The following is a 52,052-nucleotide window of genomic DNA, read 5'->3' as shown; positions in this document are numbered from 1 at the left end:
TCGGTCCTCCCTGGCTCGGATATCAGCCAGGGTCACCGACCAGGTGGTCCATTTTGAGTTGCCGCGCAGTGATCAGTTTTCACGTTCCGCCGACATACCGTAGTTATCAGGCAATATCTCGTCTACGGCAGATCGTGGCGCATGACGCTCGGCCGTATCGGACAGAATTTTCGGTGCCTGGGGGCTGCTCGTAGATGCTGCAGAGCAGAACATAGAACATCACCTTGTGACACCGGTCACTGATGGAACCTGGTGTGCCGCAGCATCGTCCAAGAGCAGTGAAGGAGATACCTTCAACCAACGGAGGGGACGACATGCGAACCATTTCGGCCGGGCGGCGACTTGTCACAACAATCGCGCTGACGGCTGCGTGCATCGCGGGCGCATCGACAGCCGGGGTCGGCATCGCACAGGCGGAGATACCGACGCTTGCGGCCGAACCCGTAGACGCGGCACACCCGCACTGGCAGTTCGAACTCACCGCCAAGTGGACCGTGACATTGTCCTGCTACTTCGAGAATCTGGACCGGACCGACGCCACCGGCCCAGAGAAGTACACCGGGACGGGTAAGACCAAGGACGCGGAGAAAGACGCCTGGAACAAGGCGCAAGCGGCTGCGCCCAAGGGGCGGAAGGTCAAGCACTGCCGCGTCGAGAGCTCATCGAAGAAATAGCAGGAAGGTTGGACGTGGACGACGACGAACGCCAAGTGTGGGAGTTCGCGGTAGGACTCGGGTTGCCGGACGCGACCGGGCCCGGCGCCCTCGACGGCGAGGGAATCCACCCCGTTGCACTGGCGCTCGAGGAGAGCACCCACCGCATCCGCGGGGTGAACCGTATCCCATGCTTCACCAGCTTCGGACCGGTCACCGCGGTCGATGAGTTCGCTCAGCGCGCGTGGGGCGACGCATACGACCCGGCGCGCGTCCCAGTGGAATGCCGTCTTGCCGTCTATGTGACCGATGACGAGCTCGACGAACTGGTGTCCGCGATCGTCGAGGATCTCGGCATCGATCAGGACGGATACTCGGTGGTAGTCGGCCGGAAGGTCACCGTCGGCCTGCGGGCCATCTCACTGGAGTCGCCGGAGAACAGCTTCTACCAACACCTCGTGGGCCAATACCGGGATCAACCCACCACGGATTGACTCCGTTCCGGAAGCGCCCAGGTGACGAGGACTACCAACCGGTCCTAGAGCTACATCCCGCGGATGATCAAGCCATTCGCGTAGCGCAGCGGCGTCTGTGCGGCGAGGCCCGTCGCTCCGCGTGAGCGACGGGCCTCGTCGGCCTCCAGGCCGTCCTCGCTTCCCTCGGCGGCTCGACACGCTTCTTGGACAACGCGATGCGCTGGAATTCTGCGCCTTCGGCGCCGGGTGTCGAGTGTCCGAAAACCGAACGATTCTCGAACAGAGTTCAGAAAACAATCGGCTCAGATCGAATGCTCAGCGCGGACAGGTCGGGTTCAGTACCGTCGCGTTCGTGTCTGAGGGGGAGAAGCCCGCGCGCCGCGGGCCGGTCGAATTGCGATGGCGCTCGGTTGGTCTCATGGTGGGCGGGGCCGGCGTAGCCGGGTTCGGCGTGGCGGCGTTGTCGGGAGTGACCACGAGTTTTTCCCAGCCTCTCGCCACCATCCTCGCTGGCGCAGGAGCACTCGGTGCGGGCGCCTTGGCCTATCTCAACGGGCAACGTACCCGGGAACTTGACGCGGCCCATCACCAGGCCGACACGGACCGCGAGCGAGAACGGCATCAACTTGACTCCCGTCGCACGCGGGAATCGGCGTTGCGTGACCGCTACACCGTCGTAGCCGCGCAAATCGCCCACGACTCTGCCGCAATCCGCCAAGCCGGGATCTACGCGCTGACCGCGCTCGCCGATGACTGGCACGCCTTCGGAGAGGAGGATGAACGCCAGGTCTGCATCGATCTGCTCCAGTGGTACCTGCGTGTCCCGTTCCCTGTCGGGGACGATCCGGAGAGACCAGATCTGTCCGAACGCGAGATCCGACAGACCATCGTCGGCATCCTCTCCCAACGCCGCGAACGCCCAGACAACGACCCGAGGTCCTGGAAGTCCACCACCATCCGTTTGAACCAGGTCTCGCTCCCGGGGTGCAATCTCAGCGGCTTGGATCTCGCCGGTCTGAATTTGCACAGCACGAACTTGACCGGGGCGTTCCTGACTCAGGCGAACCTGAACGGCGCGTACCTGGGTGGCGCGAAGCTGGTCGGCGCGGAGCTGAACTTCGCGAAGCTACGCGGCGCGAAACTGTACACCGCCGACCTGAACGGTGCGAATCTGGAATACGCGACGCTAACAGGCGCAGAGCTGGCCAACGCAAACCTGGTTGGCGCGAAGCTACGCGGCGCGAAACTGGTCAACGCCGACCTCTCCCACGCGAACCTGACTGGTGCGGACCTGAACGGTGTGGACCTGACCGGGGCGAATTTGTACACCGCCAATCTGACCGACGCGAACCTGGCCGGTGCAAACGTGATCCGCGCCAACCTGACCGGGGCGAACGTCACCAACGCACACTTGGTGACGAGCTTCCACAACGGCCAGACCCGATGGCCCGAAGGGTTTCCCTGACCCCGCATACAGTTGTTCGGAAAATGATCGTTTTACAACACCTCCACTACCGCCAGCTTCGATATCACCGACGCTCCTGGGGCGAAGCCGCGTGGTGTCGGTTGCGCATGAGAATCTGTTGGGCACCAAGAGATCGTTGAGGAGCGTATCTGTGGCCAGTGGGTTCGAAATCAACCATGAAGGCATACGCCGAATGGCCCGCGAAATCGAGAAGGAGTTCGCGAAGTACCCCGTGCGCGTCCCGCTACAGACGACCGTGGATGGTATCCACCCTGCTGTCGCGAACGTGACCAACTACAACGGTCCAATCGTCACGGTCAACGGCAACCACGCCCAGATCGCCTGGAACAACAGCACCGTGAACCAGGGACAGGCCCGAAACGACCAGGTCGCCCCCGGCTACGAAAAACTGGCAACGACTCTCGCCGAGCTGCTCGCAGGATTGCCCTCCTTCCCCCTCACGGACGAGGACTCCGCCGAAGTTCGCGCCAACGCGGAGACCGTGCTCGCCGAAGTAGTCAACGAAGAGCCCGACAAGGGCATCATCAAGCGTGGGGTGACGATGATCAAAGGCTTCTCCCCTATCGCGGCAGGCATCTCAGATGCCGCGACCGAGGAAGGCGCCGAAGTCGCCCGCGATTTCATTCACGCCCTGGGAGAGGCCCTTCCCTTCTGAGGCGTGGGGCGGGTATCCGACCATGCCGTACGAGCGGTAGCGATCGTTTCTGAACACTTTTTCCGCACCGGCGTCTGCTCACCCACCGCTGGGGAAGAGCTCGCGGTTGAGGAGAGATTGAAACTGCCCCCACTTGTCCGCCCGGCTGGATTCCATGGCGACGAGCACCAAGCCTTCGATCGAATCGCGAGTGAGTCCGTCGATCAGCGCGTCGGTGACGACCTCAATCCAGTCGGGGGGAACATCGTATGGCGCTGTGGTGCGGGGGTTCTCCCACTCGCACCAGACCATGTTGAACCAGCCCCACACCTCGCTACGCTCCGTACTGGTCTGCCTGGCCTGCTCTTCTGCCTTCTGGGCAGCCGACCAGCGTTCAAACAGCGCTTGGTCGAAGTTATCGCCCACCCCGAACGCAGCGTCGAACCACGTTTGCCACGCATCTCCATCGAATTCAACCTGGGGTTCGAATACCTTCCTGACTGCTCTGCCCTCGTCGACCTCGGTCACGGGACCAGCTTCGTCGCTTTGACCGGAACCTCCCACCGGTTCGTCCATGAGGTCGGCGGCGATGATCTCGGCAGCCCGGGCCCGTGACTTCTGCACCCGTTTCCAGCAGCAACCGCAGAAGTACTTCCAGGTGTCGCGAGCGCGCGATCCCATGGCGACCTCGATCAGCTCCTCGAAGTCGTGGAGAGTGAGTCCGGCCGCCATCAGGCTGTTCACTGATTTCAGCCAGCCCGGCGGCAACGCAACGCGTTCACCGCCGATGGTCCAGGCATCCCAGAGCGCACGAAACTCGTTCCCTACCTGACGACTCGCCTCGAACGCGGCTGTCCGCTCAGCCGCCGCCACGTTCATTGCCTGCGCCCATCGAAGGGCGTCATCAGCGACGTCCTCGACGAGTGGCTGGTCCGGCACGGTCGACGTCTTGCCTGAATTGCAGTCGGCACACGCGGCCACCAAGTTGCTGGGGTCATCACCCCCGCCGAGCGACACCGGGACGACATGGTCGACAGTGAGCGGCGACGTCTCCGCCTTCGCTCCGCAGTATCGGCAGGTGTAGTTGTCGCGGCGCAGTACCTCGAAGCGGACGCGCTTGGTGACGGCCATGGCGGTACTCCTTCATCAGCGCCAGTAAGACCCAGCGTGCAACAGCATTGGCCACAAGTTTGCGCGTACCACCGTCATATCCACGACGAGTATCGGTTTCCGAACGTTCGGCACTCGGCACCGACGTGGTCGGGGCCGACGCACTTCGATCAGTTGTTCGTGGACAGATCCGGCAGGTCGAACTCGTCCCGCGCTGTCTCGCCACTGCGTGGTTTCAGCTCCCGAAGCACCAGCGCCGCGTTGGGCATGGGCGGGCGCACCGCCAGCATGAAAGTCCCGGTCACGAAGATGGAGACCATCAAGCAGAACCCGGGCACTGCGGCGACGAGCACCGACACGGCGTCGCTGATCTGGTGCGGGTGGCCGCCGGAGTGCAATCCGTTGCCGCATCCGGCGAGGAGAACCCCGGCCCCGGCGACGGCCTCGAACAGCCACCGGGCCCAGTTCGGATACCAGCCGGGTGTCATCCTCACCCGGCAGTAGAGGGCCTGGATGGTGACCGCGGTGACGGCGACAGGCCACACGGCGGCCTCCCACGCCGATGCGCCCGCCAGGCGGGCCCATTCGATTCCGAACGTCGCGAACGCCGCGTAGGCGGCGACGGCGATGAACGCGAAGGCCGTCATCGCCGGGGCCGACGTGGCGTACTGGTGAGTCCGGCGCTGCCGCAGCTCTTCGCTGGATGGGTGGAACGCCGAAAGCCCTGCTGTTTCAGTCACGTTGGTGCCCCCTGGTGAGTTTGGACGTGGAGCACCAGTGTGAGCGCGGACACCGACACGACGGAGTCATTCCCCCTCAAGACCGCCGGCCTCTCTCGGGGATGGAATCATTCTCCGCTGTTCTCGCCTCGCACGGCATCGGCACTCACCATGAGAGATTGATTATCCCCAGATTGTCAGCGACGCCACTTTGGGTGAGGGTGGCTTTGGAGTAGCGCTCTTCCGCTTCGATTCGTCGGCCTTCGATCTCGTGGCGGTCAGTCCGTGCCTGATCGAAGGCGCGCTGCGCCGCACGTAGAGCGCTTGCGGAGGCATCAATTTGGTCTTGGCGATGGTCGGGGTCATCTATCAGGCGGCTGTGTGTCTGCCGTGCGTCCTCGAGCTGTCGCCGGGCGGCCTCCACGGCGGCGTCTGCCGCCTCCGATCTCTCTACCAAACCTTGCCACTCGTTGTACGCATCCTGCGTAGTCTGAACGGCTTCATCGAACCATTTTCGTTGCTTGCCGCGCAGGTCATTCCGTGTCTTCAAGCGTGCGGACATCCCTGCCTCGTCGATAGCGTTGGCATACAGTTTCTCCAGTCTTTGGAGGCCGAGCGCGCGAGACAGAGTTCGCCAGGTGGACTCGGACGGCAAGCTCTTCCCGGAGACGGCCGCATACGCGGTTGAGCGGGGCAAGTCCGTTTCCTTCGCGATCTGCCCTATCGACTTTCCCGACTCTGCTGCGGCGTCTTTGACCGCTGATGCGAGCATTTCGACGGCCGTCTTAGGCTCCGGGCTCTCGGCAGTCGAACTCCGGCGTGGCCGAGGCTGCCTACCTGCGAGTGCCCTTTGCTCGGCAACTCCCTCGGTCCAGTGGAGTTGCGCGGCTTTTTCGGCAGAGTCATCGGCGATCGTCTTCGCGATCGTCGTAGCGACATGGCGGCTCGGCATACGCGGGCCGGTCAACGCCTTGTAGACCGCCTGGTGCGATAGATCGGTCTCCTGGGCGATGCGGGCGACTGCCCAGTCCCCGTTCCGCAGCACCAGGTCCTGCATGAACAGGAAGAAGTCCAGCCGCTTCCCACTGGGAAGGTCGGGGATCTTCAGCGCCTTCTTGGCCACTCATACCTCCGCGTATCTACCGCACAAACTGCCTAATATGCACTTTTTATCAACTATACATAACCCACGCATGATGACCTGTCTATGTAGCTTGAACTGCACATATCTTCTGATGCAGCCTGGATTTGTCCAGCCGTCCAAGGAGAAGTCTTGGGCATTGTTGCCAGAGGAGTGAAAGTGGCAGAGACCGGAAAGAGTCCGCAGAACGGTGCCAGGCGTTCCGAGAATCGGCGGGTGTCGGCATGGACCGCCATGCGCGAGGACGTAGCGGCCGGTGTGATCGCAGGGCTTGCCGTCGCGCTGATCGGCTGGGCCACGGGGGAGGTTGTGGACCACGCGACGGTCGGAGTCGCGAAGACCGAGAACGGCTACTCCCTCGAAGTCGGATGGGAGAACTGACCCGAAGATACGAACAGATAGCAGAACAGCCCCGGAGTCACTCCGGGGCTGTTCTGCTATCTGGGACGTTCAGACGTCCTCGACTCGGATCGTGGCGACGGTGAAGTACCGCACCGCGCCGGAGCTGGTGGTCTTGCGCCGCCACTCGCCGGTGCGGGTGTAGCCGGCGGCGGTGAGCGCGGCGTCGAGCGCATCGAGACTGCCCGGGGCGTCCGGGGCGGCGGGAACGGATTCCCACCGGCAGCTGACGTGGCGGCCGTAGACGCTGCCGTCGTCGCTGTAGAACAACTCGCAGGAGTACAGGTCGGCGACCGCACCAACGGGATCGTCGAGGCGGGCGATGACGTGCAGATCCACGGCTTCGGTATCGGTCACCGCTGGACCCCCGAGGTGTGGACCGGCCGCCGTGCTGCAGAACGGGCTGGGGCAGGGGAGGCGGCTTGCGCGACACGGTCGGGCCGGCTCGCGCAGCTGCGTCCCGAGCGGGGGCTGCGGTCGGCGGCTGCGGCCTGGCGCTGGGCGATCGCGTCGTCACGGGCGGCGACAATGTTGGCGGTCTTGTCCCTCCACTGCTGGCGGCGAGCGGCAGCGCCGCGGCCGAGTTCCCCGGCCTGGCGGGCGCGGTCATCGACGAGAGCCCGGATCCGCTGCTGTACCACCGGATCCACGCCCGCGCGGGCCAGCGCCTTACCCAGCTCGGTGCGTTTGATCGTGTACTGCTGGCGGTCCAGATCCACGCTGGTGCCCGGCGATCCGGTGGCCACGCTGTACAGGGAATCGGTCATCGAGGACACCTCGAACCGCAGCCGCTGGTCCTCGCGGCTGTGCGGGGCGGCGGTGCTGGAGGCGTCGACCAGCTCGGTGATCTGCCAGCGTGTTCTGTTCGACAGGTCCGCAGCGGGCTCGGCGGTGCGCGCGAAATCGAGGCTGGCCTTGGTGCGCTCATCCGCCCACAGCAGCTCCGGCAGCTTCTTGTGCCCGACGATGACTCCGGCGTCGATGTCCTCGATCGTGCACACGATCTGCGCGCGCTCCATCGAGGTGAGCCCTTTGCCGTGGCGGGCCTGGTCGAGCAGCTGGTCGCGCTGGGTGGCCATGCGGGTGATCTGCAGGTTGGTGTCGTCGGTGATCGCGCCGACGACCGCGCCGAGGCGAGCCTGTTCCTCGGAGGTGAGATGGCCTTCGGCGAGGTAGTCGGCCATGCTGCGCAGCTCGGCAGCGTCGTCGGCGTATTCCATCAGCGCTTCCTGGAATTGTTCGCGGTTGACGTAGCCGGGCCACACCGCGAAATCCACCGCCTGGCCCGCCTGGATGGCGCGGCCGACCTCGCGGACACGCTCTTGGTCGGCGTCGGTCAGCACCGAGATCTGCTTGCCGACCTCGCGCGCGGCTTTGGGGTTGTTCGCGAACAACGCCAGCAGCGCCGCCACCCGGCCGCGGGCTTCCTCACCCGGATCGACGACCACCGGGCTGGTGAGCAGATCCACCCGGGAGGTTTCCCCGCGCAGGTAATCCACCACGAACTCCACCCGGGCGCGGTCCTCGGCGGTGAGGCGGGCGGCGGCCAGGTCGACGTCGAGCTGCTCGCGGCGCCGGGCTTGGCTGACCCGATGCTCATCGGGATCCAGCGGATCGACCTCGGGCCCGCGCCACGCCATCACCGCTTGGGTCGCGGCTTCCTTCGCGGCTTCGGACATGGGCAGTGCGGCCACGATGTCGATCGCGGCGGACTCGCGATCCCACACGCTGGCCGCTTCGGCGTAGCGCTGGAAGTGTTCGGCTTCGAAGTTCGGGTCGATGCTGACTGTGAGGTCGTAGGGGTCGATGAGCACGCCCCAGCTCAGGGCGTAGGAGTTGGTGAGTTCGTCGAGGCGCTGGGCTGCCAGCTCGGAATCGGAGGACCACACCAGAGCATCGGCCAGCGAGGCGACCATGGCGGTCCGGTTCTGCCACGGAATCGCCTCCAAGCGCGTCTCGGCCTGGGACATCGCTTCGCGGATTTTCGGTTCCAGCTCCCAATCGGCGTCCTCGCCGCGTTCGGCGCGCCCGATCGCGGCATCGACCTTGGCCGACCGCTGGCGGGCCTGGTTGGCTGCGACGGTGGCCAGCGCTCGTCTGACGAGGCCTTTCGCGCCGAGCACCGGTCGATGCAGCCGTGCGGATGGGTAGTGTGACCGGAAGGGTCGCTGGTGACCGGACCGCCACCACTGCATGCGGCGGATATGACTCAGCCGCCGGAGCACCTTGTTCGGGCGCTATCCGGCGGCTGCTTCCGACTCCGGCGATTTACACCGTGAACCCGAGGGCGCGCAGCTGCTCGCGGCCGTCCTCGGTGATCTTGTCCGGCCCCCACGGCGGCATCCAGACCCAGTTGATCTTCAGGTCTTCGACCAGCCCGCTGCGCACCAGCGCGTTGCGGGACTGGTCCTCGATGACGTCGGTCAGCGGGCAGGCCGCCGAGGTCAGCGTCATGTCGAGGACCGCGATGTTCTCCTCCTCGACGCGCAACCCGTAGACCAGGCCGAGATCGACGACGTTGATGCCCAGTTCCGGGTCGACGACGTCGCGCATCGCCTCTTCGATGTCCTCGAGCAGCTTGATGTCCTCCGCGGACAGCTCGGCCGGTTCGGCGGCCGGCGCGGCCGGTTCGGTCGTGTCGGTGGCCGGTGTGTCACTCATGACGCTTCCCCGTTTCCCATCGGACGGTGTCAGTTCTCTTCCGCGGCGCCGGCGGGCTGCTCGGGGCCGATCCTGAGGACGGCGTCCTTGAACGCCATCCACCCGAGCAGCGCGCACTTCACCCGCGCGGGGTATTTCGAGACACCCGCCAAGGCGATGCCGTCGCCGATCACGTCCTCGTCGCCCTCGACGGTGCCGCGGCTGGAGATCATCTCACTGTAGGAGTCGACCACCTTCAGCGCCTGCTGCACCGGCAGGCCGATGACCTGGTCGGTGAGGATCGAGGTGGCGGCCTGGCTGATCGAGCAGCCCTGCCCGTCGTAGGAGACGTCGGCGATGTCACCGTTGTCGTCCAACTGCACGCGCAGGGTCACCTCGTCGCCGCAGGTCGGGTTCACGTGGTGGACCTCGGCCCCGAACGGCTCGCGCAGCCCCCGGTGATGCGGGTGCTTGTAGTGATCCAGGATCACTTCCTGGTACATCTGCTCCATGCGCATGTCTTATGCAACTCCGAAGAAGCTCTGCGCCTTCCGCACGGCGGCGACCAGCGCGTCCACCTCGGCCAGGGTGTTGTAGACCGCGAAGGAGGCGCGCGCGGTGGCGGCGACGCCGAAGCGCCGGTGCAGCGGCCACGCGCAGTGGTGGCCCACCCTGATGGCGACGCCCTCGTCGTCCAGGATCTGCCCGACGTCATGGGCGTGGATGCCGTCGACGACGAACGCGACGGCACCACCGCGATCGACGTTCTCGGCGGGCCCGATCACCCGCACGCCGTCGATCCCGGCCAGTCCTTCCAGCGCCGCGCCCACCAGCGTGTGCTCGTGCGCCGCGACGGCGTCCATGCCGATCTCTTCGAGATACCGCACGGCCGCGCCCAATCCGACCACCTGCGAGGTCATCGGCACACCGGCCTCGAAGCGCTGCGGCGGCGGCGCGTAGGTGCTGTGGTCCATGAAGACCGTCTCGATCATGGAACCGCCGGTGATGAACGGCGGCATGTCCTCCAGCAGCGCGCGGCGGCCGAAGAGCACGCCGACGCCAGAGGGTCCGAGCATCTTGTGACCGGAGAACGCGGCGAAATCCACACCGAGGGAACGGAAGTCGACCGGCATGTGCGGCACCGACTGGCAGGCGTCGAGCACGACCAGCGCGCCCACCGCCTTCGCCCGGCGGACCAGTTCCTCGACCGGAGCCACGGCGCCGGTGACGTTGGACTGATGGGTGAAAGCGATCACCTTGGTGGCAGGCGACAATTCCAGCGAGTCCAGGTCGATCCGGCCCTCGTCGGTCACGCCGTACCACTTCAGCGTGGCGCCGGTGCGGCGCGCCAGCTCCTGCCAGGGCACCAGATTCGCGTGATGCTCCAGTTCGGTGACGACGATCTCGTCGCCCGGGCCCACGTGGTGGGGGAACCGGTCGTCGGCGAACGCGTAGGTCACCAGATTCAACGACTCGGTGGCGTTCTTGGTGAACACGATCTCGCCCGCCTCGACGCCGACGAACCGCGCGATGTCGGCCCGCGCGCCCTCGTAGGCGTCGGTCGCTTCCTCGGCCAGCTGGTGCGCGCCGCGGTGCACCGCCGAGTTGCTGGTGATCAGGAAGTCGCGTTCGGCTTCGAGCACCTCGATCGGCCGCTGCGCGGTCGCGCCGGAGTCCAGGTACACCAACGGTTTCCCGTCCCGGACCGTGCGGTTCAGGATCGGGAAGTCGGCCCGGATGCGGGCGACGTCGAGGGTGCGGACCGTAGCGGTCATATCAGGCTCCAGCGGTAGCGGTCTGAGTGAAGCGGACGTAGCCGTTGGCGTCGAGTTCCTCGGCGAGCTCGGGGCCGCCCTCGGCGACGATGCGGCCGCCGACGAAGACGTGCACGAACTGCGGCTGGATGTAGCGCAGGATGCGGGTGTAGTGCGTGATCAGCAGGACACCGCCGTTCTCGCGCTCCCTGTAGCGGTTGACCCCTTCGGAGACGATGCGCAGCGCGTCGACGTCCAAGCCGGAGTCGGTCTCGTCCAGGATGGCGATCTTCGGCTTGAGCAGGCCCAACTGGAGGATCTCGTGGCGCTTCTTCTCGCCGCCGGAGAAGCCCTCGTTCACGCTGCGCTCGGCGAAGGCGGCGTCGATCTCCAGCTCGCTCATCGACTCCTTCACCTCCTTGACCCAGTGCCGCAGCTTGGGGGCCTCGCCGCGCACGGCGGTGGCGGCAGTGCGCAGGAAGTTCGACATCGAGACGCCGGGAACCTCGACCGGGTACTGCATGGCGAGGAACAGGCCCGCACGCGCACGCTCGTCCACCGACATCGCCAGCACGTCCTCGCCGTCGAGGGTGATCGCGCCGGAGGTCACCGTGTACTTCGGGTGACCGGCGATCGCGTAGGAGAGCGTCGATTTGCCGGAGCCGTTCGGGCCCATGATGGCGTGCGTCTCACCGGATTTCACCGTGAGGTTCACGCCCTTGAGGATCTTGATGGGCTCGCCGGACTCGTCGGGGTTGGCGACCTCGACGTGCAGGTCCTTGATTTCCAGGGTGGTCATCGAATTCGGATTCCTTTGCCAGGTATGGGGGTCGTTGATCAGGCGCCGATGGCGGCGAGTTCGGCCTCGATGGCCGCCTCCAGCCGCTCCCGGACCTCGGGCACCGCGATCTTCTGGATGATCTCGTGGAAGAAACCGCGCACCACCAGGCGGCGGGCGGCGTCCTCCGGAATGCCGCGGGCACGCAGGTAGAACAGCTGCTCGTCGTCGAACCTGCCGGTCGCGGAAGCGTGTCCGGCTCCGACGATCTCGCCGGTCTCGATCTCCAGGTTCGGCACCGAGTCCGCCCGCGCGCCGTCGGTGAGCACCAGATTGCGGTTCACCTCGAAGGTGTCGGTGCCCTCGGCGGCGGCGCGGATGAGCACGTCGCCGACCCACACGGTGCGGGCGTCGCCCTTGGGCGAGTGCGGGTCGCCTTGCAGCGCGCCCTTGTACAGCACGTTCGACTTGCAGTTCGGCACCGCGTGGTCGACCAGCAGGCGCTGCTCGAAATGCTGACCCGCGTCGGCGAAGTAGAGGCCGAGCAGTTCGGCGTCGCCGCCGGGACCGTCGTAGCGGACGTTGCCGGTCAGGCGCACCAGGTCGCCGCCGAGGGTGACCGAGGTGTGCCGCAGGGTGGCGTCGCGACCGAGCTTCGCGTGGTGGGCGGTGGCGTGTACGGCGTCGTCGGCCCAGTCCTGGACGGCGACGACGGTCAGCGAGGCCGAATCACCGAGCACGAATTCGACGTTCTCGGCGTAGGTTCCGCTGCCGCGCTGGTCGATGACCACGGTCGCCTTGGCGAAGCGGTCCAACCGGATCTGCAAGTGGCCGTAGGCGGTCTTGCCTTCGCCGGGGCCGGTGATCGTGACGGTCACCGGCTCGGCGACCTCGACCTCCTTGCCCACCGACACGACGGTGGCCTGCTCGAAGCCCGAGTAGGCCTGCGCGGCCACGCGATCGGACGGCACGCCGCCCGTGCCGAGCCGCGCGTCGGAGCGGTCGACCGTCTCGACCGTCACGCCCTCGGACGCGGCGACCTCGACGGTCGCGCGGCCGTCGCGGACCGCGGTGCCGTCCTGCAGGCCGCGCAGGCGGCGCAACGGGGTGAACCGCCACGCCTCGTCCTTGGCGGAAGGCACCTCGAAGGCGTTGACGTCGAACGAGGTGAAGACCTCGCCCTTGTTGATCGCGGGGGTACGAGCCTCGGCGGCTTCGGCGACGTTGTCCACGGCCATCAGCCGACGGCTCCTTCCATCTGCAGTTCGATCAGGCGGTTCAGTTCGAGGGCGTACTCCATCGGCAGTTCCTTGGCGATCGGCTCGACGAAGCCGCGCACCACCATCGCCATCGCCTCGTCCTCGGTGAGGCCGCGGCTCATCAGGTAGAACAGCTGATCCTCGGAGACCTTCGAGACGGTCGCCTCGTGCCCCATGGTCACGTCGTCCTCGCGGATGTCCACGTACGGGTAGGTGTCCGAGCGGCTGATCGTGTCCACCAGCAGCGCGTCACACTTCACCGTCGACTTCGAGCCGTGCGCGCCCTTGTTCACCTGGACCAGGCCGCGGTAGGAGGCCCGGCCGCCGCCGCGCGCCACCGACTTCGACACGATGGTCGAGGAGGTGTGCGGCGCGAGGTGCAGCATCTTCGCGCCGGTGTCCTGGTGCTGGCCCTCGCCGGCGAACGCCACCGAGAGCACCTCGCCCTTGGCGTACTCCCCGGTCATCCAGACCGCGGGGTACTTCATGGTGACCTTGGAGCCGATGTTGCCGTCGATCCACTCCATGGTCGCGCCCGCCTCGGCCTTGGCCCGCTTGGTGACCAGGTTGTAGACGTTGTTCGACCAGTTCTGGATGGTGGTGTAGCGGCAGCGGCCGCCCTTCTTCACGATGATCTCCACCACCGCGGAGTGCAGCGAGTCGGACTTGTAGATCGGCGCGGTGCAGCCCTCGACGTAGTGCACGTACGCGCCCTCGTCGACGATGATCAGGGTCCGCTCGAACTGGCCCATGTTCTCGGTGTTGATCCGGAAGTAGGCCTGCAGCGGGATATCCACGTGCACGCCCGGCGGCACGTAGATGAACGAGCCGCCCGACCACACCGCGGTGTTCAGCGCGGAGAACTTGTTATCGCCCGCGGGGATCACCGAGCCGAAGTACCGCTGGAAGATCTCCGGGTGCTCCTTGAGCCCGGTGTCGGTGTCCAGGAAGATCACGCCCTGGGCCTCCAGGTCCTCGCGGATCTGGTGGTACACCACCTCGGACTCGTACTGCGCGGCCACACCGGCGACCAGCCGCTGCTTCTCCGCCTCGGGGATGCCCAGCTTGTCGTAGGTGTTCTTGATGTCCTCGGGCAGCTCGTCCCAGGAAGCGGCCTGCTTCTCGGTGGAGCGGACGAAGTACTTGATGTTGTCGAAGTCGATGCCATCGAGGTTGGAGCCCCACAGCGGCATCGGCTTGCGATCGAAGATACGCAGGGCCTTCAGCCGCTGTTCGAGCATCCATTCCGGCTCGTTCTTCTTCGCCGAGATGTCGCGGACAACCGCCTCGGACAGACCTCGTTGCGCGCTGGCGCCGGCCACATCCGAATCGGCCCAGCCGTAACCGTATTTGCCCAGTGAGGCAATGGCCTCTTCCTGGGTGAGCGGTTGCACCTGGTCGGTGGTCGTCGTCATTCGGCACTCCTTCCGGAGTCGTTCGTTCGTACCGCTGCGGGCTGTGCAGCGGTTGGTGCTGAAGTTCTGGTGCGGTCGGCGGGCAGCACGAGCAGCGGCACGTGCGTGGTGCACGCGCAGTCGCCGTTGGCGATCGTGGCCAGCCGCTGCACATGGGTGCCGAGCAGCTCCCGGAACGCCTCGAGCTCCGCCGCGCACAGCTGCGGGAACTCCTCGGCGACGTGCGCCACGGGGCAGTGGTGCTGGCAGATCTGCACGCCCGCGCCCACCTTGCGGGTGGTGGCGGCGAACCCCGCGTCGGTGAACGCCTCGGCGATCTCCTCGGCTTTGGCCTCGGTCTGTTCCGTGGTGTGCTCGCCGACCGGTTCGATCCCGGCCACGATAGTGCGTGCTCGTTTGCGGGCGAACTCGGTGATGGCCTGTTCGCCGCCGATCTCCCCGAGCTGCCGGATCGCGGCCCCCGCCAGATCGTCGTAGGCGTGGCCGAGCTGGCCGCGTCCGGCGGCGGTGAGCTGGTACTGCTTGGCCGGGCGGCCCCGGCCTTTCTGCTGCCAGGGCGCCGATCGGCCGGCTCGCGCCTGACCTGAATCGATCAGGGCGTCCAAATGCCTGCGCACACCCGCCGGTGCCAGGCCGAGCCTGTTCCCGATCGCGGTGGCGGTGATCGGTCCTTCCTCCAGCAGCAGCTGGACGATGGCCGCTCGGGTGTGTCCTTCGCCGCCGACCGTCGCGGGGGCAGCAGCCGACCCGGCACCGGCCCGGCGGCCGGCCCCTTCGTCGTTCCTCCGCAAACCCACGGTTTTCACAACATCAGTGTGGCGGAATTCGTTCCCGAAATCTAATAAGGGTGCCCTGAGTCAGCGGCCCGATCGACCTGCGGGCATTCCGGCACAGCGGACAGGCGCGCGCCGCAGGCCCGGACAATCGCCCACCCGTAGAAACGCCCACTCCGCGCCCACCTCCCCAGCTGACCTGCGCAGAGAAAACGTCGATCGGAACCGATCGCCGGGCATGCGGGGGAAGCTCCGGCTCCCGGCACCACGTCCGCGGCGCGGTCGTCGCAGGACGGCGACGACCCGCAGTGCTGTTCGTCACAGACGCTCAGCGCACCGCGACCAGTTTCATCGGCGTCTCCAGCAGCGCGTCCACCGCCTCGTCCCACACCGCCGTCGCGGTGGTGACCAGCGACGGATCGAAGCGACCGGCCGCGACCAGTTCGAGCACCTCGGGGATGACGGGGCGCGCGTGCGCGCGACCGGTATGGAAGGTGCAGCACCGGGCGTACATGTCCAGGATCGGCAGGGCCACGTCCTGCAACTGGACGCTGACGCTCGTGCACCAGCCGTCGTATGCCGTGGCATCGATGGCCGCGCGCAGCGCCCTCGGCTCACCCGCCGCCTCCACCACGATCCGGAAACGCCCGACCCGCGCGTCGCGCGGGCCTTCGATCGCCTCCGCGCCGAAGGACTGCGCGATGTTCAGCCGCTCGACGGAGTCGTCGAGATAGACGACGCGGGCGGAGCCCAGCGCGACCGCGAGCCCGGCGGCGTACAAACCGATGGACGGTGCGGCGAGGCCGCCGATCACCAGCACTTCGGCGGCAGGATCCGCGGCCAATTGCGGCCCGACCGAGCGATAGGCGTCCGGAATGTTGTCGCTGGCGCTGGCTACCGCGGCCGGGTCGACGCCGGAGGGCAACCGCACCAGCATGGCGTCGGCGTGTGGCACCAGCGCCAGGTCGGCCCACAGCCCGCCCCAGTCCAACCCGCCCATGGGGCCGAGACCGAAACTGGACAGGCGCGGATGGCTCGCGCAGTTCCCGGTCCGCCCACGCGCACAGGGCGGGCAAACGCCGCAGGAGATCTGGAACGGCACCACCACCAGGTCGCCCACCGCGACGCCGCGGACCTCCGGCCCGGCCTCGACCACTTCGGCGACTCCCTCGTGCCCGAACGGATACGGCCCGGGCAGTGGGAACGCGCCGCGCAGGACGGCCGGGTCGAGGTCGCAGGTGGCCAGCGCGACCGGCCGGACCAGCGCCTGGCCGGGCCCGCTCAGCACGGGTTCCGGATGTTCTTCCCAGCGCATCGCACCGGGGCCGGTCAGCATCAGACGCTTCATCGTCCGAGTGTCGCTAGAACGTTCTTTCTAGTCAAGAGTCTCCGCCGGCTCCGCGTGCTCGCGTGCTTCGGTTTCGACCGCCGCCCCGTCCCCCGCGGTGGTCCCGATCCCCGCCGCCGCGAACGTCGACCGGATGAGCCGCTCCATCGACTTCGCCACCGTGCGCAGCGGGACGTCCGACTGCCGGATGCGGGCCAGGATCGTCGCCCCCTCGTAGGCGGCGACCACCGTGGCGGCCAGCTCCGCCGCCTCTTCCCCGCGCAGCCCGAGTTCGGCGAGCAACCCGGCGAACGCCTGCTCCATGGTGTCGAAGGCGCGCACACACGCCGAGCGCACCGCTTCCACGTCACTGCCGCCGTCCAGTGCGGGTGTCCCGATCGGGCACCCGTCGGTCCATTCGGAGTCCGCCAGCTTGCCCACCATGAACTCGAACAACGTGGCCAAAGTGGCGAACACGTCGGTCGGCGCCTGCCGGATCATCCGGCCGGTGAGCACCCCCGTCCCGGTGATCGCCGCGACCGCGATCTCCTCCTTGCCACCGGGAAAATGGTGGTAGATCGAGCCGTACGGCAGTTCGGCCGCCTCGCTCAACGCCTTCAGACCGAACCCGTGATACCCGTGCCGCGCCAGCAGCCCGGAGGCGGCCACCTCGATCCGCCGCCTGGACTCCGAAACCATGCGTCGATTGTGCCGTGTGCACGGCACGGGTCCGGGCGGAACGAGCGGGGTCCGTTCTCGACGCGGAATGCCCGCGGGAGCCCGGCCGGTGGGCGAAGTGCTCGGATCACTTCTCGCCGCGCCGCCGTGACCGAGGCCGGCGGCGCGGCGAGGAGATCGTGGTCACTGGTTCGCGACTCCCTTCAGGACCGAACGAACCGGTTCGGCGGGGCGCTGGAGCAGGTTTTCGAGTTCGCCTGCCGTAGTGGCGAATTCCCCGCGGCGCGCAGCCCGGAACATGCCCAGCAGCAGGGCGGCCCGCTCGTCGGGGACGCCGTGAGCCATCAGGGAGGCAGCCCATTCGGCGTCCTCGACGACGACGCGGCGGATCGTTCGCCCGGTCCGTTCGGTGAGGAGGGCGGCGATGTCGCCGAGGTCGAGGGCGTCCGGTGCGGCCAGGGGCGGAGTCGGCCCGTCGAACCGGCCCTCGTCGGCGAGGATGATCGCCGCCGCTTCGGCGAGGTCGGCATGGGTGGTCCAGGAGACGGGGCCATCGGCCGGGGCGCGGAGTTCACCGGTGTCCAGCGCAGGGCCGAGCAGGAGCGGGACGGTGGCGGCGTAGAACCCGTTGCGCAGCGCGGTGAACGGTGTGCCGGTCGTTGCCAGATACCGCTCGGTCGCGGCGTGGTCCGGCATGGGCGCGAACACCGAATCGGCGGCGGCGGCCTGGTGGCTGGTGTACAGGATGCGCCCGGCGCCCGCAGCGCGCGCGGCGTCGATCGCCGCGACGTGCGCCGCGACGGCCGCCTCGCCCGTGAGGTCGGCCGAGACGATCAGCACTTGGGTCGCGCCTTCGAAGGCCTCGGCCAGGGATCGCGGGTCGGTGAAGTCGCCGCGCCGCACCCGCACGCCGCGGGCGGCCAGTTCACCGGCCCGGCCGATCTCGCGGACGCTGACGCCCACTCGGTCGGCCGGTACCCGCTCCAGCAGTCCCTCGACGATCCGGGAGCCGAGGAGCCCGGTCGCGCCGGTAACGATGATCATCACTTCTCCTTATCAACGTTGTTATCAGTGATAACAACGCCGATATTAGCAGCGGTTAGAATCGCCGCATGGTGGAGTCGAGGTCGAGCAGCGCGAGCAGGCACGAGACGCGGGAGCGGATCGTGGAGGTGGCGGCGCGGCTGTTGCGGGAACAGGGTCCGGACGCGGTCACCACCCGCGCGGTCGCCCGCGCGGCCGGCATGCAGGCGCCGACCATCTACCGGTTCTTCGAGGACAAGGACGCCTTGCTCGATGCCGTCGCCGAACACGTTTTCGCGACCTACGTGGCCGGCAAGACGCTGGTCGAGCAGGAGGACGACCCGGTGGTCGATCTGCACGCCGGTTGGGACATGCACATCGACTTCGCCCTGACCAACCCGGCGGTCTTCGCGATGCTCGCCGACCCGCGGCGCGGGACCGCCTCACCGGCAGCGGCCGCCGGGCTGCGGGTGCTGCGCGAGCGGGTGCGCCGCGTCGCCGCCGCCGGTCGGCTCCGGGTCGGCGAACGCCGCGCCGTCGAGCTCATCCACGCCGCCGGGACCGGCGCCGCGCTGGCGCTGTTGTCCGTCCCGCCACAACAGCGTGACCTCGGGCTTGCCGAGGCGATGTACGAGGCGGTGGCCCACGCGGTCCTGACGGACGGTCCCGCTCTTTCCGCGCGCGACACGACCAGGGCAGCGCTACGCGCCGCCGCACCCGAACTGCCGATGCTCACCGACGCCGAACGCGCCTTGCTGTCGGAATGGCTGCGACGCCCCGACGAGGTCTCCATCGACACGCCGACCCGCCTCGTCCCGGCTGACATCGACGCGACATACCGGGATGCGCGCACCCACTAGGCTGCGTTGCGTGGCGGTACTGGAGGGCGCGCGGCGCAGGACACTGGCTTTCGGGCGCCGGGCACTCGGACTCGACGTGCCCGCGGCCGATCACACCATCGCGGTGCTGCACCGCGACGAGTCCGAGGTGCCCGGTCTCGATCGCAAGGAGCTGGCGCAGCTCGACCGGATCCGCCTGATGGGCGCGACCGGCACGGTGCTGATGGCGATCAGCGCGCTGGGCATCGGCGCGCAGCCGGTGCACCAGAACCCCACGTCCGGCGTCCGCGTGCTCGGCATCTTCGCCCGCGCCCACACCGGCTCACTGGCCATGTGCATGACCGGCACCGTCGTGGTCGTGCTGGCCTGGCTGCTGCTGGGCCGGTTCGCCGTCGGCGGCATCGGCGGCTCCCCCGTCCACCGGCTGACCCGCTCGCAGATGGATCGCACACTGCTGCTGTGGCTCATCCCGCTCAGCGTCGCTCCCCCGCTGTTCAGCAATGACGTCTACTCGTATCTGGCGCAGAGCGAGATCGCCGCGCGCGGCATCGATCCCTACGAGGAAGGGCCGGTCGCCGGCCTGGGGATCGACAACGTGCTCACCAACAACGTCCCGACCATCTGGCGCGACACCCCCGCGCCCTACGGTCCGCTGTTCCTCTGGATCGGCCGGGGCATCGCCGAACTGACCGGGGACAACATCATCGCGGGCGTCTGGGTGCACCGGGTCCTCGCGCTCGGTGGCGTCGCGCTGATCGTCTGGGCGCTGCCCCGGCTGTCGGCGCGCTGCGGCGTCGCGGCGGTGAGCGCGCTGTGGCTCGGCGCGGCGAACCCGCTGGTGCTGTTCCATCTGGTGGGCGGCGTGCACAACGACGCGCTCATGCTCGGCTTGATGCTGGCCGGACTGGAGTTCTGCCTGCGCGCCATCGAGGACACCCATCCGTTCGACGGCCGCGCCTACGCCTGGCTGATCGGCGGGGCGATCATCATCACGCTGTCCTCATCGATCAAGTTCACCTCGATCATCGTGCTCGGGTTCGTCGGGATGGCGCTGGCGCGGCGTTGGGGCGCTTCGCTGCGCACGGTCGCCATCGCGGCCGCCATGCTGGGCGCGATCGCCATCGGCACCACGTTGTTCATCAGTTCGGTGAGCGGCCTGGGCTTCGGCTGGATCTACACGCTGAACACCGCGAACGCGGTGCGCAGCTGGATGTCGCTGCCGACCGCGCTCGGCATCATCACCGGATTCGGCGGTGTGCTGCTGGGGCTGGGCGATCACACCACCGCGCTGCTGAGCATCACCCGCCCGATCGCGGCGGTGGTCGCGGGCTTCTTCACGGTGCGCATGCTGGTGGCCACCGGCACCGGCCGCCTGCATCCGGTCGGCGCGCTGGGCGTGGCGCTCGGCGCGATCGTGCTGCTGTTCCCGGTGGTGCAGCCCTGGTATCTGCTGTGGGCGATCGTGCCGATGGCGGCCTGGGCGACCCGGCCGGTGTTCCGGGTGCCCGCGGTGGCGTTCTCCGGCATCGTCAGCGTGATCCTGATGCCGCGCGGAGCCGATCTCGAAGTGTTCCAGATCGTGGGCGCCGCGATCGCCACCGTGATCGTCGGGGTGCTGTTCATCGTGATCACGCGCAATTCGCTGCCCTGGCGCGGGCAGACGGGGGTGTCGGCTCCGTCACAGGTGTCCGCCTCCTACGGTGTGACATCGTGAGCGCACCCTCCGGACCCGCCGTCAGCGTCGCCGGCGTCGTCAAGCGTTACGGCGAGACCACGGCGGTGGACGGCCTGACCTTCGAGGTACAGCAGGCGCAGGTGCTCGCGCTGCTGGGCCCCAACGGCGCGGGCAAGACCACGACGGTCGAGATGTGCGAGGGATTCACCACGCCGGACGCGGGCTCGGTGCGGGTGCTCGGCCTGGACCCGGTCGCCGATTCCGAACGGCTGCGCCCCCGCATCGGCGTCATGCTCCAGGGCGGCGGCGCGTATCCCGGTGCGCGCGCGGGCGAGATGCTCGATCTGGTGGCCGCCTATTCCGCGGATCCGCTCGACCCCGACTGGTTGCTGCGCACACTCGGTCTCCAGGACAACCGGCGCACCCCCTATCGCCGCCTCTCCGGCGGTCAGCAGCAGCGCCTGGCGCTGGCCTGCGCGCTGGTGGTCAGGCCGGAGATCGTGTTCCTCGACGAACCGACCGCGGGACTGGACGCCCAGGCCAGGTTGATCGTCTGGGAGCTGATCGATGCCCTGCGCCGCGACGGGGTGACCGTCGTGCTGACCACGCACATGATGGACGAGGCCGAGCAACTCGCCGACCAGCTGGTGATCATCGATCACGGCCGTATCGTCGCCTCCGGAACCCCGGCCGAGGTCACCGCGCACGGGGCGGCGGGGCAGCTACGGTTCTGCGCGCCGCCCAAACTGAACCTGGAATTGCTGGCCAACGCCCTGCCCGAGGGGTTCGCGCCCCGGGAGACCACACCGGGCACGTATCTGGTGGAGGGCGAGATCGATCCGCAAGTGCTCGCGACCGTCACGGCGTGGTGCGCGCGAATGAACGTGCTGGCCACCGACATCCGGATCGACCAGCGTCGCCTCGAAGACGTCTTCCTCGAACTGACCGGACGGGACCTGCGCGGATGAGCGAGCACGACCGGACCGCCAACCGTTTCGCGCCGGGCACCTTCACCCCCGGCCCGCGGCCGAGCACCCGCGCCGCGATGCTGCTCGCGCAGACCCGGCTCGAGCTGATCCTCTTGCTGCGCAACGGCGAACAACTGCTGCTGACCATGTTCATCCCGATCACCCTGCTGGTCGGCCTGAGCCTGCTGCCGTTCGGTGATCTGGGCACGCGTCGGGTGGACAAGATCGTGCCCGCGGTGATGATGGTGGCCGTCATGTCCACCGCGTTCACCGGTCAAGCCATCGCGGTCGGCTTCGACCGGCGCTACGGTGCGCTCAAGCGGCTCGGCGCGACGGCGCTGCCGCGGTGGGGCGTCATCGCGGGCAAGAGCGCGGCCGTGCTCATCGTGGTGGTGCTGCAAGCCGTCCTGCTCGGCCTGATCGGCTTCGCGCTGGGCTGGCGGCCGCAGCCCGTCGGGCTGCTGCTGGGCGCGGCGGTGATCGCGCTCGGCACCGCCACGTTCGCGGCGATGGGCCTGCTGCTGGGCGGCACGCTCAAGGCCGAGGTGGTGCTCGCGCTGGCGAACATCCTGTGGTTCGTCATGCTCGGCGTCGCCAGCATCGTGTTCGCCGCCGACGACTTGCCCGCAGTGGTGAGCGTGCTCGCCCGCCTGGTGCCGTCGGGGGCGCTGGCCGAAGCGCTGGAGAGCGCGATGCATACCAGCGTCGACTGGTTCGGGATCGCTGTACTCGCGGTGTGGGGCGCGGTGTCGGGGGTTGCCGCCACCCGCCTGTTCCGCTTCCACTGAATTCCGGACGCTGCACGGTGCGGTGGCTGTGCGAGCGGCACTTCCAGCACGGCAGGCAGACTCAACGACGAAATGTAGTAGACCGGGTGAAGTCGCCGGATCCGGCCCGGCTACCATTTTCGACGTGCTGTATCGCGCGTTCTTGCGACTCGTCGACAAGCTGCCGCTGCCCTCACTGCGAGCGCAGCGCCTGATCGCGCTCGCGGTCATCCTGTCCCAGGCCGGGATCTCGGTGACCGGCGCGGTCGTGCGCGTCACGGCGTCCGGGCTCGGCTGCCCCACCTGGCCACAGTGCTTCCCCGGCAGTTTCACCCCTGTCGCGGTGTCGGAAGTGCCCGCCCTCCATCAGGCGGTCGAGTTCTCCAACCGGCTGCTCACCTTCGTGGTCACGCTGTGCGCAGCGGCGATCGTGCTGGCGGTGACCAAGGCGCGCCGCCGCCGCGAAGTGCTGGTGTACGCGTGGCTGATGCCCGGCGGCACCGTCGTGCAGGCGATCATCGGCGGCATCACGGTCCGCACCGGGCTGCTGTGGTGGACCGTCTCGACGCACCTGCTCGCATCGATGGTGATGGTGTGGCTCGCGGTGGTGCTGTACGCGAAGATCGGCGAACCCGACGACGGCATCGACACCGTGCAGGCTCCCGCGCCGCTGCGCGGGCTCACCGTGCTGGTCGGAATCACACTGGCCGCGGTCCTGGTGGCGGGCACCTTGGTGACCGCCGCCGGTCCGCACGCGGGCGACAAGAGCATCGAGCGTCCGGTCGAGCGCTTGCAGGTCGAGATCGTCACCCTGGTGCATCTGCACTCGCAGCTGCTGGTCGGCTATCTCGCGCTGTTGATCGGCTTGGCGTTCGGCCTGTTCGCGGTCGGCATCGCGCCCGCCGTGCGCACCCGACTGTTCGCGCTGCTCGGCCTGGTCTGCGCGCAGGCGCTGGTCGGCGTCGTGCAGTACTTCACCGACGTCCCCGCGGCGCTGGTCGTGGTGCACGTGGGCGGGGCCGCGGCGTGCACCGCCGCCACCGCCGCGCTGTGGGCTTCCCTGCGCACCCGGGAGCGGGTCACCGCCCCGAAGCCGGACCCCGCCGCGCAGACCGCCTGAGCTGCGCACGCCCCGCGCGCCGACCAGCCGGGCGGTGCGCCGCGCTCGACGGTAGCCTGGTCGATCGTGTCCACGCCAGACTCGCAATCCGAAGCGCCGCAGCCTTTTCCCGATATCGAGCCATACGCCCACGGCCTGCTCGACGTCGGTGACGGTCAGCGGATCTATTGGGAGACCAGCGGTAATCCCTACGGCAAACCGGCGCTGGTCGTGCACGGCGGGCCCGGCAGCGGCGGAAGCCGCGGATCGCGCCGGACCTTCGATCCGGCGGCCTACCTGATCGTCCTGTTCGACCAGCGCGGGTGCGGCGAGAGCCTCCCGCACGCCTCCGACCCGGCGGTCGACCTCACGCACAACACCACCCAGCACCTCATCGCGGACATGGAACGCCTGCGCGAACACCTCGGCATCGACCGCTGGTTGCTCTTCGGCGGTTCCTGGGGCTCGACGCTGATCCTCGCCTACGCGCAGCGCTACCCGTTGCGGGTCAGCGAGATCGTGCTGGCCGGGGTGACGATGACCCGGCCGGAGGAGATCGACTGGCTCTACCGCGGCGTCGCCCGCCTGCTGCCCGAGCAGTGGGAGACCTTCCGCACCGGCGTCCCGCCGGCCGACCGCCACGGCGATCTCGTCGACGCCTACCGGAGGCTGATGGAATGCCCCGACGCGGCGACCCGCGAGGCGGCGGCGCGGCGGTGGTGCGCGTGGGAGGACGCCGTGATCGCGCACGAGAACCAGGGCAGCCCCGGGCAATACAGCGCGAAGCCGGACGCCGCCCTGCTGGCCTTCGTGCGGATCTGCACGCATTACTTCGCCAACGCCGCCTGGTTGGAGGACGGGCAGCTGCTGCGCGACGTGCATCGGCTGACGGGCATTCCCGGCGTGCTGATCCACGGCAGACTCGACCTGAGCGCCCCGCTGTACACCGCCTGGCAGCTGGCCCAGGCATGGCCCGACGCGGAACTGCAGGTCATCGATGGTGCCGGGCATACCGGAAGCTCGGCCATGGGCGCTGCCGTCCGGCGGGCGGTCGCCCGGTTCGCTCGATAGCCCGATCCGGCTCGGGCGGTGGAAGCCTGCCCGGTGAAGGTCTTTGGTCCCGACCATCGAGGGCCACCGCCCCCGGTGCGGACGGGCGGAGACTGCGAATGTTGGAGTCGACCTTGTCGCAGCCGCAATCGGAGCCGAAATGAGCGCATCAGCAGACCGTCAGTCGATCGTCGTCGGTATCGACGGCAGCCCGACCGCTGTGGGAGCAGCGCGCTGGGCCGGAGCCATCGCGAATCGACAGCACGCCCCGTTGACGCTGCTCGGCGTGGTTCCCGCGCTCGACTACCCGCTGACCTCCTCGGCCTTGGCCGAGGTGAACCTATTGCCCGAACTCCGAGCGGCGGCGAAGCAAAAAGTCCTGGAAGCGTTCGAGGCCGTACACGCCGAGCAGCCGGACCTCGAGATCCGGCGGGTCGTGGAGGACGGCTCGCCCGCGCGTGAGTTGATCCGGCACAGCGCGAACGCGCGCATGGTCGTCGTCGCGGCGAAGTTCCAGGACCGGCTCTCCACGCTGCTGCTGGGTTCCACCGCGCTCACGGTCGCGAACAAGGCGACATGTCCGGTGACTGTCTGGCGGGGCAGGCTCGACCGGCCGGAGCCGGACGAACGGCCCGTGCTCGTCGGCGTCGACGGAAGCCCTGGCGGGTCCGCCGCGGTGGGGCAAGCGTTCGAGCTCGCGTCCACGCTGGGCGTCGAAGTGACCGCCTTGCACGCGTGGAACGACCCCGACCTGTTGCAATGGACCCCGGTGCCCGACGCGTGGGACACGCTCGCCCAGCAAGAGGAGGAACTGCTGTCCGAGCGCATGGCCGGATGGAGCGAGAAGTACCCGGACGTCACGGTCACCAAGGTGGTCGTGAAGGCCACGCCCGCGCAGGCACTGCTCGAACACGGCGAGCAGGCGCAGCTGGTGGTGACCGGCAGTCGCGGACACAACCGCCTCACCGGGCTTCTCACCGGGTCGACGAGCCAGAGTCTGCTGCACCACGCGTCGAGCCCGCTGGTCATCTGTCGTGAGCGGTAGGACATCGGACGTTGCGAACAGGTCGCCTCGCGGACCTCGGAACGCGGACCTCACGCCCCTCGGTCCGGTCGCGGAGGTCCTGGGCCTGACGATGGTGGTCGCCGCGCTTGCCACACTGACCCGGATTCCGGGGTGGACGTCGGATTACGGCGTCCTGGTGGTCGCCGCCATCGTCCTCTATCTGGCCATCGCGACCGGGCTGGTGCACTGGGGAGGCGAGCACCGGCGCGACCGACCCCGCGACGGCTGAGTCGCGCGTCAGCGCGTGGTTTCCACCGGTCTCCTGACCACGCGCTGGAGTGCGCGCAGGTCCGCGTCGAGCGTCCGGTACAGCCAGTACACGGCGACGAACGCCAGTCCGCCGACGGCGCACAATCCCAGGACCGAATCGCGCACCAGCGGAAGTTCCTCCGGTTCGAGCAGGCTGAATCCGGCCAGCACCCCGACCAGCGGCACGGACGCGGTGACCGCGAGGTAGATCGTGGTTCTCCGGCGCAGCGTGCGGATGACGCGGAAGTCGTGCGTCGTCGTGCGGCTGTAGCGGAAGTAGAGCGGATAGACGCAGCGGACGATGTAGAACGTCGACAGGAAGAACGTGTAGGCGACGGAGATGACGGCCGCCATCAGAACGGTCGTCGCCGCGTGGACCACCAGTCGCGCCGGCAGGTCGGTGAGCCACAGGCACAGGAACACACCGGTCACCGTCGCCGTGAGCCCGGTCTGAAAGGTGTTCAGCGCACACATATCGCCCCAGAACAGTGTTCGCGACCGCACGCGCGCGAGCAGTGCCTCGTCGTAGTGTCTGCCCGCGCGCAAGCCGCGCGGAACCGCGAGCAGATCACGTGACATGTACGCGTAGATGACGATGGACAGCGGGCCTGCGATGAGGACGAAAACGTACACGCCCATGTTGAGCTGCGCGTTGGTGGTGTCGGGCAGGCGCTCTCTGATCAGTTCCTGAACATGCACGGCCATATAGATCGTCGCCAAGCCGACGCCGACCAGCGAGGACAACCACAGGATGGGAGTGGGCCTACGCGCGAGACGCGCGCGCCAGCTGCGCGGAGGCGGATAGACCAGATCGCGGGCCCGCTGCTCCATGCACAGGTCGAGTTGCTGCGCCAATTCCGAACCGGACGAGTAGCGGTCCGCCCGGTCGGGCGACAGGCACTCGAGCAGGACCCGGCGCAGTGCCATGGGGCAGTCCGGCGGGAGGTCCGATAGGAACGCCGGATGGATGGGTCTGCGCCGCAGTTCGATCATGCGGGCCAGCGACGTCTGCGAATCGCCCGCGGATGTCTCGTCCGCGAAGGGACGGCGCCCGGTGAGCAGCTCCCACAGCATGACGGCCAGCGCGAAGATGTCGCTGCGCGTATCCAGTTCCGCGGCGGTGCCGGGCAGGTCGGGGTGGCAGGCTTCGAGCTGCTCGGGCGACATGTACGCCAGCGATCCGCCGAAGTACGCCAGCGGGCTGGTGTCCCGCACCCGGTTGCTGAAGCTGACGTTGAAGTCGGCCAGTTTCGGGATTCCCTCGGCGCTCAGCAACACGTTCGCGGGTTTGATGTCGCGGTGCAGCACCCCGCGGTCGGACGCGTGCTGCAGCGCCTCCGCGAGCCTGCGCCCGAGCCAGACGACGGTTTCCGGCCAGGTCAGTCCGGCGATCCGGAGCCGAACGGCTGATTCCGTCGGCCGGACCTCGCCTTTGTCGGCGAGTACCTGGTCGATGGCGTCGAGCAACAATTGCCCACCACGGCGCTCGTGCGGCGTCACGCGCGACAAGCGCAATACGTCGAGCAGGGTTCCTCCGGGCAGGTACTGCATGTAGAGCAATTTCAGCTCGCCGTCGGCGATGAGCCGCTGATCGAAGATGCGCACGATGTACTCGTGGTCCAGCTGGGCCAGCGTCTGCGGCTCGTTGCCGTGGTTGTGCGAGATCTTGACCGCGACCAGTCGCTGCATCGACTGTTGCCGGGCAAGATACACCTGCGCGAAGGCGCCGACGCCGATCCGCATCAGGAGGTCGAAATCGTCGACCCGGTCACCGACGTCGATGGCGTCGAGCGCGACTTGGGCGCTCGGGCGAGCGATCATCGTGCTGCGGTAGTCGCTGGTGACCCGGTCGGAACCGGCCGCCGTGGCGGTGGCGGTTCCGGCCATATCGGTGGCGTCGCCGCCGCGATCGCGGCGGCGCATGGCGTGGAATTCCTCGTAGACGAGATCGGCCGGAAACGGGCCGTTGCGCAGCTCGGGGAATTCCGCGCGGTAGTCGATCAGCCGCTTGGGGAAGTCGAAGCGAAGCCAGCGGAATTCCAGGTCGACCTTGATCAATTCGATCAGTGTCGTGCGCCGTTCGGCTTGCTTCCGGGGCAGGAAGGCGGTCAGATCGGGCGGGGCCCCGGATGCCCAAGCCTCCGAGAATCGCGCCACGGCGGCGGCCAGCGCCGCGCGGGTTCGTTCAGCGGAATCGGCAAGATCGATCGGTTCACGCATCGGTAGCTCGGAATCAGCCCAGGCCGGTCATACGACGGCTGAGCACGACGCGCCCTTGCCTCGCAGGTGTTCCACCATCAGCTCCTCGACGTCGAATTACCCAGTTCAAGGGTATCGCCCCCGCAAGGGGGCGATAGCGCATCTGCATGAGACGCAGCGGACGCGTTACTTTGCGAATGATTCGCCGATACCGCTACAGCGTCGGCAGTGTTGGCGGCGGGCTGAGCCGACCGGGTCGGCAGCGCCCTGAGCAGGCCCGCCGCGCAGGCCGTGGCGGCGACCATCGCGGTGCGCGGATCGCCGAAGTACAGCGCCGCCCGGCCCGGACCGGCACCGCGGCCGGGCCCGCGACGACCACGGCGGGACTCTCGTGAGCCCGTCTCGGCGCTCGGACGCCGCGGCCGCCTCCACCGCTCACGAATCGAGGAACAACCGCTCGTTGGGCAGGCGGGGTAGTCCGGTCGGATCGTCCGGCAGCACGGTGACCGCGTCCTCGTAGTGACGGGCGCGCCATTCCTGGACGAACAACTCGGCGGCGGTCGCGCAGGCCGCGAAATCCAGACGCACGTCGTGGAATTGCACGGAGAGATGCACATCCCGCTCGTCCGGTCGCGGCGACCGGTGCTCCGGCCCGGTCACCCTCGACGCCCCGTGCGAAGGCGAATCGCCGCGACCACGACCGAGCCCGACGGCCGGAACGTGTCGCGGGGCGGTTCGACCCACACCCGGAAGCACGGCGACCGGTCGGCGGGCGAGGGCAGCGCGATCTGCGCGCCGTAGCGGGCCACCGAGACGTTCGAGCGGAACAGTTCGGCGAACAAGCCGACTTCGTCGGGCAGGTCCGGCCGCACCAGATAGGTCCAGCGTCCCGAGCGCGGATGCGAGATGATCGGCCCGAGCGCGCAGCGCCGGACCTGCATCAGCGCTTTCACCTCCTGCCCGAGCCGGGCGGGCATGGTGATCGCACCCACCCGTCCGGCGGGCACGACGATGCGCCCGAGTTCGGGTTGCACGACCGCCGCGAGCCCGCACCGCCGGTAGAAGAGGCACCGGCTCGCCGGGGTGTCGGCCGCCGGAAGGCATGGTTCGCTCACCGCGTGGTCTCCCCCGCTGCCGCGCCGGGATGCCGGCGCGAAGCCGGTCTGCGCGAGTTACGTCCGCACGGCAGTAGCGCCGCCATCGCGCCGAGCCGAGCGGGACACCGCACGATTTCCGCGCGAAAACCATAGCGGGCCAATCCATTCGCCAGGGGTAGCAGCGGACCGTTTCCGAGCACCATCGGCACGCGGACCGCGCCACATGCGTATCGGTCACCAGTCGCCCGCACCACGATTGCCGCACCGCGGCGCGTCCCGGACGCATCCGGGCGCGCGAAACCAATTGCCTTTCCCCGCATCATGTTTGCCTTCCCCTGCTCATCGCGTTGTGAGCACCCGCGGGGAGCGCGACCGGCTCGTCGCACGCATGGTCGCGCCCCGTCCGACGGCGAGTGCACGCAAAAGCTTGGCGGGCCACCGCACCGGCGCTGTCCCGCTGCGGGACACCTGGCGACGGGTCTAGCATGAGGTTTCGATCAGCATCCGGCGAGGGAGAGCCGATGGGCGAGGATCCGGGGAAAGACGAGGGCCGGTACATCGGCCGACAGGTGCGCGCCATTCGCGCGCGCCGAGGCATCTCCCAGCAAGTACTGGCCGACCGGGTCGGCGTCAGCCGGGGCGCGATCGCCAAATACGAGAACGGTGAGCGACCCATCGATTCCCGCCGGACCCTGCACGCCCTCGCCCAGGCGCTGGGCGTCATGGTCGGTGATCTGACCGGCGATCGAGACGACCGGTTCGACCCGTCGTCGGCCGGATTCCACGCCGCGGTGCCCGATATCGAAACCGCGCTCTGGACGCACGGGAACACCACGATGGCCGGTCCACCGCGAAGCCTGGACGAACTCACGGCCGCGACGAAATACGCGGCCGATCTCAGGCGGGCGTGCGACTACGCGAAGCTCGGGCCGCTGCTCGCGCCTCTACTGACCGACTGCTATCGCCATACTCGGGACGCGACCGGCATAGACCTGCACCGCTCCTGGGACACGCTGGCAGCCGCGGCCTATCTCACGGCACAGTCGGCGTCGCGGCGCGGATATCCGGCGCTGGCGTGGACAGCGGCGCAGGAAATCGAACGCGCCACGCAGAATATCGGTGGCACATCGGGCCCGGCGACAGCCGCCTACACCCGAAGCCAGACACTCCTTGCCCGCCCTGGAACTCTGCCTGCCGCACTCCAAGACGCCGAGAGGACCGCCGAGCGGGTGGCACCGGACGTGCGCTCGGTCGAGGAAATCGAAACCTACGGCATGCTGCATCTGCAAGCCGCGCTCGTCACCGCAGCACTCGGCGGTGACCCGGCCGACCACCTGAACGAAGCGGACGAGCAGGTCGCCCGACTGGAGGACGCCGACGCGGACAACGCCCTGCTGCGCAACCCCACCTTCAACGCGACGAACGTCATCCTGTGGCGCATGTCCGCCGCAATGGAACAACGCGAACCAGGCCGAGTCCTCCAACTCGCCCCCACCCTCGACCCCCGGACCATCCCCGCCCGAGGCCGCCGAGCCCAATACTTCGTCGAAATCGGCCGCGCCCACGCGCTGCGCCGAGACCACCGCAACTGCCTGCACGCCCTCCTGCACGCCGAACACATCGCCCCCCAACAGATCCGCGGCATGACCCACGTCCGCGAACTCGTCACCCACATGATGCGCACCGCCCACCGCAACCTCACCACCGGCGACCTCGGCCGCCTCGCCAAACGCATCGGCGCGATCCCAGCCTGAGCACACACCTGCGCCTTCGATAGACGATGCATAAGAGGTTCCCCGACCGGTTGGCGGTTTGAATATGTTTCAGCACAGCAGGTTTCGAGGGACCATTACATCCGACCATGTAGGACAGGAGACGGGCACGATGGAGAACGGAACCATTTGGCGTTGGAAGCCGGGGAACGGTACGGGCGTGATCAAGCTCGATGACGCGGACAACACCCTCGTGTGGTTCCACCTGTCGGATGCCCGTGGTGATCTGAACATCACCACGATCGCCGAGGGCCTACCGGTCCATGTCGAGATCGAACCGATTCCACAGGGGGAATTCACATGCCGCGCAAAATCGGTCCATCGAAGAGACTGACCTTCGTGATCGCCGCACTCTCGGCGATCCTCGCAGCTGCCGCGATCCCGGCTCATGCTGTCCCGGGTCATGCCGACTTCACGCCCAATGCGCCGAGCTACCGATACGAAGGGAAGCACGGGACGTTCACCGGGGACGCCGTCTATGCGTTCCAGCAGCCCGATGGTGGCAACCGTTTGATCTGGTCTTTGACGCTTTCACCCTATGTGCAGGGATTGATTGTCGGTGATATGGCATGCGGCGCATACGTCGAAGGTGTCTCGAACTACAACGATCACCACAGCGCCATCCCGAAGGACTACCGATGGCATTCGGTGGTCAAGAATCTACAGCTGGACAGGCAGTACAAGCTTGTCATGAATTGCGCCTTTCAGGCCACCAACGGACATGTCATTTCCCCTGGTCATGCCGACTTTCAGATGGTCTTCACCCTTCAATCCAGTTGAAACGCGATAACCCGAGCGGAGCCACCTCCCGATCACGGCCTCGGCGACGAAGGACCGGGCGGGCACAGCAGAGTGGCCCGGTCCCTGCCGCACCCGGACACGTTCGTGGCGTGACACGATGAATTCATGGACGCCAATGGAAAGCCCGTGCTGTACGCCCTGGTGACCGGCTCCCCAGCCGCTCGCGACGTCGGCAAGCTAGTGGCGGCGGCGCAGGGCGACGGCTGGGAGGTGTGCGTGATCGCCTCGCCGTCCGGTATCGGGTTCATCGACGTCGACGCCATCAGGACACAGACGGGTTATCCCGTGCGCAGCGAGTACAAGGAACCGGGCACGCCGGATGTGCTGCCGCCCGCCGATGGCATCATCGCCGCCCCGCTCACCGGCAATTCGATCGCCAAATGGGCTGCGGGAATCTCCGATACGCTGCTGCTCGGTCTGCTGGTCGAAGGGCTGGGCAAGGGGCTGCCGATCGTCGGCGTGCCGTACTCGAACCGCGCGCAGATCAGCTTTCCGGCGATCCAGGAAGGGATACGCAAACTTTCCGACTGGGGCGTCACCATCGTGATCGGCGAAGGTGAGCCGCACGAGCGGGGCACCGGGGAAGCGCGCCTGCCCCTGTTCCCTTGGCAGGCAGCCTGGAAAGCGCTCCTCGAGCACCCGCGCCGCGAGCGCTCCACGCCGAACTGACCAACGGTCCAGCCGCCTACCGCTCGCCATACCCGCTCGTTTCGCCGCCGGGCATCGCGCGTGGCCGAATACATCAGTCGCGAGCCGGTTGCCGCGAAGTCCGTGCCACCGCCCGCGTCGGACATCACCGCGTGGGCCTGCTCGATCCGCACTCAGCGATCGGTGGCGTTCGGCCCGATCCACTGGTCGAACAACCGGTCCACTTCGCCGGTCGCGAGCCGGGTGGTCAAGTAGGCGTCCAGTACGGCCGCCAGAACCGGATCGTTCTTGCGCACCAGCAGCACCTTGCCGAACGAGTCGAACGGCGCTTCGGGATGCAGCACTTGCAGGTCGGGGTGCTGACGTACGCGGTAGCGGCCCTCGACCGAGTCGGTGACGAACACGTCGGCGCGGCCCTGCTCGATCTCACCGAAGATCGTCAGATTGTCCGGCCACAAGGTGAGCTGCGCGTCGGGGAAGTGCTTGCGCGCGAAGTCCTCGTTGGTGCCCCCGCGATTGGCGATCACCCGCACCTCGGGGCGGTTGATCTCCGCGACGGTCGAGTACGCCGCGCCGTTCGCGCGATGGGTGACCGGGGCCTTGCCGTCGGTCCCGTAGGTGATCGAGAAGTCGGCGAACGCGCGACGCGACGGCAGGTCGGAAATGCCGCCGACCGCGACATCGCAGTTGCGCTCGGCGAAGTCGGTCTGCAGCGTCGCCCAGGTCACGGGCACGAACTCGATCGGACGGCCGAGCAGTGCGGCGAAACCCCGCGCGAGATCCACGTCCACGCCGCGGTAGCCGCCCGCGTCGTCCCTGATCGAGTACGGCGGGTAGTCACCCGGCGTGCAGGCGCGCAGCGCGGACGATGTCTCCGGCTGCGCGACCGCCGGAATCGCGGCTGCCACAAGGGCTGTCCACCCGGCTGTCAGTACCGCGCCGATCCGGCCGGGCAGCGTCATCCGGCTATGCAACGATCACTTCTCGTTGCGCGCCTTGGGGAAACGCGCTTGCTTGGCGACCCAGCCCGCCATCTTGGCCCAGTGCCCCTTGCGCGGCGTGACGATCGAGGTGAGCTCACGATCCCATTCATCCGCCTCGGTGAGACCGTCGACGGTGGCGACCAGCGCCTTGGCGGTCTCCAGGTCCGGGACGACCCGGTCACCGAGCACACCATCGGAGCCGACCAGGGTGACGCGCACGCCGGCCCGGCCGATCGGCTGCAGCACGGCCGTGGCGGATCGCCCGTGGTCGGCGACGAACCCCTTGACGGATTCCACGAGGGCGCCCGACAGCTTCTCCGGCGCCGTGGCGGTTTCAGCACTCATGGCATGCAGTTTACCGACCGGTAGGCACCGCGCCCGCCGCTCGGGTGTAGAACTGGAACTCATGCGCGCCATTCAGGTTTCCGAACACGGTGGTCCCGAGGTCCTGAAGTACGTCGAGGTGCCGGATCCGCAGGTCGGGGCCGACCAGCTGCTGGTCGACACGCAGGCGATCGGCATCAACTTCATCGATACCTACATCCGCACCGGGCGCTACCCGCAGAGCGTGCCCTACATCCCCGGAGTGGAGGGCACCGGCGTCGTCACCGAGGTCGGCGCGAACGTCACCGAATTCGCGGTCGGCGACCGGGTCGCCTGGGCCGCCGCACCCGGCAGCTATGCGCCGAAGGTCGCGGTGCCCGCCGCGGTCGCCATTCCGGTGCCCGACGGCGTCGACCCTCCGGCGGCCGCGTCGGCGCTGTTGCAGGGCATGACCGCGCACTATCTCATCGAGTCCGTCTACAAACCCGAACCCGGCGAGTCGGTGCTGGTGCACGCGGGGGCGGGCGGCGTCGGTCTGATCCTCACCCAGCTGCTCAACACACGCGGCGTCCGGGTGATCACCACGGTCTCCTCCGACGAGAAGGAGACGCTGTCGCGCGCGGCGGGAGCCGCCGAGGTGCTGCGTTACGGCGACGATCTCGCCGACCGGGTGCGCGCCCTCACCGATGGCGTCGGCGTGGCCGCGGCCTACGACGGCGTCGGCGCGGCGACCTTCGAATCGAGCCTCGCCGCGTTGCGCGTGCGCGGGACGCTCGCCCTGTTCGGCGGCGCGAGCGGTCCGGTGCCGCCGTTCGACCTGCAACGGCTCAGCACCGCGGGCTCGCTGTTCGTCACCCGTCCGACCCTCGCGCATTACACCCGCGACCGCAGCGAACTCACTTGGCGCGCGGGCGACATCCTCGACGCCATCGCCAAGGGCACGCTGAACATCCGGATCGGCGCGACCTATCCGCTCGCCGACGCCGAGCGCGCCCATCGCGACCTGGAAGGCCGCAAGACCACCGGTTCCATCGTCCTGCTTCCGTGAACACGTGCGGTGGGCGATCCGGCAGGCCGCCCACCGCAGACGTCAGTAGTCGCGGCCGGTGAGACCGCGATAGATGAAGCGGGTCAGGCCCTCGACGGCCTGGTCGTCGGTCAGTTCGACGTTGCCTTCCTCCACGGCGGCCAGCAGGCTCTGGGTGAGCATGAACATCATCGCCAGGCTGGCGTCGTCCGTGCTCGGCAGCCGCAATCCCTTGTCGGCGAAGCCGGCCACATGGTCGGCGATGTCAGCGCGCTGCTGAACGCCGAAGCGCGCGAGCATCTGCGCGAATTCCTCGTTCACCAGAGCAGCCTGGTTCACCGCGCGCAGCACGGGCGCGTGCTCTCGCGCGAAGGCCCAATACCCGGCGACGTGATAGCGCACCGCCTCCGGGTCGCTGAAATCCGGGTTGTGGTCGGGCCCCTCCGCGCGCTCGTCCCCCGCCGCCGCCAGGTCGTTCAGCAGCGCCTGGAGTAGTTCTTCCTTACCGGCGAAGTGGTTGTAGAACGACCCGGCGGCCCGCCCGGCGGCCGTCGTGATGTCGGTGATCTTGGTGTTCAAGTAGCCGCGCTCGGCGAACAAGCGCAGGGCCGCGGCCTTCAACGCCTGCTCGGTTTCGGCGGACTTCTCCTTGCGACTCAGCGACACCCACCTCACCTCCTTGACAACGCAACGTACCAAGCATCAAATTGAATCAACATTCACTGAATAAAGATTCATCAGGAGTACGACGTGTCGCAGCTGGTTCTCGTCGCGGGCGCCGGACCAACCGGCCTCACCCTCGCCCTCGATCTCGCTCGCCGGGACATCCCGGTCCGGATCGTCGACAGGGCGGCCAGCTTCTTCGCAGGCTCCCGCGGCGACGGCATCCAGCCGCGCACCCTCGAAGTGTTCGACGACCTGGGCGTATCGGACGCGGTGCTGGCCGCAGGCATGCCGACGCCGGTGATGCGCGTGCACCTGGGCGGGCAGTTCGTGGCCGAACGCAGAATGAGCGAGCCGGTCGAGCCGACCCCCGCCGTCCCCTACCCGAACCTGTGGGTGCTCGGCCAGTCCCGCACCGAAGCCATCCTGCGCGACCGGCTCGCCGAGTTCGGCGTATACGTGGAACTCGGTACCACGCTGACCGGCTTCACCCAGGACGACGACGGCGTCACCGCCACACTCGAACGCGACAGCACCCGGGAGATCGTGCGCGCGGCCTACCTGGTCGGCGCGGACGGCGGCAAGAGCACCGTGCGCAAGACACTCGGCATCCCGTTCGAAGGCAGCACCGACGAATCGCTGCGCATGCTGCTCGGCGACGTGCGCGCCGACGCGCTGGATCACGAGTTCGGCTACTGGTTCGCCGCCGCCGACGAGCCTATGCATGGCATCGCGCTGTCACCGTTGCCCGGTGGGCGCCGGTTCCAGTTCGCCGCTCCCTTGACCGGCGACGCGCCGCCGAGCCTCGAGCTGCTCCAGGAGTACGTGGACCGCTTCTGCGGCCGCGACGACGTCACTCTTACCGACTTGACCTGGGTGACCGTATGGCGGCCGAATGTCCGCCTGGCGCGGCGTTTCCGCGTCGGCCGGATCTTCCTCGCCGGGGACGCCGCCCACGCGCACCCGCCCACCGGCGGTCAAGGCATGAACACCGGCATCCAGGACGCCTACAACCTCGGCTGGAAGCTGGCCGCCGCGCTCTCCGGTGACGACACGCTCCTGGACAGCTACGAAGCCGAGCGCAGGACCGTGGCCGCCGAGGTGCTCGGACTCAGCTCCGCACTGCTGGACAAACTGGTCGACGGCGACGAGGACGCGATGGAGCGCGGAGCGGAGACCCGGCAACTGGACATCAGCTACCGCGACCCCGCCGTGCGCGAGCAACTGGCCGTCGGCGACCGGGCGCCCAACGCGCCGGTGAAGGACGAGCACGGACGACCCATCCGGCTGTTCGACCTGTTCCGCGGGCCGCACGCGACGGTGCTGAGCTTCGGCGCGCAAGCGGAGGCCGTGCCGCATGCGTACGCGGTGGTGCGCCTTGGAGAGCACGTGGCCGGGCCGCACGTGGTGGACGTCGACGGGCACGCCTACGCGGCCTACGCCGCGAGCGAGGGCACCCGGGTGCACGTCCGGCCGGACGGCTACATCGGCGCGCTCAGCTGAAGAAGCTGCCGATGGTGTCCCAGCCGAGCACCGAGTCCACCGCGAGGCCGCAGAACACCACGGCGAGGTAGTTGTTCGACTGCAGGAACAGCCGCAGCGGCTTCACCGATTCGCCGCGCCGCACGCCCGCGTACAGCTGGTGCGCCATGAGCAGGAACCACGCTCCGGCCACCAGCGCCACGGCCGCGTAGATCACACCGGTGGCGGGCACCAGAGCGAGGGTGGTGAGCACGGTCAGCCAGGTGTAGACGACGATCTGCTTGGTGACGGCCCGCTCGGTGGCGACCACCGGCAGCATCGGCACGCCCGCCGCGCGGTAGTCCTCCTTGTAGCGCATGGCCAGGGCCCAGGTGTGCGGCGGCGTCCAGAAGAAGATGACGCCGAACAGTGCGACGGCGGGCCATCCGATGCCGCCGGTCACCGCCGACCAGCCCACCAACGCCGGCATGCAGCCCGCCGCGCCGCCCCACACCACGTTCTGCGAGGTGCGGCGCTTGAGGCCCAAGGTGTAGACGAAGACGTAGAACAGGATGGTCGCGACGACGAGCAGGCCGCTGAGCAGATTGGCCTGCCACCACAGCCAGGCGAAAGAACCCGCGCCGAGCACGACGCCGAACACGAAGGCGTTGCGGGTCGGCACCGCCTCCCGGGCCAGCGGCCGCTTGGCGGTGCGCTTCATGACCTTGTCGATGTCGGCGTCGGCGACGCAGTTGAGCGTGTTCGCGCTCGCCGCGCCCATCCAGCCGCCGAACAGGGTCGCCAGGATCAGGCGGATGTCGACCGTGCCGCGGTCGGCGAGCAGCATGGTCGGAATCGTGGCGACCAGCAGCAGCTCGATCACCCTGGGCTTGGTCAGCGCCACGTAGGCCAGGAGCCGTCGCATCAGCCGGGACGGTAGGCCGGGACCCGTGAACCGGTCGGCCAGCGCCGTCGCGGAGGAGCCGTGCGCACCATCGCCACCCGGCTGTTGCCCAATCCGCACTGTCTCTCCTCGCACGCTGTGCATCGCATCCGGCATGGACCAGCAGTGCGCTCGCCCCGGTGCCACGGATGCGCCCGCGCCGGACTTCGGTCCGCCCCGGCGCCTCTTCCGACCGGTGCGGCGCGACTACTACTACAAAGGATGGTAGACCCCCGCCGCCCCCGCCCTTCCTGTCGCCCCCGCGCTACAGCGCCGGAATGTGACGCGCCCGACGGCTCGTTCCGCGTCGCCGCGACAGCTTCGCCAGGGACGTTCGGCTCGCCCGAACCGCCACCGGTGCGGGGCGCTCGGCCCGATCCGCTCCCCGTCCTCGACCCGCATCAGAACTCACGAGGGCACCTGAGGAGGCGAATCGCGAGGGGCCGCTGCGTCCGCTGCCACTCACGCGCGCCGACCGGCTGGAAATTTCGTCGGACCGGATGCGGCCGGGCGAATCCGCCGCGCCCTGGGGTGACGTTTTCCAGCAACTTCGCTACCGCACTGGCGGACGCCACAAAGCAGTCGCTTGCTCAGCACCGCCTCTCCCCACCGAAAGCGCTTTCTACGAGGGCGTTCGCGGCGCGGCCCGCGTCCGGCGCTGCTACGGCGTGTGCACCGGAGAGACCGATCCCACCCACGCGAGCGCCCATCGTGCAAGGCCGCCAACACCCCGCCGACGCCGTCGCCGCTCGCGAAATCCCACCTGCGAACACGCAGCGCAACGGGCCTCGCGAAACCAAGACAGGGTTAATGGTGTGCCGGTCACCGGGCGCATCTAGGGTAGGTGGGTATACCCGGTGAGCACGCCGTAGCTGCCGCGCGATCATCGCCGTCAGTAACCCACCCGCCGTCGACGAAACCAATGTCAGGAGAACCTCGGTCGTGTCGATCACAGACGACATCCGCGCCCTCACTCAGCCGAACCACCCGGACGACTGGACGGATCTGGACACCAAGGCTGTCGACACCATCCGGGTCCTGGCCGCCGAGGCGGTGCAGAACGCCGGGAACGGCCATCCCGGCACCGCGATGAGCCTGGCGCCGCTGGCGTACACGCTCTACCAGCGCGTCATGCGCATCGACCCGAGCGATCCCAGCTGGGTCGGCCGCGACCGGTTCGTACTGTCCTGCGGGCACTCCAGCCTCACCCAGTACATCCAGCTCTACCTGGCGGGCTACGGCCTGGAGCTGGACGACCTGAAGAACCTGCGCAAGTGGGGCTCGCTCACCCCGGGCCACCCGGAATTCCGGCACACCGACGGCGTGGAGATCACCACCGGTCCGCTCGGCCAGGGACTCGCCTCGGCGGTCGGCATGGCGATGGCCGCGCGGCGCGAGCGCGGTCTGTTCGATCCGGGCGCCGCGCCCGGCACCAGTCCGTTCGACCACTTCATCTACGTGATCGCCTCCGACGGTGACCTGGAGGAAGGCGTCACCTCCGAGGCGTCGTCGCTGGCGGGCACCCAGCAACTGGGCAACCTCGTGCTGGTCTACGACGACAACAAGATCTCCATCGAGGATGACACCACCATCGCCTTCACCGAGGACGTCGCGAAGCGGTACGAGGCCTACGGCTGGCACGTGCAGGTGGTCGAGGGCGGCGAGGACGTCGTCGCCATCGAGGCCGCGCTGGAAGCCGCCAAGGCCGAGACGGGCAAGCCCTCGATCATCGTGCTGCGCACCATCATCGGCTACCCGGCGCCCAGCAAGATGAACACCGGCACCGCCCACGGCGCGGCGCTGGGCGCCGACGAGGTGGCCGCCACGAAGAAGATCCTCGGCTTCGATCCGGACAAGAGCTTCGACGTGGACCCGGCCGTCATCGAGCACACCCGCAAGGTCGTCGAGCGCGGACGCGAGGCGCACGCGCAGTGGCAGAAGTCCTTCGACGCGTGGGCCGCGGCCAACCCCGAGAACAAAGCGCTGTTCGACCGCCTGATCGAACGGCGGCTGCCGGACAACTGGGTCGCGAATCTGCCTGTGCACGAACCGGATCCGAAGGGCATGGCCACCCGCAAGGCGTCCGGCAAGGTGCTCGCCGCACTGGCGCCGGTGCTGCCGGAGCTGTGGGGCGGTTCGGCCGACCTCGCCGAGTCCAACAACACCACCATGCCCGACCAGCCCAGCTTCGGGCCGGAGTCGATCTCCACCGGCATGTGGAAGGCCGACCCATACGGCCGGACGCTGCATTTCGGCGTCCGGGAGCACGCGATGGCCGCGATCCTCAACGGCATCGCGCTGCACGGCCCGACCCGGCCCTACGGCGGCACCTTCCTGGTGTTCAGTGACTACATGCGTCCCGCCGTGCGCCTGGCCGCGCTGATGCGAGTGCCCGCGATCTACGTCTGGACCCACGACTCCATCGGCCTCGGTGAGGACGGCCCGACGCACCAGCCGATCGAGCACCTCGCCGCGCTGCGCGCGATCCCCGGCCTGAACGTGGTCCGTCCGGGCGACGCCAACGAGACCACCTACGCCTGGCGCACCATCCTGGAGCGCGACAGCAGCGAGCACCGGTCGCACTTCTCGGTGTCGGAACTGCCGCACCAGGACGGCCCGTCCGGGCTGGCGCTGACCCGCCAGGATCTGCCGATCCTGGAAGGCACCAGCTACGAGGGTGTGTCCAAGGGCGGCTACGTGCTGGCCGAGGCGTCCACCGGCACACCGCAGGTGATCCTGATCGCCACCGGATCGGAGCTGCAGCTCGCCGTCGCCGCCCGCACTACGCTGGAGGAGCAGGGCATCGCCACCCGAGTGGTGTCGATGCCGTGCGTGGAGTGGTTCGACGCGCAGGACAAGGCTTACCGGGACGAGGTGCTTCCGCCCGCGATCGCCGCTCGTGTCGTCGTCGAAGCCGGTATCGCGATGCCGTGGCACCGGTTCGCCGGTGACGCGGGTGAGATCGTGTCGATCGAGCACTTCGGCGCCTCCGCCGACTACAAGACCCTGTTCCGCGAATTCGGCTTCACTCCGGAAGCCGTCGTTGCCGCCGCGCAGCGCACGCTCGAGAACGTGAAGGGATAAGCGCTCATGGCTCAGAACGAAAATCTCGCCGCCCTCTCGGCGGCGGGAGTGTCCGTATGGCTCGACGATCTGTCCAGGGACCGGATCCGCACCGGCAACCTGCTCGAGCTGATCGAGACCCGGTCCGTCGTCGGGGTCACCACCAACCCGACGATCTTCCAGGTTGCGCTCAGCCAGGGCCACGCCTACGACGGCCAGCTGAAAGAGCTTGCCGCACAAGGCGCGGACGCCGACGCCGCGATCCGCACGATCACCACCGACGACGTCCGCGCGGCCTGCGATGTGTTCGCTCCGGTCTTCGAGGCGACCGGCGGCGTGGACGGCCGGGTCTCCATCGAGGTCGACCCGCGCCTGGCGTTCGACGCCGACCGCACCGTCGCGCAGGCGGTGGAACTGTGGAAGATCGTCGACCGGCCCAACCTGTTCATCAAGATCCCCGCCACCGAGGAGGGCCTGCCCGCCATCACCGCGGTGATCGCGGAGGGCATCAGCGTGAACGTCACGCTGATCTTCTCGGTCCAGCGCTACCGCGCGGTGATGGGCGCGTATCTGGAGGGTGTGAAGAAGGCCAAGGTCGGCGGCCACGACCCGGCCAAGATTCATTCCGTCGCCTCGTTCTTCGTCTCCCGCGTGGACACCGAGATCGACAAGCGGCTGGAGGCGCTGGGCACCGAGGAGGCGCTCGCGCTGCGCGGCAAGGCCGGCATCGCCAACGCCCGCCTGGCCTACGCGGAGTATCAGGACGTGTTCGACGGCGGCAAGCACACCTCGACGTTCCTGAACCTGGCCGCGTCGGGCGCGAATCGGCAGCGCCCGCTGTGGGCCTCCACCGGGGTGAAGAACCCGGAGTACCCCGACACGATGTATGTCACCGAACTGGTCGCGCCGAACACGGTGAACACACTGCCGGAGAAGACGCTCGAGGCGGTCGCCGATCACGGCGTGATCCGCGGCGACACCGTCAGCGGCCGGGCGGCCGCGGCCAGGGAAGTCTTCGATCAGCTCGCCGCGGTCGGCATCGACCTCGACGACGTGTTCGCGGTGCTCGAGCGCGAGGGCGTGGACAAATTCGAGAAATCTTGGGAGGAGCTGCTTTCCGCCACCGCCGACGAGCTGAAGTCGGCGTCGACCGGGAACGCCTGATCGATGGCCGCGGCAGCGCCCACGAACCGGCCGGACACGGCCGAATGGCAGAACCCGCTGCGTGACAAACGGGACAAACGGCTCCCGCGTATCGCCGGACCGTGCAGCATGGTCATCTTCGGCGTCACGGGTGACCTGTCCCGCAAGAAGCTGATGCCGGCCATCTACGACTTGGCGAACCGGGGGCTGCTGCCCCCGGCATTCGGCTTGGTCGGCTTCGCGCGCCGCGACTACGCCGACGAGGACTTCGCCCAAGTAGTGCTCGAGGCGGTGAAGGCGCACGCGCGTACCCCCTTCCGCCAAGAGGTCTGGGACCAGCTCTCCGAAGGCATCCGGTTCGTCCAGGGCAGCTTCGACGACAACGCGGCCTTCGACCGGCTCGCCGACACGCTGACCACGCTCGACAAGGAGCGCGGCACCGGCGGCAACCACGCTTTCTACCTGTCGATCCCGCCGAACATGTTCCCGGTCGTGCTCGACCAGCTCTGCGCGCACGGCCTGGCGCAGACGACCGGGCCGGACGCGGCGCGCAAACCGTGGCGACGGGTGGTGATCGAGAAGCCGTTCGGGCACGACCTGCACAGCGCGCAGGAACTCAACGCGCTGGTCAACGGGGTGTTCCCCGAGGAGCAGGTCTTCCGCATCGATCATTACCTCGGCAAGGAGACGGTGCAGAACATCCTGGCACTGCGCTTCGCCAACCAGCTCTACGAGCCGATCTGGAACGCCAACTTCGTCGACCACGTGCAGATCACGATGGCCGAGGACATCGGCCTCGGCGGCCGCGCAGGCTACTACGACGGCATCGGGGCCGCGCGGGACGTGATCCAGAATCACCTGCTGCAATTGCTGGCGCTCACCGCCATGGAGGAGCCGATCAGCTTCGAGCCCAAGCAGTTGCAGACCGAGAAGATCAAGGTGCTCTCCGCGACCAAACTCGTCGAACCGCTGGACGAGACCACCGCTCGCGGCCAGTACACCGAGGGCTGGCAGGGCAGCGAACACGTGGTCGGCCTGTTGGAGGAGGAAGGTTTCGACCCGAATTCGACGACCGAGACCTATGCCGCGATCAGGCTGGAGATCGACACCCGCCGCTGGGCGGGTGTCCCGTTCTTCCTGCGCACCGGAAAGCGTCTCGGCCGCAGGGTCACCGAGATCGCGGTCATCTTCAAGCGAGCGCCGCATCTGCCGTTCGACCAGACCATGACCGAGGAACTCGGGCAGAACGCGCTGGTCGTCCGGGTGCAGCCGGACGAGGGCGTCACCACCCGGTTCGGTTCCAAGGTGCCGGGCTCCAGCATGGAGGTGCGCGACGTCAACATGGACTTCAACTACGGCGAGGCGTTCACCGAGTCCTCTCCCGAGGCCTATGAACGCCTGATCCTCGACGTGCTGCTCGGGGTTCCGTCGCTGTTCCCGGTGAACGCGGAAGTCGAATTGTCCTGGCGCATCCTGGATCCGGTGCTCGAGCACTGGGCCGCCGAAGGCAGGCCGGAGCCGTACGAGGCGGGTACCTGGGGTCCGGCCTCGGCCGACGAGATGATCGCCCGCACCGGGCGGGAATGGCGGCGCCCGTGATCGTCGACATGCCCGAGACCAAGACCGGCGAGGTCACCAAGCGCATCGTGCAGTTGCGCGAGAGCAACGGTGTGATCACCGTGGGCCGCGTGCTCACGCTCGTGGTGTGCACGCTCGACAGCTCCGAAGCCGAGCACGCGATAGAGGCGGCGAACGAGGCAAGCCGCGAGCACCCCTGTCGCGTGGTGGTGCTCGCGCGCGGCGACCGGGAGGCCGCCACCCGGCTGGACGCGCAGATCCGGGTGGGCGGCGACGCGGGCGCGGCCGAGGTCATCGTGCTGCGCCTGCAAGGTCAGCTGGTGAACCACGAGAGCAGTGTCGTCATCCCGTTCCTGCTGCCGGACACGCCGGTGGTCGCCTGGTGGCCACGCGGGGCGCCGGAGTTCCCGTCCAAGGATTCGGTGGGCCGCCTGGCGGGCCGCCGCATCACCGACGCCACGTTCGCGCCCGATCCGCAGGCGGCGATCAAGAAGCGGCTGCAGTCCTACGCCAGCGGCGACACCGATCTGGCCTGGAGCCGGATCACGTACTGGCGCGCTCTGCTGGCGGCGGCCATGGACGAGCCGCCGTTCGAGTCGGTGGATTCGGTGACGGTGTCCGGGCTGCGCGACGAACCCGCTCTGGACATCCTGGCCGGTTGGCTGGCCGCCCGGCTGGACTGCCCGGTCCGCAGGCGCACCGGGCCGCTGCGGGTAGAACTGCACCGCCCGACCGTCTCCATCGCGATCGAACGCCCGCAGACCGGACGCACCGCGACGTTGACCCGCACCGGGGAACCGGTGCAGCGAATCGCTCTGGCGCGCAGAGCGACTCGCGATTGCCTCGCCGAAGACCTACGCAGGCTGGACGCCGACGAGACCTACGCGGAGGCGCTCGCCGGACTCGAGAAGGTGATCTATGAGTGAGCACACCGATTCGCCGTTCCCCAGCGACACCGTCGAGGTGCACCTCGACCAGGAGTCGCTGGTGGCCGCCGCGGCGGCCCGCTTCGTCTCGGTCGTGGTGGCGGCCCAGGCGGATCGGGGTTCCGCGTCGGTGGTGGTGACCGGCGGCGGCACCGGCATCGCCTTGCTGGAGCAGGTGCGCAAGTCGCCGGGCGACATCGACTGGTCCCGGGTCGACGTGTTCTGGGGCGACGAGCGTTTCGTACCCGCGAACGATCCGGAGCGCAACGACCTGCAAGCCAGGCAGGCCCTGTTCGACCACGTGCCGGTGGACCCGGCGCGGGTCCATCCGGTGGCCGCCTCCGACGGCGAGTATCCGGACCCGGTGGAGGCGGCCGCCGAGTACTCCGCGACGGTGCACGCCCACCTCGCCGAACACGGCGCGTTCGATCTGCATCTGCTCGGCATGGGCAGCGAGGGGCACGTGAATTCGCTGTTCCCGCACACCGACGCCGTGCGCGAAGAGCACGAACTCGTGGTCGCCGTCACGAATTCACCGAAACCGCCGCCGGTGCGGGTGACGCTCACCCTCCCCGCGATCCGCCGCAGCAGACACGTGGTGCTGGTGGTCGGCGGCGCGGCCAAGGCCGAGGCGGTGGCCGCGGCCATCGGCGGCGCGGACCCGGTGGAGGTGCCCGCGGCCGGTGCGACGGGTATCGACTCCACCACGTGGCTGCTCGATCAAGAGGCCGCGTCGGCTCTGGGCTGACGAGAATCCAGACGATCGCGTAAATTTGCCCGCTGCCAGGCTGGATTGCCGGAAGAACAACGCCGGAAATTCCAGCCGGGCGGTGGAATTTACGAGATGATCGGTCGGTGACCGAGCAGGCAGTGGATTTGGACGAGCGGTTCCGCACCGCCGTCGCCGCACTCGTCCCGCGACCGGGCCGATCGGCGGACGAGCCGATCGCGCCCGGCAGTGCCATCACGGGCGCTGCGTGCCTGGAACTGTTCGAAGCCCAGGCGACGAGCAGGCATCTCGATCTAGCGGCACGCCGTCTCGGCGGCACCCGACGCGGTTACTACAGCATCGGATCGTCCGGTCACGAAGGCAACGCCGCCGTGGCGGCCGCCCTGCGGGTCACCGACCCCGCGCTCCTGCACTACCGGTCGGGGGCATTCTTCGTGCACCGGGCCCGCCGCGTGCCCGGGCTGGACCCGATCCGGGACGTGCTGCTCGGCGTGGTCGCCGCGGCGGCGGACCCGATTTCCGGCGGGCGGCACAAGGTGTTCGGCAGCGCCGCGGCCCACATCATCCCGCAGACCTCGACCATCGCGTCGCACCTCCCGCGCGCGGTCGGGTTGGCGTTCGCGATCGATCGGGCGGCGCGGCTCGGTGTCGCTGGTCCGTGGCCCGTCGATTCGGTGGTGGTGTGCAGTTTCGGCGACGCGTCGGCGAACCATTCCACCGCGGCCGGGGCGATCAATGCCGCGATCCACACCGCGCGCCAGGGAGTCGCGATGCCCGTCCTGTTCGTCTGTGAGGACAACGGCATCGGGATCAGCGTCCCCACTCCTCCGGGTTGGATCGAGCAGGCGTACGGCAGTCGTCCGGGCCTGGCGTACTTCCACGCGGACGGCTGCGCCGCACTGGACGCGCTGACCAGCGCCGAGGCGGCCGCGCGGTGGGTACGCGACCACCGCGCGCCCGCGTTCCTGCATCTGCGGACCGTGCGGCTGCTCGGCCACGCGGGATCCGACGTCGAAACCGCCTACCGCCGCCCCGCCGACCTCGCCGCCGGCCTCGCCCGCGACCCGGTGCCTGCGACCGCGCGGTTGCTCATCGAGTCCGGCGTGGCCACACCCGCCGACGTGCTCGACCGCTACGCCGAGCTGGGTCGCCGTGTCGCCGCGGCCGCCGAACTGGTCTCGGCCGAACCGAAACTCGCCTCCGCGGCGGCCGTCATGGCCCCGATCGCCCCGTCCCGTCCGGCGCTCGTGCGCGCCGACGTGCTGCGCACCGGGCCGCTCCCCCGCGCTCACGCGGACCCCGGCGACGCGATCGCGAGCCCGGATGCGCCGCCCCGGCGCAACGGCGCGGCACGGACGGATCCGATGACCGTGGCGCAGGCGATCAACGACACCCTCGCGAGCCTGCTGGAGCGAGATCGCGACGTGCTGGTCTTCGGGGAGGACGTCGGCCGCAAAGGCGGCGTGTACGGCGTGACGAAGGGGTTGCAGAAGACGTTCGGCGCGCGCCGGGTGTTCGACACTCTGCTGGACGAGCAGAGCGTGCTCGGCACCGCGCTGGGCTCGGCGCTGGCCGGGCTCGTGCCCATCCCGGAAATCCAGTACCTCGCCTACCTGCACAACGCCGCCGACCAGATCCGCGGCGAAGCGGCCACGTTGTCGTTCTTCTCCGGCGGCCGCTACCGCAATCCGATGGTGGTGCGCATCGCCGGATACGCCTACCAGAAAGGGTTCGGCGGCCATTTCCACAACGACAACTCGGTGGCCGCGCTGCGCGACATCCCCGGCGTCGTGCTGGCCTCCCCGTCCCGCGCCGACGATGCCGCGGCGATGCTGCGCACTTGCGTGTCCGCGGCCCGGGTGGACGGCAGGGTGTGCCTGTATCTCGAGCCCATCGCGCTGTATCACACCCGCGACCTGCACGACTTGGGCGACGACGGGTGGCTGGCGCGCCCGTCGGCGGCCGGACACGTCGATATCGGCCGCGCCCGGGTCTACGGCGAGGGGGCCGACCTGACCATCGCCGCTTTCGCCAACGGCGTGCCGATGAGCCTGCGCGTGGCGCGGCGGCTGGCCCGGCACGGCATCCACGCGCGAGTGCTCGACCTGCGCTGGCTCGCGCCGCTTCCGGTGGAGGACCTTTTGCGGCACGCGCAGGCGACCGGACGGGTGCTCGTCGCGGACGAGACCCGCCGCAGCGGTGGCGTATCGGAGGCGGTGTGCGCCGCTCTGATCGACGCCGGTTTCACCGGCCGTCTCGCGCGTGTGACCAGCGAAGACAGTTTCGTACCGCTCGGTCCGGCCGCCGCGACGGTGCTCTTGGACGAGGACCGCGTCGAAGCTGCGGCCCTCCGGATGCTGGTCGACGAGACCGGCACGCAGCCGCGGCGCGCCGAGGCCCGGCATTCCCCGGAATTCGATTCGGCCGGGGAATAGTGGAAATACAGTGAGGGTGACGGTGACCAGCAGTGGAAAGGACTCGCGATGACCACGATGTCCATGCTCGGCGAGGTACGACCGGAGCACGAGCACACGGCCGACGGCGACCTGGTGCTTCTGCACTACCTGCGGTCGTTCCACAAGCCCGTGCTGGACGTCTGGTCGGCGGCCACCGAGCGCGGCCAGCTCGCCCGCTGGCTCGGCGCCGTCTCCGGCGGTAACGGCAACCTCACCATCGACTTGTTCGACGGTCCCGTCTCCGGCCCGGTCGCGGTGCGGGTCGACCATTGCCAGGCGCCGCACGAACTGGTCGTGCACATCGACGGCTGCCTGCTCGAAGTCCGGATGAGCCAGGTCGGCGTGGTCACCACCGTGGAACTGACCCGCCGCCACGTGCCGCCCGCCGACGCCGGCGCGATCGGCCCGCGCTGGCAATACCTGCTCGACCGCCTCACCGCCTACCTCGACTACCAGCCGCTGCCGCGGTGGTCGGACTACCCGAAGCTGGCCGGGGAATACCAGTAGCTCGGCGACTCAGTAGAAGAACCCGGCGACGCCCCATCCGGGACGCGCCTGCGCCTCCCGGATCCACGCGACGCAGGACTCGATGGCCGCGAGCACCTCGTGGTCGACCTCCTCCCGTTGCGGCGGTGTGGTGGACTCCCACTGCACCAGCGCTTCCGCGCACTGCTCCGGCGTCCATTCGCCGTAGCCGGGCAATTCGTCGGGCTGCGGCAGCGAGGACGGCAGCGAGTGGTACATGAACGCGCGGACGCTGACCGCTTTGATGCCGAGCGTGGCCAGGCCGTCGTCGATGTGGTCGAGCCAGCGGCCACGGAACGCCGAGAAGTAGCGGTTGTCCACGAACCGCCCGTAGAACTGGCAGATCGTCTGGTAGGCGTAGCCGTACTGGAAACCGTAGGCCGGGTCGAACGGGCCGCCGTCGATGACGGCGCGCACCGCCTCGTAACGGGTGGGCGCGCCGGCCGCGATCTCGTCGGCGAACCAGTCGTCGTCGTGGGTCAGCTGGGCCTTGAACCGGCCGCCGATCATCCGCCGGAGCTTGTCGTCCCGGGACCCGATGGCGCCGGAGATCCTGTCCAGTTCGACGACGTAGATGCTCAGGCTATAACTCATTCACCGAACATTAGCGGTGCCCACCGACAACGAACCCCGCTGAGCCCGAGGGCGTTTCGCCTCAGGCCGGAAGCTCGGCCCGGTGCGCCGCGAGGTGGGCGAGATGCTCGGTGAGCAACGCGTTCACCTGCTCGGTCCGCTCCAACTGCACGAGGTGGCCCGCGTCGGCGATCTCGGTGACCGCGCGCAGGTCGGTGACGTGCGCGCGCAGGGTGGCCAGCGGGTCACGACCGCTGAATCCTTCCATGTCGGGATCGCGGTCGCCGTACAGGAAGTAGGCGGGCACGGTGACTTTCGCGTCCGCGTAGTCGGCGGTGAGTTCCCAGTTGCGGTCCAGGTTGCGGTACCAGTTCAGCCCGCCGGTGAATCCGGTGCGTTCGAAATCCCCTGCCAGCACGTCCAACTCGTCCGCGCCGAGCCAGCTCCACGGCAGCGCAGGCGCTTGCGGCAGCACGTCGAGGTAGCCGGTGCCCTCGGCCGGGAAGCGCCAGGTGTCCAGATAGTGGTAGTCGGCGCTGAGCGCGTAATACACGCGGGCCAGGAACCCCCTCGGATCCGCGGCGAGTTCCTCGTCCGCCACGCCCGGGGTCTGGAAATAGTGCAGGTGCAGGAAGTGCCGAGCCGCGGCCTTCGCCCACAACTGCGACGGAGCGCGCGGCGGGCGCGGCGCGAACGGGTTGTTCAAGACGATGACGCCGCGCACCCGCTCCGGTGCGCGCAACGCCAGTTCCCACACCAGTGCCGCACCGAAGTCCAAGCCGACGAACACCGCCTGCTCGGCGCCGATGTCGTCGAGCATGGCGAGCAGATCCCCGCAGACCGCGCGATTCGTGTACGCCTCCGGGTCGGCCGGGATCTCGGTCCGGCCGTACCCACGCAAGTCCGGCGCCAGAGCGCGGTATCCGGCCGCGGCGATGGCGGGAAGCTGGCGATGCCAGATGTACCAGGTGTGCGGGAAACCGTGGCAGAAGACCACCGGCTGCCCCGCTCCCTGCTCGGCGACGTGCATGCGGACACCGCCGGACGTCACGAACCGATGGGTCAGTTCCACTCGGACCTCCAAAACCTAGAACACGTTATCGTTTCACGGTAATGTTCCGGTTTCGTGAGCGGAATACCCGAGAGGCTCGAAGGCAAGGTCGCGGTGGTCACCGGCGCCAGCCGCGGCATCGGCAAGGGGATCGCGCTGGAACTCGGTGCGGCGGGTGCCACGGTGTTCGTCACCGGGCGCTCGACGGCGCAGGGACGACTACCCGGCACCGTACACGCCACGGCCGCGGAAATCGATGCCGCGGGCGGGGTCGGCATCCCGTTCGTGTGCGATCACCGCGACGACGACGCCGTGGAGCGGTTGTTCGAGCTGATCCGCACCGAGCACGGCAGACTGGACGTGCTGGTGAACAACGTCTACAACTCCCCCGCCGCGGCGCGCTGGCTGGGCAAGCCGTTCTGGGAGGTGCCGCCCGCGGCGTGGGACGAGTCGTTCGACGTCGGCGTCCGATCCCATTACGTGGCGAGCTATTTCGCCGCACCGCTGCTGATCGAATCGGGCGGTCTGATCGTCAACATCTCCTCGCCCGGAGCACGCAGATACATGCACAACGCCGTGTACGGCGTCGCGAAATCCGCTCTGGACCGGCTCACCGCCGACCTGGCGCACAACCTCGCCGGCACCGAGGTGACCGTGGTCTCGCTCTGGCCCGGCATCGTGAATACCGAATTGCTGCAACTGGTTCCGGCCGACGCCGACGGCAAGCGGATGGTCACGCTGCCCGGCGAGGGCACCTTCGACCTCGGCGACGCGCAGACGCCCCGTTTCACCGGCCGCGCCGTCGTCGCGCTCGCCACCGACGGGGGACGGCGCTCACGCACCGGATTGCCCTGGGCGGTTGCCGATCTCGCGGAGTACTACGGGTTCACCGACATCGACGGCCGCGTTCCGCGCGTCGACTGACTCGAGCGCAGCGCGCCGAGGGAAACGCTGCACCGAGCGCGGCGGGCCCGGCGCGCGCCACGCCGGATACACGGGTGAGGACGGTGCGTCGGGATGTTGCGAACTATGCCGGTCATCCGCTCGGCGCGCTGCTGCTCACCTGGCGTAGGGGCCTCGGCGACCGCAGGATCTTCCTGGAATCGGCCGGACCGCTCATCGGCGGCGAAGCGCTTATGGCGGCGCCGGGGCCGATCGCGCTTTGCCTGCCGCGTCCGCCGGTTCCGAACACGCCGGTCTCGCCAGCGCGACGATGTCCGCGTGTCGGCTACCGCCATTCCCCGATGGGGCGGTCTGGCATTGTCGGTTCCCCGGCACTGTCGAGGCAGAACCAATACCAATCACCATTCAGATGATGGAATGCCTCTGACGCGCGAGAGTCCTCGGTGAGCTGGGCGAACCCTGCGCCCCCGCTCGAGCAGTCGCCCGTCATGGGGCTGGTTCTGAAGTAGGTACCCCAGGCGTAGTGGTCGGTACTGTCGATGCGGTAGAGCCCGAGCATGTGACCTTCGAAGCTCCGCGGATCGACACCGTCGCGTACCTCCCGTGCGGCGTCATCGAAGCTGGGCGCGGAGAACTGCCAGCGCACCGCGATTGGTAGGTCCGCGCTCCACGCCGCCACCGTGAATGCCACCACCAGCGCAGGCGCGAGCAGGGGGCTGAGTTCCGGTACCCGAAGTCGCCGGGTTACGGCTACCCGGGTCAGGTAGCCGAGGACCACACAGAACAACCCGAACGACGCGCTGATGACGAAAACCCACAACAGCAACGACTCGGCGCCGGCCGGGGCACTTGCCCGGCCGAGCGCCCCCAGGCAAGACGTAACCGTGCAGACGAGCAACAGCTGCCAGGCCAGCTGCGACCGCAGCCGTCGCTTCTCCTGTCGACCAGCACTGAAGAACCTGCACTCACGCTGCATACACACGGATCGTAGGAACGAGCCACACCGCCGCGACCGGGCTCGGTGCGCGGCACGCGGTGACCGCCGGGATCAGGCGAACTTGATCTCCAGGCCGATGCCGAGAATGGCGATCAGCCAGATGACGCCCGTGAAGATGGTGACGCGGTCGAGATTCTTCTCCACGACGGTGGACCCGGACAGGCTGGACTGCACGCCGCCGCCGAACAGGCTGGACAGACCTCCACCCTTG

At 68.5% G+C, this 52,052-nt stretch carries 53 protein-coding genes (1 of these 53 running past the window's edge); 27 read left to right on the top strand and 26 right to left on the bottom strand.

The features are described from left to right. Positions 1–314: 314 nt before the first annotated feature. The 4 genes from ACWEKR_RS29455 to ACWEKR_RS29440 all read left to right on the top strand — a co-directional run bounded on the left by ACWEKR_RS29455 (position 315) and on the right by ACWEKR_RS29440 (position 3,270). Positions 315–674 carry a hypothetical protein gene (locus ACWEKR_RS29455; RefSeq protein ID WP_452357215.1) on the top strand — a complete coding sequence of 120 codons (360 nt, stop codon included), beginning with the start codon at positions 315–317 and terminating at the stop codon, positions 672–674. 14 nt (positions 675–688) lie between these two features. After that, positions 689–1,147: a hypothetical protein gene (locus ACWEKR_RS29450; protein WP_452357214.1), complete on the top strand. Its 459-nt coding sequence runs from the start codon at positions 689–691 to the stop codon at positions 1,145–1,147. A gap of 334 nt (positions 1,148–1,481) precedes the next feature. Next, complete coding sequence (locus tag ACWEKR_RS29445) at positions 1,482–2,594, top strand: pentapeptide repeat-containing protein (protein ID WP_452357213.1); 1,113 nt, start codon at positions 1,482–1,484, stop codon at positions 2,592–2,594. Between the two features lie 151 nt (positions 2,595–2,745). Then, positions 2,746–3,270 carry a hypothetical protein gene (locus tag ACWEKR_RS29440; RefSeq protein WP_452357212.1) on the top strand — a complete coding sequence of 175 codons (525 nt, stop codon included), beginning with the start codon at positions 2,746–2,748 and terminating at the stop codon, positions 3,268–3,270. Between the two features lie 78 nt (positions 3,271–3,348). Here ACWEKR_RS29440 and ACWEKR_RS29435 read toward each other — a convergent pair whose 3' ends face one another. From ACWEKR_RS29435 to ACWEKR_RS29425, 3 genes are all read right to left on the bottom strand, one after another. Next, entirely contained in the window at positions 3,349–4,380 is a 1,032-nt protein-coding gene (locus ACWEKR_RS29435; protein WP_452357211.1) for an HNH endonuclease, read from the bottom strand. A 149-nt stretch (positions 4,381–4,529) separates the two neighbouring features. After that, positions 4,530–5,099: a hypothetical protein gene (locus tag ACWEKR_RS29430; protein ID WP_452357210.1), complete on the bottom strand. Its 570-nt coding sequence runs from the start codon at positions 5,097–5,099 to the stop codon at positions 4,530–4,532. Positions 5,100–5,244: 145 nt separating this feature from the next. Next, complete coding sequence (locus ACWEKR_RS29425) at positions 5,245–6,201, bottom strand: hypothetical protein (RefSeq protein ID WP_452357209.1); 957 nt, start codon at positions 6,199–6,201, stop codon at positions 5,245–5,247. Positions 6,202–6,378: 177 nt separating this feature from the next. On the opposite strand from ACWEKR_RS29425, the gene ACWEKR_RS29420 reads away from it, so the two are divergent. Then, positions 6,379–6,600: a hypothetical protein gene (locus tag ACWEKR_RS29420; protein ID WP_452357208.1), complete on the top strand. Its 222-nt coding sequence runs from the start codon at positions 6,379–6,381 to the stop codon at positions 6,598–6,600. A 69-nt stretch (positions 6,601–6,669) separates the two neighbouring features. Here the strand turns inward: ACWEKR_RS29420 and ACWEKR_RS29415 are convergent, their stop codons facing one another. From ACWEKR_RS29415 to ACWEKR_RS29360, 12 genes are all read right to left on the bottom strand, one after another. After that, entirely contained in the window at positions 6,670–6,975 is a 306-nt protein-coding gene (locus tag ACWEKR_RS29415) for a hypothetical protein (protein WP_452357207.1), read from the bottom strand. Continuing rightward, positions 6,972–8,741, bottom strand: a complete 1,770-nt coding sequence (locus ACWEKR_RS29410) for a hypothetical protein (RefSeq protein WP_452357206.1) — start codon at positions 8,739–8,741, stop codon at positions 6,972–6,974. The genes ACWEKR_RS29415 and ACWEKR_RS29410 overlap by 4 nt, the downstream gene beginning before the upstream one ends. Positions 8,742–8,886: 145 nt before the next feature. Continuing rightward, positions 8,887–9,279: a metal-sulfur cluster assembly factor gene (locus tag ACWEKR_RS29405; protein ID WP_159837593.1), complete on the bottom strand. Its 393-nt coding sequence runs from the start codon at positions 9,277–9,279 to the stop codon at positions 8,887–8,889. 29 nt (positions 9,280–9,308) lie between these two features. Further along, a complete protein-coding gene (gene sufU, locus ACWEKR_RS29400; protein ID WP_195083488.1) occupies positions 9,309–9,776 on the bottom strand; it encodes a Fe-S cluster assembly sulfur transfer protein SufU in 468 nt (155 codons plus the stop codon). Between the two features lie 3 nt (positions 9,777–9,779). Next, positions 9,780–11,033: a cysteine desulfurase gene (locus ACWEKR_RS29395; RefSeq protein WP_452357205.1), complete on the bottom strand. Its 1,254-nt coding sequence runs from the start codon at positions 11,031–11,033 to the stop codon at positions 9,780–9,782. Between the two features lies 1 nt (position 11,034). After that, on the bottom strand, positions 11,035–11,811 hold the full coding sequence (sufC, locus tag ACWEKR_RS29390) for a Fe-S cluster assembly ATPase SufC (protein ID WP_452357204.1): 777 nt from the start codon (positions 11,809–11,811) through the stop codon (positions 11,035–11,037). A gap of 38 nt (positions 11,812–11,849) precedes the next feature. After that, positions 11,850–13,028, bottom strand: a complete 1,179-nt coding sequence (sufD, locus tag ACWEKR_RS29385; RefSeq protein WP_452357203.1) for a Fe-S cluster assembly protein SufD — start codon at positions 13,026–13,028, stop codon at positions 11,850–11,852. Then, complete coding sequence (gene sufB / locus ACWEKR_RS29380; protein WP_452357202.1) at positions 13,028–14,464, bottom strand: Fe-S cluster assembly protein SufB; 1,437 nt, start codon at positions 14,462–14,464, stop codon at positions 13,028–13,030. Before sufB ends, sufD begins: the two co-directional genes overlap by 1 nt. Further along, positions 14,461–15,270 carry a helix-turn-helix transcriptional regulator gene (locus ACWEKR_RS29375; protein ID WP_452357201.1) on the bottom strand — a complete coding sequence of 270 codons (810 nt, stop codon included), beginning with the start codon at positions 15,268–15,270 and terminating at the stop codon, positions 14,461–14,463. The genes sufB and ACWEKR_RS29375 overlap by 4 nt, the downstream gene beginning before the upstream one ends. Positions 15,271–15,565: 295 nt before the next feature. Beyond that, positions 15,566–16,585 carry a zinc-dependent alcohol dehydrogenase gene (locus ACWEKR_RS29370; RefSeq protein ID WP_452357200.1) on the bottom strand — a complete coding sequence of 340 codons (1,020 nt, stop codon included), beginning with the start codon at positions 16,583–16,585 and terminating at the stop codon, positions 15,566–15,568. A 27-nt stretch (positions 16,586–16,612) separates the two neighbouring features. Next, positions 16,613–17,263 (bottom strand): TetR/AcrR family transcriptional regulator, encoded by a 651-nt coding sequence (locus tag ACWEKR_RS29365; protein ID WP_452357199.1) that lies wholly within the window; start codon positions 17,261–17,263, stop codon positions 16,613–16,615. A 162-nt stretch (positions 17,264–17,425) separates the two neighbouring features. Beyond that, positions 17,426–18,286 (bottom strand): NmrA family NAD(P)-binding protein, encoded by an 861-nt coding sequence (locus ACWEKR_RS29360; RefSeq protein ID WP_452357198.1) that lies wholly within the window; start codon positions 18,284–18,286, stop codon positions 17,426–17,428. Positions 18,287–18,354: 68 nt separating this feature from the next. Here ACWEKR_RS29360 and ACWEKR_RS29355 point away from each other — a divergent pair, with 68 nt between their 5' ends. The 8 genes from ACWEKR_RS29355 (at position 18,355) to ACWEKR_RS29320 (ending at position 25,958) form a co-directional block, all read left to right on the top strand. Next, on the top strand, positions 18,355–19,125 hold the full coding sequence (locus tag ACWEKR_RS29355; protein ID WP_452357197.1) for a TetR/AcrR family transcriptional regulator: 771 nt from the start codon (positions 18,355–18,357) through the stop codon (positions 19,123–19,125). Then, positions 19,109–20,818 carry a polyprenol phosphomannose-dependent alpha 1,6 mannosyltransferase MptB gene (mptB, locus tag ACWEKR_RS29350; RefSeq protein WP_452357196.1) on the top strand — a complete coding sequence of 570 codons (1,710 nt, stop codon included), beginning with the start codon at positions 19,109–19,111 and terminating at the stop codon, positions 20,816–20,818. The genes ACWEKR_RS29355 and mptB overlap by 17 nt, the downstream gene beginning before the upstream one ends. Then, on the top strand, positions 20,815–21,747 hold the full coding sequence (locus tag ACWEKR_RS29345) for an ABC transporter ATP-binding protein (RefSeq protein WP_452357195.1): 933 nt from the start codon (positions 20,815–20,817) through the stop codon (positions 21,745–21,747). The genes mptB and ACWEKR_RS29345 overlap by 4 nt, the downstream gene beginning before the upstream one ends. Beyond that, positions 21,744–22,535 (top strand): ABC transporter permease, encoded by a 792-nt coding sequence (locus ACWEKR_RS29340; protein WP_452357194.1) that lies wholly within the window; start codon positions 21,744–21,746, stop codon positions 22,533–22,535. Before ACWEKR_RS29345 ends, ACWEKR_RS29340 begins: the two co-directional genes overlap by 4 nt. 124 nt (positions 22,536–22,659) lie before the next feature. Next, positions 22,660–23,634 carry a COX15/CtaA family protein gene (locus ACWEKR_RS29335; RefSeq protein ID WP_452357193.1) on the top strand — a complete coding sequence of 325 codons (975 nt, stop codon included), beginning with the start codon at positions 22,660–22,662 and terminating at the stop codon, positions 23,632–23,634. Positions 23,635–23,700: 66 nt separating this feature from the next. Beyond that, the gene (pip, locus tag ACWEKR_RS29330; RefSeq protein ID WP_452357192.1) at positions 23,701–24,684 is read left to right on the top strand and encodes a prolyl aminopeptidase; all 984 of its coding nucleotides are present in this window, start codon (positions 23,701–23,703) and stop codon (positions 24,682–24,684) included. 139 nt (positions 24,685–24,823) lie between these two features. After that, positions 24,824–25,708 carry a universal stress protein gene (locus ACWEKR_RS29325; RefSeq protein ID WP_452357191.1) on the top strand — a complete coding sequence of 295 codons (885 nt, stop codon included), beginning with the start codon at positions 24,824–24,826 and terminating at the stop codon, positions 25,706–25,708. 91 nt (positions 25,709–25,799) lie between these two features. Then, entirely contained in the window at positions 25,800–25,958 is a 159-nt protein-coding gene (locus ACWEKR_RS29320) for a hypothetical protein (RefSeq protein WP_452357190.1), read from the top strand. Between the two features lie 8 nt (positions 25,959–25,966). On the opposite strand, the gene ACWEKR_RS29315 is transcribed toward ACWEKR_RS29320, so the two are convergent. The 3 genes from ACWEKR_RS29315 to ACWEKR_RS29305 form a co-directional block, all read right to left on the bottom strand. Beyond that, the gene (locus ACWEKR_RS29315; protein WP_452357189.1) at positions 25,967–28,198 is read right to left on the bottom strand and encodes a serine/threonine-protein kinase; all 2,232 of its coding nucleotides are present in this window, start codon (positions 28,196–28,198) and stop codon (positions 25,967–25,969) included. Positions 28,199–28,612: 414 nt separating this feature from the next. Further along, positions 28,613–28,792: a hypothetical protein gene (locus tag ACWEKR_RS29310; protein ID WP_195083503.1), complete on the bottom strand. Its 180-nt coding sequence runs from the start codon at positions 28,790–28,792 to the stop codon at positions 28,613–28,615. 41 nt (positions 28,793–28,833) lie between these two features. Then, the gene (locus ACWEKR_RS29305; protein ID WP_452357188.1) at positions 28,834–29,292 is read right to left on the bottom strand and encodes a DNA-directed RNA polymerase subunit beta; all 459 of its coding nucleotides are present in this window, start codon (positions 29,290–29,292) and stop codon (positions 28,834–28,836) included. 503 nt (positions 29,293–29,795) lie between these two features. Between ACWEKR_RS29305 and ACWEKR_RS29300 the strand changes: the two genes are divergently transcribed. The 4 genes from ACWEKR_RS29300 to ACWEKR_RS29285 all read left to right on the top strand — a co-directional run bounded on the left by ACWEKR_RS29300 (position 29,796) and on the right by ACWEKR_RS29285 (position 32,516). Continuing rightward, positions 29,796–31,028 carry a helix-turn-helix domain-containing protein gene (locus ACWEKR_RS29300; protein ID WP_452357187.1) on the top strand — a complete coding sequence of 411 codons (1,233 nt, stop codon included), beginning with the start codon at positions 29,796–29,798 and terminating at the stop codon, positions 31,026–31,028. A gap of 130 nt (positions 31,029–31,158) precedes the next feature. Beyond that, on the top strand, positions 31,159–31,380 hold the full coding sequence (locus ACWEKR_RS29295) for a hypothetical protein (RefSeq protein WP_452357186.1): 222 nt from the start codon (positions 31,159–31,161) through the stop codon (positions 31,378–31,380). Between the two features lie 5 nt (positions 31,381–31,385). Continuing rightward, positions 31,386–31,826 (top strand): hypothetical protein, encoded by a 441-nt coding sequence (locus tag ACWEKR_RS29290; RefSeq protein WP_452357185.1) that lies wholly within the window; start codon positions 31,386–31,388, stop codon positions 31,824–31,826. A gap of 126 nt (positions 31,827–31,952) precedes the next feature. Next, a complete protein-coding gene (locus ACWEKR_RS29285) occupies positions 31,953–32,516 on the top strand; it encodes a flavoprotein (protein ID WP_452357184.1) in 564 nt (187 codons plus the stop codon). Positions 32,517–32,668: 152 nt separating this feature from the next. On the opposite strand, the gene ACWEKR_RS29280 is transcribed toward ACWEKR_RS29285, so the two are convergent. Continuing rightward, positions 32,669–33,457, bottom strand: coding sequence for a transporter substrate-binding domain-containing protein (locus ACWEKR_RS29280; protein ID WP_452357183.1), 789 nt, complete (start codon positions 33,455–33,457; stop codon positions 32,669–32,671). A 15-nt stretch (positions 33,458–33,472) separates the two neighbouring features. Further along, on the bottom strand, positions 33,473–33,823 hold the full coding sequence (locus ACWEKR_RS29275; protein ID WP_195083510.1) for a hypothetical protein: 351 nt from the start codon (positions 33,821–33,823) through the stop codon (positions 33,473–33,475). A 61-nt stretch (positions 33,824–33,884) separates the two neighbouring features. On the opposite strand from ACWEKR_RS29275, the gene ACWEKR_RS29270 reads away from it, so the two are divergent. Beyond that, entirely contained in the window at positions 33,885–34,850 is a 966-nt protein-coding gene (locus ACWEKR_RS29270) for a quinone oxidoreductase family protein (protein WP_452357182.1), read from the top strand. Between the two features lie 42 nt (positions 34,851–34,892). On the opposite strand, the gene ACWEKR_RS29265 is transcribed toward ACWEKR_RS29270, so the two are convergent. Beyond that, the gene (locus tag ACWEKR_RS29265) at positions 34,893–35,495 is read right to left on the bottom strand and encodes a TetR/AcrR family transcriptional regulator (protein ID WP_452357181.1); all 603 of its coding nucleotides are present in this window, start codon (positions 35,493–35,495) and stop codon (positions 34,893–34,895) included. A gap of 84 nt (positions 35,496–35,579) precedes the next feature. On the opposite strand from ACWEKR_RS29265, the gene ACWEKR_RS29260 reads away from it, so the two are divergent. Continuing rightward, on the top strand, positions 35,580–36,995 hold the full coding sequence (locus ACWEKR_RS29260) for an FAD-dependent monooxygenase (RefSeq protein WP_452357180.1): 1,416 nt from the start codon (positions 35,580–35,582) through the stop codon (positions 36,993–36,995). Here ACWEKR_RS29260 and ACWEKR_RS29255 read toward each other — a convergent pair. Next, positions 36,988–37,878, bottom strand: a complete 891-nt coding sequence (locus ACWEKR_RS29255) for a heme o synthase (protein ID WP_228829121.1) — start codon at positions 37,876–37,878, stop codon at positions 36,988–36,990. The two genes, ACWEKR_RS29260 and ACWEKR_RS29255, sit on opposite strands and share 8 nt — an antisense overlap. A 960-nt stretch (positions 37,879–38,838) precedes the next feature. On the opposite strand from ACWEKR_RS29255, the gene tkt reads away from it, so the two are divergent. The 7 genes from tkt to ACWEKR_RS29220 all read left to right on the top strand — a co-directional run bounded on the left by tkt (position 38,839) and on the right by ACWEKR_RS29220 (position 48,299). Then, positions 38,839–40,980 carry a transketolase gene (gene tkt, locus ACWEKR_RS29250; protein WP_452357179.1) on the top strand — a complete coding sequence of 714 codons (2,142 nt, stop codon included), beginning with the start codon at positions 38,839–38,841 and terminating at the stop codon, positions 40,978–40,980. Positions 40,981–40,986: 6 nt separating this feature from the next. Beyond that, positions 40,987–42,123, top strand: a complete 1,137-nt coding sequence (tal, locus tag ACWEKR_RS29245; protein ID WP_452357178.1) for a transaldolase — start codon at positions 40,987–40,989, stop codon at positions 42,121–42,123. 3 nt (positions 42,124–42,126) lie between these two features. Next, positions 42,127–43,701, top strand: a complete 1,575-nt coding sequence (gene zwf, locus ACWEKR_RS29240) for a glucose-6-phosphate dehydrogenase (protein WP_452357177.1) — start codon at positions 42,127–42,129, stop codon at positions 43,699–43,701. Continuing rightward, positions 43,698–44,606, top strand: a complete 909-nt coding sequence (gene opcA, locus ACWEKR_RS29235) for a glucose-6-phosphate dehydrogenase assembly protein OpcA (RefSeq protein WP_452357176.1) — start codon at positions 43,698–43,700, stop codon at positions 44,604–44,606. Before zwf ends, opcA begins: the two co-directional genes overlap by 4 nt. Continuing rightward, positions 44,599–45,354, top strand: a complete 756-nt coding sequence (gene pgl, locus ACWEKR_RS29230; protein ID WP_452357175.1) for a 6-phosphogluconolactonase — start codon at positions 44,599–44,601, stop codon at positions 45,352–45,354. Before opcA ends, pgl begins: the two co-directional genes overlap by 8 nt. 107 nt (positions 45,355–45,461) lie before the next feature. Beyond that, the gene (locus ACWEKR_RS29225) at positions 45,462–47,771 is read left to right on the top strand and encodes a thiamine pyrophosphate-dependent enzyme (RefSeq protein ID WP_452357174.1); all 2,310 of its coding nucleotides are present in this window, start codon (positions 45,462–45,464) and stop codon (positions 47,769–47,771) included. Positions 47,772–47,819: 48 nt separating this feature from the next. Then, positions 47,820–48,299 carry an SRPBCC family protein gene (locus tag ACWEKR_RS29220; protein WP_281879120.1) on the top strand — a complete coding sequence of 160 codons (480 nt, stop codon included), beginning with the start codon at positions 47,820–47,822 and terminating at the stop codon, positions 48,297–48,299. A gap of 9 nt (positions 48,300–48,308) precedes the next feature. Here ACWEKR_RS29220 and ACWEKR_RS29215 read toward each other — a convergent pair whose 3' ends face one another. Together ACWEKR_RS29215 and ACWEKR_RS29210 are read right to left on the bottom strand one after the other, a co-directional pair. After that, a complete protein-coding gene (locus ACWEKR_RS29215; RefSeq protein WP_159837660.1) occupies positions 48,309–48,911 on the bottom strand; it encodes a DUF7691 family protein in 603 nt (200 codons plus the stop codon). A gap of 61 nt (positions 48,912–48,972) precedes the next feature. Then, positions 48,973–49,920, bottom strand: coding sequence for an alpha/beta fold hydrolase (locus ACWEKR_RS29210; protein WP_452357218.1), 948 nt, complete (start codon positions 49,918–49,920; stop codon positions 48,973–48,975). Between the two features lie 96 nt (positions 49,921–50,016). Here ACWEKR_RS29210 and ACWEKR_RS29205 point away from each other — a divergent pair, with 96 nt between their 5' ends. Continuing rightward, the gene (locus ACWEKR_RS29205) at positions 50,017–50,865 is read left to right on the top strand and encodes an SDR family NAD(P)-dependent oxidoreductase (protein WP_452357173.1); all 849 of its coding nucleotides are present in this window, start codon (positions 50,017–50,019) and stop codon (positions 50,863–50,865) included. A 304-nt stretch (positions 50,866–51,169) separates the two neighbouring features. Here the strand turns inward: ACWEKR_RS29205 and ACWEKR_RS29200 are convergent, their stop codons facing one another. Both ACWEKR_RS29200 and secG read right to left on the bottom strand, forming a co-directional pair. Next, entirely contained in the window at positions 51,170–51,820 is a 651-nt protein-coding gene (locus ACWEKR_RS29200) for a hypothetical protein (RefSeq protein WP_452357172.1), read from the bottom strand. Between the two features lie 72 nt (positions 51,821–51,892). After that, on the bottom strand, positions 51,893–52,052 hold the 3' portion of the coding sequence (secG, locus tag ACWEKR_RS29195) for a preprotein translocase subunit SecG (protein ID WP_039798855.1). It continues 74 nt past the right edge of the window; 160 of the gene's 234 nt are visible here — the last part of the coding sequence; its start codon lies beyond the right edge, outside the window; it ends in the stop codon at positions 51,893–51,895.

It is taken from the genome of Nocardia sp. NPDC004573 (genome assembly GCF_053602135.1).
The sequence above is the reverse complement of the archived record's forward strand: the minus strand, read 5'-3'. Positions and strand labels throughout refer to the sequence as shown.

What these genes read in the sequence shown, in the direction of transcription:
- ACWEKR_RS29215 (WP_159837660.1), bottom strand. Translation starts at nt 48,911, where the DNA reads ATGAGTTATAGCCTGAGCATCTACGTCGTCGAACTGGACAGGATCTCC.
- ACWEKR_RS29325 (WP_452357191.1), top strand. Translation starts at nt 24,824, where the DNA reads ATGAGCGCATCAGCAGACCGTCAGTCGATCGTCGTCGGTATCGACGGC.
- ACWEKR_RS29340 (WP_452357194.1), top strand. Translation starts at nt 21,744, where the DNA reads ATGAGCGAGCACGACCGGACCGCCAACCGTTTCGCGCCGGGCACCTTC.
- ACWEKR_RS29275 (WP_195083510.1), bottom strand. Translation starts at nt 33,823, where the DNA reads ATGAGTGCTGAAACCGCCACGGCGCCGGAGAAGCTGTCGGGCGCCCTC.
- ACWEKR_RS29270 (WP_452357182.1), top strand. Translation starts at nt 33,885, where the DNA reads ATGCGCGCCATTCAGGTTTCCGAACACGGTGGTCCCGAGGTCCTGAAG.
- sufU (WP_195083488.1), bottom strand. Translation starts at nt 9,776, where the DNA reads ATGCGCATGGAGCAGATGTACCAGGAAGTGATCCTGGATCACTACAAG.
- ACWEKR_RS29220 (WP_281879120.1), top strand. Translation starts at nt 47,820, where the DNA reads ATGACCACGATGTCCATGCTCGGCGAGGTACGACCGGAGCACGAGCAC.
- ACWEKR_RS29285 (WP_452357184.1), top strand. Translation starts at nt 31,953, where the DNA reads ATGGACGCCAATGGAAAGCCCGTGCTGTACGCCCTGGTGACCGGCTCC.
- sufC (WP_452357204.1), bottom strand. Translation starts at nt 11,811, where the DNA reads ATGACCACCCTGGAAATCAAGGACCTGCACGTCGAGGTCGCCAACCCC.
- ACWEKR_RS29315 (WP_452357189.1), bottom strand. Translation starts at nt 28,198, where the DNA reads ATGCGTGAACCGATCGATCTTGCCGATTCCGCTGAACGAACCCGCGCG.
- ACWEKR_RS29355 (WP_452357197.1), top strand. Translation starts at nt 18,355, where the DNA reads ATGGTGGAGTCGAGGTCGAGCAGCGCGAGCAGGCACGAGACGCGGGAG.
- ACWEKR_RS29370 (WP_452357200.1), bottom strand. Translation starts at nt 16,585, where the DNA reads ATGAAGCGTCTGATGCTGACCGGCCCCGGTGCGATGCGCTGGGAAGAA.
- ACWEKR_RS29405 (WP_159837593.1), bottom strand. Translation starts at nt 9,279, where the DNA reads ATGAGTGACACACCGGCCACCGACACGACCGAACCGGCCGCGCCGGCC.
- ACWEKR_RS29435 (WP_452357211.1), bottom strand. Translation starts at nt 4,380, where the DNA reads ATGGCCGTCACCAAGCGCGTCCGCTTCGAGGTACTGCGCCGCGACAAC.
- sufD (WP_452357203.1), bottom strand. Translation starts at nt 13,028, where the DNA reads ATGGCCGTGGACAACGTCGCCGAAGCCGCCGAGGCTCGTACCCCCGCG.
- ACWEKR_RS29280 (WP_452357183.1), bottom strand. Translation starts at nt 33,457, where the DNA reads ATGACGCTGCCCGGCCGGATCGGCGCGGTACTGACAGCCGGGTGGACA.
- ACWEKR_RS29365 (WP_452357199.1), bottom strand. Translation starts at nt 17,263, where the DNA reads ATGGTTTCGGAGTCCAGGCGGCGGATCGAGGTGGCCGCCTCCGGGCTG.
- ACWEKR_RS29320 (WP_452357190.1), top strand. Translation starts at nt 25,800, where the DNA reads ATGGTGGTCGCCGCGCTTGCCACACTGACCCGGATTCCGGGGTGGACG.
- mptB (WP_452357196.1), top strand. Translation starts at nt 19,109, where the DNA reads ATGCGCGCACCCACTAGGCTGCGTTGCGTGGCGGTACTGGAGGGCGCG.
- ACWEKR_RS29200 (WP_452357172.1), bottom strand. Translation starts at nt 51,820, where the DNA reads ATGCAGCGTGAGTGCAGGTTCTTCAGTGCTGGTCGACAGGAGAAGCGA.
- sufB (WP_452357202.1), bottom strand. Translation starts at nt 14,464, where the DNA reads ATGACGACGACCACCGACCAGGTGCAACCGCTCACCCAGGAAGAGGCC.
- ACWEKR_RS29210 (WP_452357218.1), bottom strand. Translation starts at nt 49,920, where the DNA reads ATGCACGTCGCCGAGCAGGGAGCGGGGCAGCCGGTGGTCTTCTGCCAC.
- ACWEKR_RS29360 (WP_452357198.1), bottom strand. Translation starts at nt 18,286, where the DNA reads ATGATCATCGTTACCGGCGCGACCGGGCTCCTCGGCTCCCGGATCGTC.
- ACWEKR_RS29255 (WP_228829121.1), bottom strand. Translation starts at nt 37,878, where the DNA reads ATGCGACGGCTCCTGGCCTACGTGGCGCTGACCAAGCCCAGGGTGATC.
- zwf (WP_452357177.1), top strand. Translation starts at nt 42,127, where the DNA reads ATGGCCGCGGCAGCGCCCACGAACCGGCCGGACACGGCCGAATGGCAG.
- ACWEKR_RS29295 (WP_452357186.1), top strand. Translation starts at nt 31,159, where the DNA reads ATGGAGAACGGAACCATTTGGCGTTGGAAGCCGGGGAACGGTACGGGC.
- ACWEKR_RS29395 (WP_452357205.1), bottom strand. Translation starts at nt 11,033, where the DNA reads ATGACCGCTACGGTCCGCACCCTCGACGTCGCCCGCATCCGGGCCGAC.
- pgl (WP_452357175.1), top strand. Translation starts at nt 44,599, where the DNA reads ATGAGTGAGCACACCGATTCGCCGTTCCCCAGCGACACCGTCGAGGTG.
- ACWEKR_RS29300 (WP_452357187.1), top strand. Translation starts at nt 29,796, where the DNA reads ATGGGCGAGGATCCGGGGAAAGACGAGGGCCGGTACATCGGCCGACAG.
- ACWEKR_RS29455 (WP_452357215.1), top strand. Translation starts at nt 315, where the DNA reads ATGCGAACCATTTCGGCCGGGCGGCGACTTGTCACAACAATCGCGCTG.
- tal (WP_452357178.1), top strand. Translation starts at nt 40,987, where the DNA reads ATGGCTCAGAACGAAAATCTCGCCGCCCTCTCGGCGGCGGGAGTGTCC.